Below are 56,349 nucleotides of genomic sequence, written 5' to 3' on the forward strand. Positions count from 1 at the left end.
GGGCGCTCGCCGTCGAGGTACGCCGTCCCGGCCAGGAAACGGTCCACCCGGTTGCCGTAGTTGTCGCCCCACGAGGAGACCGTGCCGCGCGGCGGGTCGTAGGAGACCGTGGACATCGCCGCGCCCGTCAGCCCGTTGAACATGGTCAGGTACTCGGGCCCGCTGAGCACGTACCCGCTGGAGTTGCGGTAGTCGGCGCCGGAGCTGCCGATCACCGTGCCGCGGCCGTCCACGGTGCCGTCGGCGGTCTTCATCGCGATCTCGGCCCGGCCGTCGCCGTCGTAGTCGTACACCTGGAACTGGGTGTAGTGAGCGCCGGCGCGGATGTTGCGGCCCAGGTCGACGCGCCACAACCGGGTGCCGTTCAGGCGGTAGGCGTCCACGAACACGTTGCCGGTGTATCCCGACTGGGAGTTGTCCTTGGCGTTGGACGGATCCCACTTCAGCACGATCTCGTACTGCCCGTCGCCGTCCACGTCGCCCACGCTGGCGTCGTTGGCGCTGTAGGTGTAGGCGACCCCGTCCGGCGTCGTGCCGCCCGACGGCGGCTGGATCGGCACGTCCAGGTAGGCGCCGCCGGTGAAGCGGAGCGAGCCGGGCGACGCGGCCTGCTCGGTGCCGCCGGTCACCGCCCTGACCGTGTACGAGGCGTCGGCGGCGGCGCCCCCGTCCAGATAGCCGGTGGCGGCGGTGAGCCCCGAGGCGACCCTGGTCGAGCCCCGGTACACGTTGAAGGAGACGCCGTCGGGGTCGGTGCCGAGCAGCCGCCACGACACCAGGTTGCCGGAGCCGGACCGTACGCTGATCAGCCCGCGGTCGAGGTCCTCCATCTGCTTGGTGGGCGGGGCGGCCTGAGCCGTGGTGGTGGCGGTGGTCAGCGTCGTGGCCAGGGCGAGCACGGTGGCCGCGGCGGCCAGCGGTAACCGCATGGCAGGGTCCTTTCAGGAGTGGACGGGCTTCGGTAAGCGCTTTCCCGATGGGTGAAAAGAAAGTTTCATGGGCGTGGGGCGGTGAAGTGAGAGCGCTAACACCCGCACGCCGAGCGTGGGCGCCCGAAGAATGAGGGCTCGACCTGCGGGGATGGTCACAAGGTCTCCTCGTCGGCGGCAGGGGATGGCGGGGTTCGCGCCAGGGCGTATTAAAGCCAGCCCCCTTCGCCCGCGCAAGGTCCTTCCGGCGCGGCTTTGACTCAGTCCTTGACTCAGGTGTGCGTGTGTCCAACGGCGGCAATTGTTGATCTACATTGTAAAGGCGCCGGGCTCTGTCACCTTGGGCACAGCATCGGACACCACCACGACGGACATTGAAAGCATGGAGCCGCTCAGTGTGGACTTCGACGAGGGACGCGTGGGACGCACCCGCCACGCGGTCTACGCCCGCGCCCGGTTGCTGGGGGTGTCGGGGGAGCGGCTGGGCGACCTCGTGGCGGCGGTCAACGAGTGCGTCGTCAACGCCGTCGAGCACGGCGGCGGCCACGGGCGGCTGCGCATGTGGCCGCAGGACGGGAAGCTGGTCTGCGAGGTCGCCGACGACGGGCCGGGGATCTCCGCCGGGGTGCTGGACGAGGCCGGCCTGCCGGCCACGTCGGAGCCGGGCGGGCGCGGCATCTGGCTGATGCGGCGGTTGTCGGACGAGGTGGTCTTCACGACCGGGCCCGAGGGCACGGTGGTGCGCCTGTCGATGACGCTGCCGGTCGCGGGCCGGTCGCCGGAGGCCGGGCTGGTCGCCTCGCGGCTCACTCCGTAGCCGCGTTTCCCGGTTCGGCGGCGCGGCCGGGCCGGGCGGCTCAGGTGGGCATCCTTTCCGGGCTCGGCGGTGCGGTCGGGCCGGGTGGCTCAGCGGGTACCCATTGTCTGACCTGGGTGATGCGGGCGGTTCCGGTGGTGCGGGGCCGCCCGTCCGCGTGTTCAGGGCAGGCGCGGCAGGCGGTGACGGCACCGGAACGCTCCCTTGACAGATGCTGACTTTGCGATCAAATTAGGCAAGGCTTACCTAACCACAGCATTCGGGGAGGACTTGCCGCAATGGACGGGATCGACGGCAAAATCGCCTTGGTGACCGGCGCGGCCCGGGGGATCGGGGCGGCCGTGTGCGCGGCGTTGGCGGACGCGGGGGCGAAGGTCGCGGCGGCCGACATCCAGGCGCGGTCCGGCGGCTACCGCATGGACGTGCGCGACCCGCAGGACGTGGCGGACGTCGTCGCGGCGGTGGAACGGGACCTGGGCCCGATCGGCATCCTCGTCAACGTCGCCGGCGTGCTGCTGCCAGGAGCGGTGGCGGACGCCGAGGACGACCACTGGCGGCAGAGCTTCGCCGTGAACGCCGACGGCGTCTTCCACGTCTCCCGCGCGGTCGCCCGCCGGATGGAGGCCAGGCGCGAGGGCGCGATCGTCACCGTCGGCTCCAACGCGGCCTCCGTGCCGCGCGTGGGCCTGGCCGCCTACGCCGCCTCCAAGGCGGCGGCCCGCATGTTCACCCGCTGCCTCGGCCTGGAGGTGGCCAGGCACGGCATCCGCTGCAACGTCGTCTCGCCGGGATCGACCGACACCTCGATGCTCCGGGCGCTGTGGGCGGGGACCGACCATGACGACGCGCTCTCGGCCACGCTCGCGGGCGACCCCGGCACGTTCCGCGTCGGCATCCCGCTCGGCCGGGTGGCGGACCCGGCCGACGTCGCCGACGCGGTCGTGTTCCTGTGCTCGGAGCGGGCCAGGCACATCACCATGCACGACCTCCTCGTCGACGGCGGCGCGACCCTTCGCGCCTGACCAGATTGGATTTACATGCATCTCCTGAGAACCGTGGCGGATCCGCTGGCGGGTTACGACCGCGCGGACTCGGTGCTGTTCGCCTCCGCCCGCGGCACGTTGCTCACCCGCGGGGTGCGCGGCGTCGCGGGCGGCGACCTGGCCACACTGGCCGCAAGGGTGGACGGCCCGGCCGCGGGGGCCATCGGCTTCGACGGCACGGCGCACCTGATCCTGCCCGAGTCCGAGACCTGGTCGCCCCCGATCCCGCCGGGTGAGACGGTCGTGCGCAGCGGCGGCTGGTGGAGCAGGCGGGTGCCGTCGCCGGCCGACTACGTCGCGGCGGTGCGGCGGGTCCTGGAGGAGCTGGACGCCGGCCGCCTGGACAAGGTGGTGCTGGCCAGAACCGTCGAGCTGCGCTCCGACGAGCCCGTGGACCTGCCCGGGCTGCTGCGGCCGCTGCTCGGGCACGGCTACTCCTTCGCCGCCCCGCTGCCCGGCGGGCGGACGCTCACCGGCGCCAGCCCCGAGCTGCTGGTGTCCCGCCGCGGGCGGGAGGTGATCAGCAACCCGCTCGCCGGGTCCGCCGCCCGCTCCGCCGACCCGGCCGAGGACCGGCGCCGGGCCGCCGCCCTGGCCGCCTCGGCCAAGGACCTGCACGAGCACCGGCTGGTGGTGGCGGACGTGGCCGACGCGCTGCGGCCCTACTGCGCGGGCCTGGAGGTGCCGGGCAGGCCGGAGCTCACCTCCACCGAGACGATGTGGCATCTGTCCACCCGGATCAGCGGCACGCTGCGCGACCCGGACACCTCCGCGCTGACGCTCGCCGCCGCGCTGCACCCGACGCCCGCCGTGTGCGGGACGCCGCGCGCCGGCGCCCGGCGGATGATCGAGACGCTGGAGCCGTTCGACCGCGGCTTCTACGCCGGGCTGGTCGGCTGGACCGACGCCACCGGCGACGGCGAATGGGCGGTGGCGATCCGCTGCGCCGAGGTGGCCGAGCACACGCTCAAGCTGTACGCGGGCGCCGGGATCGTCACCGGCTCCGACCCGGACGCCGAGCTCGCCGAGACCTCCGCCAAGTTCCGCACCATGCTGCGCGCCCTGGGAGTGTCGGATGCACTGGTCTGAGGAGGAGGCCGCCCGCTACCGGGCGGCCGGCTACTGGCGCGGCCAGACGTTCGGGCGGATGTTACGCGAGCTGGCGCAGGCGTACGGCCCCCGCCCCGCCCTGATCTCCCCGCAGGCCCGCTGGACGTTCGGCGACCTGGACGTGCGGGCCGACCGCCTGGCCGCCGGGCTGCGCGCGCACGGCATCGGCCCCGGCGACCGCGTCGTGGTGCAACTGCCGAACGTGCCCGAGTTCCACCAGGTCTGCTTCGCGCTGTTCCGGCTCGGCGCCTGGCCGGTGTTCGCGCTGCCCGCGCACCGCTCGGCCGAGATCTCCTCCTTCTGCGCGTTCACCGAGGCCGCCGCCTACATCTGCCCCGGCGACGACCACCGCGCCTTCGCCCCGGACACGCCCGCGTTCGTGCTCGGGGAGCTGCCGGAGGCCGCCCCGGCCGAGCTGCCGGACCCCGGCCCGGGCGAGGTGGCGTTCCTGCAGCTCTCGGGCGGCAGCACCGGCCTGCCCAAGCTGATCCCGCGCACCCACGACGACTACCTCTACAGCTTCCGCGCCAGCGCCGAGATCTGCGGGCTGAGCCCGGACAGCGTCTTCCTGTGCGCGCTGCCCGCCGCGCACAACTTCCCGATGAGCTCGCCTGGCGTGTTCGGCGCGCTGAGCGCCGGCGCCGCGTCCGTGCTGGCGCCCGACCCCAGCCCCGGCACCTGCTTCCCGCTCGTCGAAGCCGAGCGTGTCACCATCGCCGCGCTGGTCCCGCCGCTCGCCCTGCTCTGGCTGGAGGCGGCCGCCGCCACCGGGCACGACCTGTCGAGCCTGGAGGTGCTGCAGGTCGGCGGCGCCAAGTTCAGCCAGGAGGCGGCCAAGCGGGTGCGCCCCGAGCTGGGCTGCACGCTCCAGCAGGTGTTCGGCATGGCCGAAGGGCTGGTCAACTACACCCGGCTGGACGACGACGAGGAGACGATCGTCTCCACCCAGGGCCGCCCCATCTCGCCCGACGACGAGATCCGCATCCTCGACGACGACGGACGCGACAGCGACAGCGGCCACCTGCTGACGCGCGGCCCGTACACGATCCGCGGCTACTGGAAGGCCGACGAGCACAACAGGACCGCCTTCACCGAGGACGGCTTCTACCGCACCGGCGACATCGTCCGGCGCACCCCCGACGGCTACCTGGTCGTCGAGGGCCGCGCCAAGGACCAGATCAACCGGGGCGGCGAGAAGATCGCCGGTGAGGAGGTCGAGAATCACCTGCTGGCCCATCCGGCCGTCCACGACGCCAGCGTCGTCGCCGTGCCGGACCCCTACCTCGGCGAACGCGCCTGCGCCTACGTGATCTGCTCCGGCGAACCGCCCGCGAAGGCCGAGTTGCGGGCCTTCCTGCGCGAGCGCGGCATCGCCGTCTTCAAGATCCCTGACCGTTTCGAGTTCGTCGACGCCTTCCCGCAGACCGCGGTCGGCAAGGTCAGCAAGCGCCACCTCCGCGAAAGGACATGACATGCCGATCCCCGAGATCAAGCCGTACCCGATGCCGGCCGAGCCGCCCGCCAACCGCGTCGACTGGCGTCCCGACCCGCGCCGCGCCGTCCTGCTCGTCCACGACATGCAGAACTACTTCCTGCGCGCCTACACCCCCGGCCAGTCGCCGCTGGTCGAGCTGATGGCCAACGTCGCGGCGCTGCGCGAGCTCTGCGCCCGCCTCGGCGTGCCCGTCGTCTACTCCGCCCAGCCCGGCGCCCAGAGCGCCGAGCAGCGCGGCCTGCTCCTCGACTTCTGGGGTGACGGCATCGGCGCCGACCCGTACGAGGCCCAGATCACCGACGCGCTCGCGCCCGGCGCGGACGACGTGCTGCTCACCAAGTGGCGCTACAGCGCCTACCAGCGCACCGGGCTGGCCGAGCTGATGGCGGAGCAGGGCCGCGACCAGATCGTCATCTGCGGCGTGTACGCCCACATCGGCGTGCTCATGACGGCCTGCGAGGCGTTCATGCGCGACACGCAGGCGTTCGTGGTGGCCGACGCCGTGGCCGACTTCTCCCGCGAGCACCACGACATGGCCCTGACGTACGCGGCCGAGCGGTGCGCCGTCACCACCACGACCACGCGCCTCAGCCGCGCGCTGTCCCGGGCGGTGGCCGGTGTCTGAGACCGCGGAGCGGCTCCGCGCCGAGATCGCCGGCCTGCTCTTCGTCGAGCCCGGCGAGCTCGGCCTCGACGACGACCTCGTGGACGCGGGACTCGACTCCATCCGGGTGATGACGCTCATCGAGCGCTGGAACCGCGCGGGCGTCAAGGTCGCCTTCCCCGACCTGGTGGAGAAGCCCACCATCGCGGCCTGGGCCGATCTGGTGGCGGGCAAGACCGGTGCGAACGACGGAGAGGAGGAACGGACGGCGTGACGCCTCCGAAGACCCTGTCGCCGATCCTGCCGTCCACCATGCCCCTCACGGGCGCGCAGGCCGGGATCTGGTTCGCCCAGCGCCTGGACCCCGGCAACCCCGTCTACAACGCGGCCGACCGCATCGACATCCGCGGCCGCCTCGACCGGGCCGTGTTCGAGCGGGCGCTGGAGCGCTGCCTGGCCGAGGCCGAGCCGCTGCGCCTGCGCTTCACCGAGGAGCCCGCCCAGTATCTGCGCGAGTACGACTCGTTGCGCGGCAGCCTCACCGTGCTCGACCTGCGGGCCGAGCCCGACCCGGAGGCCGCGGCCGGCGCCTGGATGCGCTCGGACCAGAGCACGCCGGTCGACGTCGTCACCGGCCACCTGTCCCGGCACGCGCTGCTGCGCCTGGCCGACGACCACCACGTGTGGTACCTGCGCGCCCACCACATCCTCATCGACGCCTACGCCCTGTCGATGCTGGTCGAGCGGATGGCCGACATCTACACCGCGCTGGCCGAGGGCCTGACGCCCGGCGCGGGGCCGTTCGGGTCGATGGCGCCGGTGCTCGCCGACGAGGACGCCTACCGGGCCTCGGAACGGCACGCCCGCGACCGGGCGTACTGGCTGGGCCGGCTCGGCGGCGCGCCGGAGCCGGCCGGGCTGGCCGGCCCGGCCGCCATGACGGCCCGCGAGGTCGTCCGGCGGCGCGCGCCGCTGCCGGCCACGGGACACTGGGACGCGCTCGCCCGCGAAGCCCGCGCGACCTGGGCCGACGTGGCCGCCGCCGGGCTGGCCTGCTACCTGGGCCGCCTCACCGGCAGCACGGACGTGCTGATCGGCCTGCCGCTGATGAACCGCTCCGGCGCCGCCCTGCGCGTGCCCTGCCTGACGGTCAACGTGCTGCCGGTCCGGCTCGACGTGCGCCCCGGCCGCACGCTCGGCGACCTCGTCGGCGACGCCGCCCGCCGGATCGCCGAGGCCCGCCGCCATGGCCGCTACCGGATCGAGGACCTGCGTCGCGACCTGGGGCTGGCCGGGTCGTCGCGGGCGTTGTTCGGGCCGCTGCTCAACATCAAGCCGTTCGGCTCCGAGGTGAAGTTCGGCAGCGCGGGCGGGGCCGTCACCAACCTGGCCGCCGGGCCGGTCGACGACCTCGCCGTGGCGCTGCTCCTGGACGGCGACCGGCTCACCCTCGAACTCGACGGCAACGCCGCCCTGTACACGGAGGAGACGCTGGCCGGGCACGCGGGCCGGCTCGCCCGCTTCCTCGCCTCACTGGCCCACGTCCCCCCGGACACGCCCCTGGGCCGGCTGTCCCTGCTCACCCGGAAGGACCGCGCCGCCCTCGGCCTGCTTCCCGCCGGCGCGGGAGACGGCCCGGCCGCCCAGGCTCCCGTCATGGTGCCCGCCGCGCGGCCGCCCGCCGACGCGGCCGCCCAGGCCGGTGGGCCTCCGCCCGGGGTGGTGGAGGCGCTCCTCCGGCAGGTGCGCCTGACGCCCGGTGAGACGGCGCTCGTCTGTGACGGTGAGCCGCTGACGTACGAGCGGCTCGGGGCGCGGGTCGACCGCCTGGCCCGGCATCTCGCCGGGCAGGGGGCCGGGCCCGGGCAGATCGTCGCCGTGGCCCTGCCCCGTTCGGCCGAGCTGGTGGTGGCGCTGCTGGCCGTCCTGCGCAGCGGCGCCGCGTTCCTGCCGATCGACCCCGCCTACCCCGCCGACCGGCGCGACCTCATGCTGTCCGACGCCCACCCGGCGATCGTCGTCGCGCCGGATCAGCGGCCGGTCGCCGATGGTGTGGTGGGCGTGCTGCCCCTGCCCCGGCCCGGTGACGCCGCCTACGTCATCTACACCTCCGGATCCACCGGCCGTCCCAAGGGCGTGGTGGGCACGCATCTCGGGCTGGCCGCGCTGCTGGCCGGGCACCGCGAGCGGCTCTTCCCCGCCGGGGAGCGGTTGCGGGTCGCGCACACCGCGTCGTTCTCGTTCGACGCCTCGCTGGACCCGCTGCTCTGGATGATCGGCGGCCATGAGCTGCACCTGCTCGGCGACGACGTCTACCGCGACCCCGAGGCGCTGACCGCCTACGTCCGCGAGCACGGCATCGACTACCTCGACCTGACCCCGTCCCACCTGAAGGAGCTGCCCGAGCTGCTGGCCGACCCGCCGCGCGTCGTCGTCGTCGGCGGCGAGGCCGTGCCGGAGCCGCTGTGGCGGACCCTGCGGGAGCGGGCCCTGGCCGTCAACCACTACGGCCCCACCGAGGCCACCGTCGATGCCTACACCTGGCTCGGCGACGGCTCGGAAGGACCCACCGCCGGCAGCGGCGCGCACGTGCTCGACGACGCGCTGCACCCCGTGCCGCCCGGCGCCACGGGGGAGCTGTACCTGTCCGGCGACGGGCTGGCGCGCGGCTACCTCGGCCGCCCCGACCTGACCGCCGAACGTTTCGTGGCCGCCCCCGGCGGCGGGCGCCTGTACCGTACGGGCGACCGCGCCCGCTGGGCCGCCGCCGGCCGGCTGGAGCTGCTGGGCCGGGCCGACGACCAGGTGAAGGTGCGCGGGGTGCGGATCGAGCCGGCCGAGATCGAGGCCGTGCTCGAAGGGCATCCGGGCGTGGCCGCCGCCGCGGTGACGGCGCACGGCGACCGCCTCATCGCCTACGCGGTGCCCACCGCAGCCGCGCCCACCGGTGAGACGCCCGCCAACGACACACCCGCTGGTGAGACGCCCGACCTGCGGGCGTACGCGCAGGCGCGGTTGCCTGCCGGGATGACGCCCGCCACGATCGTCTGGCTGGAGTCGCTGCCCCGCACCCCCAACGGCAAGCTCGACCGCGCCGCGCTGCCGGCCCCGCGCGCCACGGCCGCGGCCACGGCGGGCCGCCCGGCGGCCAACGGCGCCGAGCAGGCCATGTGCGCGCTGTTCTGCGAGGTGTTGTCACTCCAGGCAGCCGGTCCCGAGGACTCCTTCTTCGACCTCGGCGGCCACTCCCTCCTGGCGGCCCGGCTCACGGTCAGGGTGCGGGAGACGTTCGAGCAGCGGCTGCCCATCACCGCGGTCTTCGAGTCGCCCACCCCCGCCGAGCTCGTCACCCGGCTCGGCGCCACCGCCGCGCCCCGGCCGCGCCTGGGCACGCGCAGCCGCCCGGACTCCGTGCCGCTGTCGTCGGCCCAGGCCCGGCTCTGGTTCCTGTACCGGATCGAGGGCCCCAGCCCGACGTACAACATCCCGCTCGCGCTCCGCCTGACCGGCCCGCTCGACCGGGACGCGCTGCGGGCGGCGCTCGACGACGTCGTCGAGCGGCACGAGATCCTGCGCACGATCTTCCCCGAGCGGGACGGCGTGCCCCGCCAGCGCATCCTGGAGCGGGTGCGGGTGCGGCTGCCCGTGTGGCAGCCCGACGACGAGTGCCAGGCTCTGGCGACGATCGCGGGCCGCGGCTTCGACCTGGTCACCGAGCCGCCGTTCCGCGCCCACCTGCTGCGGCTCGGTCCCGGCGAGCACGTGCTGGCGCTGGTGCTGCACCACATCGCGGGCGACGGCTGGTCGGCCAGGCCGCTCGTCAGGGACATCCTGACGGCTTATGAGGCCCGCAAGGCGGGCGCGGCGCCGGCGTTCGCGCCGCTGCCCGTGCAGTACGCCGACTACACGTTGTGGCGGCGCGACCTGCCCGCCACCGGCCTGGCCCACTGGCGCGAGGCCCTCGCGGGCCTGCCGGACCGGCTGGAGCTGCCCTTCGACCGGCCGCGCCCGGCCGTGCCGAGCGGCGCCGGCGGAACGGTGCCCGTCACCCTGCCGCCCCCGCTCATGCGGGCCGCCGAGGCGCTCGCCCGCCGCACCCGGGCCAGCGTGTTCATGGTGCTGCACGCCGCGCTGGCGGCGCTGCTCACCCGGCTCGGCGCCGGCACCGACATCCCGATCGGCACCCCGGTCGCGGGCCGCGACGACAGCGCGCTGGACGAGGCCGTCGGCTTCTTCGTCAACACGCTCGTCCTGCGCGCCGACACCTCGGGCGACCCGACCTTCGCCGAGTTGCTCGGCCGGGTCAGGCAGGCCGACCTGGCCGCGTTCGACCACGCCGAGCTGCCCTTCGACCGGCTCGTGGAGGCCCTGAACCCGGCCAGGGCGCGCAACCGGCACCCCCTGTTCCAGGTCATGCTGGTCTACCAGGACACCCCCGATCCCGACGGCGTGCGCGTGGTGCACACGGGCACGGCCAAGTTCGACCTGACGCTCAACCTGGGCCCGGCCGGCGCGGGTTTCCTCGAATACAGCGAGGACCTGTTCGACCGGGGGACCGCCCGGGGCTTCGTCCAGCGGCTGACCCGGCTGCTCGGTCAGGCCGTGGCCGAGCCCGGCACGCCGATCGGCCTGCTCGACCTCCTGGACGCGGCCGAGCGCCGCACCCTCATCGAGGACTGGAACGGCGACCTGGTCAGCGAGCCGGGAGCGACGCTGCCCGGCCTGTTCGAGGCGCAGGTCCGCAGCGCCCCGGACGCCGTCGCCGTCGGCGAGCTGACCTACGCCCAGGTGAACGCGCGCGCCAACCGGCTGGCGCACAAGCTCGCCGCCCACGGCGCCCGCCCCGGCGCCATCGTGGCCCTGTCGCTGCCCCGGACCCCCGACCTGGTCGTGGCGCTGCTCGCGGTGCTCAAGACCGGGGCGGCCTACCTGCCGCTGGACCCGTCCTATCCGGCCGAGCGCGTCGGCTACATGCTCGCCGACGCCGGTCCGGTCTGCGTGGTGGACCCGGGCTGGCTGGACGACCTCGGCGACCGGCCGGCGCACGACCTGGAGCGTGACCTGCGGCCCGGCGACGCCGCGTACGTGATCTACACCTCGGGCTCCACCGGCCGTCCCAAGGGCGTGCTGGTCACCCATCACAACGTGGTGCGGCTGATGTCGGCCACCGACCACTGGTTCGGCTTCGGGCCCGGCGACGTGTGGACGCTCTTCCACTCCTACGCCTTCGACTTCTCGGTGTGGGAGTTGTGGGGCGCGCTGCTGTACGGCGGCCGGCTGGTCGTGGTGCCGTACGAGGTGAGCAGGTCGCCGCGCGACTTCCTGGCCCTGCTGGCCCGCGAGCGCGTCACCGTGCTCAACCAGACGCCGTCGGCGTTCCACCAGCTCGTCGCCGCCGACGACGGGCGCGAGCTGGCCCTGCGCTACGTGATCTTCGGCGGCGAGGCGCTGGAGCCGGCCAGGCTGGCCGGCTGGCGTCCGGAGGGGCCGACGCTGGTGAACATGTACGGGATCACCGAGACGACCGTGCACGTCACCCACCAGGTGCTGACGCCCGGCGCGTGGCAGGGCAGCCCCATCGGCCGCGGCCTGCCCGACCTGCGCGTCTACGTGCTGGACGACGCCCTGCGGCCGGTGCCCCCCGGCGTGGCCGGCGAGATGTACGTGGCGGGCGACGGCCTGGCCCGCGGCTACCTCGGCCGTCCGGGGCTGACGTCCGAGCGGTTCGTCGCCAACCCCTTCGGGCCGCCGGGATCGCGGATGTACCGCTCCGGCGACCTGGCACGGTGGTCGCCGGACGGCACCCTCGACTACCTGGGCCGCGCCGACCAGCAGGTCAAGGTGCGCGGCTTCCGCATCGAGCCCGGCGAGATCGAGGCGGCCCTGCTGGGGCATCCGGCGGTCGCGCAGGCCGCGGTCGTCGTCCGCGAGGACCGGCCCGGCGACCAGCGCCTGACCGGCTACGTCGTGACGGCGGGGGAGACCGGGGACCTGCGGGCGTTCGCCGGCCGGTTCCTGCCCGGCTACATGGTCCCCGCCGCGATCGTCGAGGTGCCCGCGCTGCCGCTGACCGTGAACGGCAAGCTCGACCGCGCCGCCCTGCCCGCGCCCGAGGCGGCCGCCGTCGGCGGCCGGCTGCCGGACGGGCCGGGGGAGGCGACCATGTGCGCGCTGTTCGCGGAGGTGCTCGGCCTGCCCCGGGTGGGAGTGGACGACGGGTTCTTCGAGCTCGGCGGCCACTCGCTGCTCGCGGTCCGGCTGGTCGCGCGGATCAAGGAGGTGCTCGGCGTCGAGGTGTCCGTCGGCGCGCTGTTCGAGGCGCCGACCGCCGCCGGGCTGGCCGCGCTGGCCGAGGGCGGGGCGCGGATGGACCCGCTCAAGGTGCTGCTGCCGCTGCGTGCGGCCGGGGCGCGGGCGCCGCTGTTCTGCGTGCATCCGGCGGGCGGGCTGAGCTGGTGCTACAGCGGTCTGATCCGGTACGTGCCGGACCGGCCCATCTACGGGCTGCAGGCGCGCCGGGACCGGCTGCCGGTCTCGCTGCGCAGGCTGGCCGCCGACTACGTGGCCCAGCTCCGGCTGGTGCGGCCGCACGGGCCGTACCATCTGCTCGGCTGGTCCACCGGCGGCATCATCGCGCAGGAGATGGCCGTGCAGCTGCGTCAGGCGGGGCAGGAGGTGGCGCTGCTGGCCGTCCTGGACGCCTACCCGGCCGAGGGCATGCGCGACCTGCCGCCGTCCGACGAGGCTGAGGCGCTGGAGGCGCTGCTCACGATGGGCGGCTTCGCGCCGGACGCCGCGCCGACGCTGGAGCGCGTGATCGACATCCTGCGGCGGGAGGCCAGCCCGCTGGCCGGGCTGCCGGTCGGGACGCTCACCGAGCTGAAGGACCTCTACCTGAACACCAACCGTCTCGTCCGCGCCCACGACACCCGCGTCCACGACGGCGACGTGCTGTTCTTCCGCGCCACCGTGGACACCGTCGACGAGGGGCTGACCGCCGCCACCTGGCGGCCGCACCTCGCGGGCGCGATCGAGAGCCACGACGTGGCCTGCAGCCATAAGGACATGACCCAGCCGGGACCGATCGCCGAGATCGGCGCGATCGTCGCGGCCCGACTTCAGGAGCTGAACGCGTGAACCCCTTCGACGACCCGGACGGCGAGTTCCTCGTCCTGGCCAACGACGAGGACCAGCACTCCATCTGGCCGCAGTTCGCCGCCGTGCCCGACGGCTGGTCGGTGCGGTTCGGGCCCGACGGCAGGGCGGCCTGCCTGGCCTACGTGGCCGGACACTGGACGGACCTGCGCCCGCGCGGCCTGCGCCGGTGAGGGCGGCCCTCCTCGCCGTCTACGTCACGGCCATGTGCATGAACGGCCTGGACGCGACGATCGTCAACCCCGCGCTGTTCGCCATCGCCGCCGACCTCGGCGTGGCGCCGATGGCGAGCAACGCGGTGGAGTCGGCGTTCCTGGCCAGCCTCGCGGTCGCGATGCCGGTGGCCGGCTGGTTGTGCGACCGTTACGGCGCGCCGCGGGTGTTCCTGGGGGCGCTGGCGGTGTTCACCGTGGCGTCCGGGCTGTGCGCGCTGGCCTGGGACCTGGGCTCGCTGGTGGGATTCCGGGTGCTGCAGGGCGCCGGCGGCGGGATCCTGACGCCGGCCGGCCTGGCCATGTTGTTCGGCGCGTACCCGCCGGAGGAGCGCATGCGCCTGTCGCGCTACATCGTGGTGCCGACGGCGCTGGCGCCCGCGCTGGGGCCGGTGCTCGGCGGGGTGCTGGCCGACGCGCTGTCGTGGCGGTGGGCGTTCCTCGTCAACCTGCCGTTCGGCGTCGCGGCGCTGGTGGTGGGCGCGGCGGTCCTGTGGCGGGCCCCGGCGCCCCGCGCCGGCGGGCGGCTGGACGTGCGCGGGCTGGTGCTGGCCGGCGCCGGGTTCGGCCTGCTCATGTACGGCCTGGGCGACGGCCCGCCGGGACCGGTCGCGTGGGGCGCGCTGCTGGCCGGGGCCCTGCTGGTGGGGGCGCTGGTCAGGTCGGCCCGCACGACCGAGTTCCCGCTGCTCGACCTGGGTCTGCTGGCCGACCGCGCGTTCCTGCGGGGTGCGGTCACCGCGGGGTTGTCGGCGGCGGGGCTGCTGGGCATGTTGTTCGCGTTCCCGCTCATGTATCAGGACCTGCTGGGGGCGTCGGCGGCGGACGCCGGGCTGGTGATCTTCCCCGAGGCGCTGGGGCTGATGGTGGCGGGGTTCGTCGTGGACCGGAGTTGCGCGCGGTGGGGGGAGGGGCGGGTGGTCGCCGCCGGGCTGCTCGGCGGCGGGGTGCTGTTCGCGCTGCTCGCCCTGGCCGAGCCTGGTCCGTGGGCGCTGCGGGCGGTGATGTTCTGCGTGGGCCTGGTGCTCGGGCAGGCGGTGACGGCGGTGCAGGTGACGGCGTTCGCGACGGTCGGGCCGGCGGTGATGGGGCGGGCGATGACGTTGTTCCAGTCGCTGCGCATGATCGGTGGCGGGCTGGGGGTGGGGGTGTGCGCGGTGGCGGCCTCGTCGGCGGGGTACCGGGTGGCGCTGCTGGCGGCGGCGGCGTTCCTGCTGGCGGCGTTCCTGGCCGCGACGATGATCACCGTCCGCGTGGCTAATAAATCTACAATGTAAAGGCGTTCGGCTTGGAAAATAACATGTCGTACTGATTCACACCCCTCAGCGAGGGGACAAGTCAGCCGCCGTCCACGCCAGCATGATCGCGGCGTCGAGCAGGGCGCGGTCGGCGGCGGGCGAGACGGCGGCCGCCGCGAAGGCGGGATCGTGCGGGACCGCGTCCCCGGAGCCGATGTCGAGCATGGGGTGGATGGCCGGGATCACGTGCGAGACGTTGGCCATGTCGGTCATCGCGAACGGCTCCTTCTCCACCGGCCGGGGGCGGCCGAGGGCGGCGGCGTTGGCGGCGTACCAGGTGGCCAGCGCGGCGTCGTCGCGGAAGTCGAGGTAGTCGGGCTCGGGGCGGGTCAGCCGCAGCTCGCAGCCCGTCGCCAGGGCGGCGCCCCGGAAGCAGTCCGCCACCCGGGCGCGCAGTCCGCCGAGGTCCTCGGCGGCGGCGGCGCGCAGTTCATAGGAGGCGGTGGATCGGGCGGGGATGACGTTGGGGGCCTCGCCGGCGGAGGTGACGACGCCGTGCACGTGGTGGTCGCGGGGCAGGTGCTGGCGGAGCAGGCCGATGGCGACCTGGGCGAGCGTCATGGCGTCGGCGGCGTTGCGGCCCTCGTGAGGGGCGAGGGTGGCGTGCGCGGGGCGGCCCAGGTATTCGACGTCGGCGGTGCCGAGGGCGAAGGAGCGGAATCTGACGGTTTCGAAGGGTCCTGGGTGCACCATCATCGCGGCGTCCACGCCGTCGAACGTGCCGGCTTCGAGCAGGAGCGCCTTGCCGCCGCCGCGTTCTTCGGCGGGGGTGCCGATGACTTTGACGGTCAGGCCGAGGTCGTCGGCGAAGGGGGCGAGGGCGAGGCCGGCTCCGGTGGCGGCGGCGGCGATGATGTTGTGGCCGCAGGCGTGGCCGAGGCCGGGCAGGGCGTCGTACTCGGCGCAGAGTGCGACGGTGACGGGTCCGGTGCCGTAGGAGGCGGTGAAGGCGGTGGGCAGTCCGCCGGCGGCGGTCGTGACGTCGAATCCGGCGGCGTCGAGCACGGCGGCGGTCCAGGTGGAGGCGCGGTGCTCTTCGAAGGCGGTCTCAGGGTGGGCGTGGATGAGGTGGCTGAGGCCGATGAGGGCGCCGGAGTGGGTGTGGACGCGTTCGCGGATGGCGTTCTTGGGGTTCACGGCCGGGCCGCCGCGAGGGTGGCGAGGCCGTCGCCGAGGCCGCCGAGCCAGCAGGCGGGGTCGTGGCCGCCGTTGTACTCGGCGTAGCTCACGTCGTATCCCTGGGTGGTGAGGGTGTCGGCGAAGCGGCGGTTCTCGGCGAGGAGCATCCATTCGAGGGTGCCGGCTTCGATGTGGAAGCGGACGGGGCGGCGGGGGGTGCGGGCGTATTGGCGGGTGAGCCATTCGGGGTCGTCGTCATGCCACCAGTAGGAGCCGGATTGGGATAGGACGTTGCCGAAGCGTTCGGGGGCGAGGAAGGCGGCGTAGGAGGCGGTGAGGCCGCCGAAGCTCTGGCCGGCGATGGTGGTGCGGCCGGGGTCGGCGGTGATCTGCCATGCGTGTTCGGCCCAGGGCAGGAGGTCGTCGGTGAGGTGGCGGACGAAGGGTTCGTGGCAGGCCATCTCGCGCAGGCGGGTGGGGCGGTCGACGGAGTCGGGCAGGAGGACGACGGTGGGGGGGATGCGGCCGTCGGCGATGAGGTTGTCCATGGTGGTGGTGATGCGGCCGGCCCAGACTTCGCCGTCGAGGAGGACCAGGGCGGGGTGGGGTCCGGTGGCGGTGCCGGGTGGGGTGTAGACCCAGACGCGGCGGCCGGCGGCGCGGGTTTCGAGGAGGCGTCCTTGGGGGGTGCCGGGGCGGCGTTCCCGGTAGGGCTGTGGTGGTGCTTGGGGGAGTTCGAGCAGGGAGGAGGGGTGGCGGTCGGGGGGGCCGGGGACGGTGGCGGGGTTGCGGGGGTCGGGGAGGGCGGTGCGCATGACGTGCAGCCAGGAGTCGCGGTCGGTGCCGGGGAGTTCGGCGCAGGGCAGGATCTGGTAGCTGGCGCGGAGGTCGGCGTCGAGTTCGTAGGTGCGGTGGAGCAGGTCGGTGCCGGGCAGGCGGGTCATGAGGTGGCCGGTGATGTCGCCGGCGTGGCGGTCGCGGTCGGTGACGGTGTTGATGAGGACGAGGGCTTGTTCGGTGGGTGAGGTGGGGCGCCACAGGAAGGTGACTTTGCAGGTGCCGGGTGTGGCGGCGGGTTCGATGAGGGGGGTGGCGGGGGGGTGGGGTGTCATTCATGACCTCCGGTCTGCGAGCAGGGTCCACAGCAGGAAGGGGCCGCCGAGGATGCTGGTGATGACGCCGGCGGGGATTTCGGCGCCGTCGGCGAGGACGCGTCCGAGGGTGTCGGCGATCACGACGAGGGCGGCGCCGGTGAGGGGTGCGCCGATGAGGGGGAGCCGGGCGGGTCCGGCGAGCCGGGTGGCGATGATGGGGGCGGCGAGGGCGACGAAGGCGATGGGTCCTGCGATGCCGACGGCGAGCCCGGCGAGGATGACGGCGAGGGTGAGCAGGAGCAGCCGGGTGGTGCGGGGGTTGACGCCGAGTGCGGTGGTGACGTCCTCGTCGAAGCGGAGCACGGCGGTGCGGCGGGCGAGGGCGAGGGCGGCGGGCAGCAGGATGAGGAGGCCGGTGGCGACGGGGAGGGCGACGTCGTAGCCGCGTCCGGTGAGGCTGCCGACGCTCCAGGCGTGGATGGCGGTGGCGGAGCTGAGTCCTTGCCAGGCGAGCAGGGCTTGGGTGAGTGCGCCGGCGAGGGTGGTGAGGGCGAGTCCGGTGACGATGAAGCGGTAGCCCTGCCGGCCGATGCCGCCGGAGACGGCGAAGACGGCGAGGATGGCGGCGAGGGCGCCGAGGGGGCCGATCCACCAGTGGGCGAAGAGGGTGCCGGCGGCGGAGAGCAGTCCGGCGATCATGATGGCGATGACGGCGCCCTGGTTGACGCCGAGCAGGTCGGGGGTGGCGAGCCGGTTGCGGGCGAGTGCCTGGGTGAGGCAGCCGGACAGTCCGAGTGCGGCGCCGGCGACGAGTCCGGCGACGATGCGGGGGAGCCGGATGTCCTGGATGAGGAGGAGGTGGCCGCCGGTTCCGGTGCCGGTGAGGGCTTGGACGGCTTGGGTGGCGGTCATGGTGGATTGTCCGGCGGTGACGGCGGCGATGGTGGCGGCGGCGGTCAGGGCGATGAGGAGGGTGGCGGCGAGGCAGGAGCGTACGGGGATGAGGAAGGACAGGGGGCCGAGGCGGAGGGGGAGGGTGCCGGGGATGGTCAGGCGGCTGCGGCGGGCGCTGGTGGTGTGGGGGATGAGGTCGCGGGCTCCGGCGGCGACGGTGCGGGAGCGGGCGACGATGATGAGGACGGGGGCGCCGAGGATGGCGATGAGCAGGGCGACGGGTGCTTCGTAGGGGCGGATGACGACGCGGGCGAGCACGTCGGCGCCGAGCAGGACGATGGCGCCGGCCATGCCGGACAGGGCGATCTGCGGTCCGATGCGGCCGGCGGCGGTGGTTCTGGCGAGGTATCCGGCGAGGAGCCCGAGGAAGCCGATGGGGCCGGCGACGGCGACGGCGGCGGCGCTGAGGAGGGTGACGGCGATGGTGACCCAGGCTCTGGTGCGGGCGGGGCGGTGGCCGAGGGCGACGGCGAGGTCGTCGCCGAGGGTGAGGGCGGCCAGGGGGCGGGCGGCGATGGCGGCCATGGCGAGTCCGGCGGCGATGGCGGGGGCGATGGACAGGACGCGGTCGAGGGGGATGCCGGCGAGGGAGCCGAGGACCCAGTAGCGGTACTGGTCGAAGGTCACGGGGTCGGCGACGAGGACGGCGGTGGTGATGCCGGTGAGGGTGGCGGAGAGTGCGGCGCCGGCCAGGACGAGTTTGAGGGGTGACATGCGGGCGCCGATGAGGAGGACGGCGCCGGTGGTCAGGAGGGCGCCGCCGAGTGCCCAGGTCAGGTAGGCGCCGCCGGTCTGGGCGCCGGTGGTGGCGATGCCGGTGACGACGCCGAGGGCGGCGCCGGCGTTGACGCCGAGCAGGCCGGTCTCGGCGAGGGGGTTGCGGGTGACGGACTGCAGGAGGAGGCCGGAGACGCCGAGGGCGGCGCCGACGATGAGGCCGGCGAGGGTGCGGGGGAGGCGGAGGGTGGTGACGACCATCCGCAGGTGGGTGTCGGTGTCCGTGCCGAGCAGGTGGGCGATGACCTGGCCGGGGGTGACGCGGCCCGCGCCGGTGAGGATGGAGGCCGCGCATAGGGCTAAGAGGGCGGCGGTTCCCAGACCGAAGGCGCGGGCTTGCGTAAACATAAGGTAAGGCTAACCTAAAAAAGGCAAGCCTTCCCTATCTCTTCATGGAGCTCGTATGGCACCCCTCAGCAGGGCCGGCGGACTGCTCGTCGCCGCCGTCGCCGTTCTGACCGCCGTGGCGTGCGGCGCGTCGTCCACGCCCGCGGGCCCGGCCGGCACGACCGCCGCCTCCGCCGGTACGTCCGCCGCCGCGGCCGTCCGGGAGGTGAAGGACGCCACCGGCACCCTGATCAAGGTGCCGGCCGACCCGAAACGGGTGGTCACCCTGACCCAGGAGGACCTGGACGCCGTCCTCGCGCTCGGCCTGCGGCCGGTGGGCATCACCAACGGCCAGGGCATCGACACCCCGCCCGCTTACCTGGCGGACAAGGTCCAGGGCATCCCCATCGTCGGCAACCTGCTGCAGCCGGTCATCGACAAGGTCGTGGAGGTGCAGCCGGACCTGATCCTGGCCGGTGACCTCCAGGACCAGCAGGTCCTCGACCAGCTCCGCAAGATCACGCCGGCCACGGTCGTGACGATGGCGCCGACCGACGACTGGAAGTTGTCGTTCATGGGGGTCGGCAACACGCTCAACAAGCTCGACGCGGCCAAGAAGGTGCTGGCCGGCTACGACGCGCGGATCGCCGAGGCCAAGGGCAAGATCAAGCCGGCCGAGGTGAGCATCGTGCGGTGGAACCCGCAGGGGCCGAGCTGGATGGAGAAGCGGCAGTTCGCCGGTTTCGTCGCCACCGACCTCGGACTCACCAGGCCGGCCGCGCAGGACAAGGACGGCACCGCGCACTCCATGCCGCTCAGCCTGGAGGCGTTGTCGGACATCGACGGGGACTGGCTGTTCGTCTCCACGCTGACGGCGGACGGGCAGAAGACCCTGGACGAGGTGCAGCGGACTCCGGCGTTCAAGGAGCTGAAGGCGGTCAAGAGCGATCACGTGGTGTCGGTGAACGGCTCGGTCTGGAGTACGCGTGGCGCGCCGCTGGCGGCGGACATCGTCATCGGCGACCTGGTCAAGGCACTGACGGAGAGCTGAACGGGATCATCGGCGGTCGAGCCGCGGCGCACGCGGCTCGACCGCGAGCCGCTGCCCCGCACCGTTCGTTGCGCTGGGCGCTCGCGCGCTTCGGACGTGGCGCTCCGATCGAACCCGCCTGCGTTGTCCGGCGCCGGCCCGTCGGCGTCGGTGCCGGCCGCCGCGAGCACGCACATCGTCCATGCGTTGTCCGTGCGTTGTCCGGCACTGGTCGCAGGGAGTGCCGGACAACTCCCGCCGACACTACAACCGGGTAGTAACACAGGCAGGCCGTCGGCGATCATCTGCGGGGCCACGGGGCCACGGGGCCACGGGGCCACGGGGGCACATCGCAGGAGCGGCTCAGCGTCCCTCATGGGAGGACTCCAGGGACCGCGCCAAGCCCCTGCCGCGGCAGCGTCACCGCCGCCACTTACGGGAGGAAAGACATGCATTCACGACAATCAAGGCGGCAGACGGGGTTCGCCGGGGGGCGGGCATCGGGTCATGGGTTCCGCATCTGGTAGGACGCTCGGCTGGCCTCGATGTGCGGGACGTGCTCGATGGCCCAGCCGGCGAGGGCCAGAGCGGGTGGGATGAGGCTCCTTCCGGTGGGGGTCAGCGCGTATTCGACCCGGGGCGGGACCTCGGCGTGCGCCGTCCGGGAGACCAGGCCGTCGCGTTCGAGGTTGCGCAGCGTCAGGGTCAGCATGCGCTGGGAGATCCCGGGGATCTGGTGGTGCAGGTCGGTGAAGCGCAGGATGCGCTGGTCGAGGGTGGCCACGATGAGCAACGTCCACTTGTTGCAGATGTGGTCGAGGATGGCGCGGATCGTCTGTCCGCCGTCTCCGCGGATCATGCAGGTGTGCTCGTACTCCGACATGACAGCCCCCTGTGCGTAACGCACATGCATGTGCCTTTTGTAAGGCTTTCGATAGTGACGCATCATGAGGCTACTTACGACTGGTAACCATCGTGGCCGGGCGCCACGTCAGCGGCTTCGAGGTGTGCTTGATGGAAGTTTCCTACTGGATCGTCGCGGCGCTCCTGGCCGTCTTCTACCTCTACGCCGGAGGCAAGAAGGTCGCCCAGAGCAAGGAGCGGCTCCAGCCGATGATGGGCTGGGTCGACACCGTTCCCATGCCGTTCGTCCGCTCGATCGGGGTGCTGGAAGTGCTCGGCGCGGCCGGCCTGATCGGACCGCCGCTGACCGGGATCGCGCCCTGGCTCGCGATCGCCGCGGCGATCGGCCTCGTCCTGATTCAGGTCGGCGGCATCGCGGTCCATCTGAGCCGCGGCGAGGCCCGGCTGATCGGGCTCAACATCGCCCTCCTGGCGGCCGCCGCGGCCGCCGCCTGGCTCGGCACCGTCTGGCTGTGAATCCGCCCGGCAGGGGGGTGCCCGGCCGGGCGGGAAGATCACCGACGGCTCCCATCCCCGCTGCGGAGCCCGTGTGCCGGTCGGCTGCTCCGCCGCCTGCCGGGCGGCACGCCGGCTCAGCGCCAGTAGTCGTTGGCGGCCGCGATGGTCGCGAACTCCAGCGCCACGATCTGGGTCGCCTCCATCAGTCCTGTGGTGTCGGTGGAGTAATGCGGCCGTCCTGCCTGGAGGATGTCCAGATCCGGCTGGATGGTGTGCACGGTGTTGCGGATCATCGCGATCGCCAGCGCCCGCCCCTCCTCGGGCGAGGCGGTCTTGAGCGTGCCTCCGGGGACCAGGATCAGTGCTTCATCGGGTACGCGGGTCATCATGCCTGCTCTCTCGGTGGGTGTCTTTGGACGGTGAGGTCACTTCGCGGGGTCGCTCGGAACGGTCCGCCCGCCAGGGCGATGGGAGACTGACGCGACGGCTCCCATCCCCGTGCCGGTCGGCTGCTCGTCGCGGCTGCGGTAGACCACATAGGGCCGAATCAGATACTCGTCCTACGCCGTACACACCGTTGACCGGGCAGCCCGGGCCAGGCGTGACAGGAAGCCGGGTGATGTGCGTCTCATCGGGGTCAATTCCGCCGGGAAGGTGGAGACGCACTCGCTCGAACGTCCTGCCGGTCGCCAAGCAGAGCGAACCGGCCAACCTGAAGAAGCTCAAGCGGGAGATCTCCCGCTGCTGGGGCGTGATCGACCTGCTGGACCTGCTGGACCTGCTCAAGAACGTCGACCACAAGACCGGCTTCACCACCGAGTTCTCCTCGGTCGCCTCGCGGACCATCACCGACGCCGACGCGCTGCGCCGCAGGCTGCTGTTATGCGTCTATGGGCTGGGCACCAACGTCGGGATCAAGTGGGTCGCCGACGGCGTAGCCACGGCCAGCGCCGCGCAGGACGCGGCGGGGAACGCGGCGGACAACGCCGACAGCGAGGCGGCGCTGCGCCGCACGCGGCGGCTGTTCATCAACCGCGACAACCTGCGTTCGGCGATCCGCACCGTGGTCAACAAGACGTTGGCGGCCCGGGTTGTGGAGTTGTGGGGGCCGGGCACCTCGTGCGCGTCCGACTCGCGCAAGTTCGGATCCTGGTCGGCGAACATGATGACCGAGTGGCACCAACGCTACGGAGGTGCCGGAATCATGGTGTATTGGCATGTAGGCGAAAATCAGTCTGCATCTACAGCCAGGTCACCAGCACGTCCGCCTCCGAGGTCGCCTCGATGATCGAGGGCCTGCTGCGGCATCTGACCTCGGCCGAGATCGATCGCCAGTACACAGATACCCATGGAGCTTCGATTACGTGGACACTCTCAAGCAGCGATGCGCTCGCGAGGCAAGCGAGCCAGAGATGGGCTCTGTCCTCGCGGCGGCCTGATCGATAAGGTGTTCGACCATGGGTGTCCTGGTCGACTACTTCACGGCGGACTCAGATGAGTCGGCCGAGCAGGCTCTGTCCGGCGGGCCTGCGCATGCGAACCTGCCGTATGTCGACTGCAAGGGCTGGATCGACGAACTCGGCGACCTGGTGGCCGAGCTCAGCGGACGCGACATCAGCGAGGTCGGCGACAGCGAGGTCGTCGTGGACGACAGCGAGGTGTCGGGCGTGGACCGGGTGATGCCGGAGACGGTCGCCGCGCTCGCCGCCATAGAAGATGCGCGGGTGCGTGAGTATGCCGAGGACGAGCTGCTCAACGAGTACGAGATCGAACGCATCACCGCCTTGCGGGATCTGGCCCACCAGGCGGTGCGGCTCAGTCGCGGGATGTATCGCTGGATGTGTGCCTGAACGCGGTGAACAGCTCTTCGCGGAGGGCGGGCGGCAGCTTGTGGCTCAGTCCCGCCGGGCTCACCAGAGCCTGGTCGTCAGTCCATGCGCGAGCCGTGCCGGCAAGGAACTCCAGCGCAAAACGGGCCTCCTGACGATGCTTGTCATCCGGCCAGCTGTCGACCAGCGCCCGCACCGCACCCGCCCGCTCGGTGATCCGGTCGAGGAGCGCGTAGCCGGGCAGGCCTGGTAAGCACTGAGCCCGCAGATCGATGTGGCGGAAGGGGGTCCTGGGACTATTCGGCCGAGAATTAGCGCTAACAACTGAGCTGCAGGTCATCTGGGGTGTCGGGGCGATAGTCGGGTAGTCGGTCTCAGTTTGGGCGTACTGCTGGGTAGTGGTGGTTTGTTCGCCTATGGTGACGGACCGTGCCGCATGAGTACTTGTCTGACGAGCAGGTGGGCCGGTACGGCCGGTTCGTGGTGGACCCGACGCCGGAGGAGCTGGAGAAGTTCTTCTTCCTGGATGGCAAGGCGCTGGAGCTGGCGAGGGAGAAGCGTCGGCTGCATAACCGGCTGGGTTGGTCGATCCAATGGGGCACGGTGCGGATGCTGGGCACGTTCCTGACCGACTCCGGCCCGGACTCCGTGCCGGAGGTGGTGGTTCGGTATGTGGCCGAGCAGCTGGGGATCGAGGACTGGTCGTCGGTGAAGCTGTACGGGGACCGGCAGCAGACCCCGTACGAGCACGCGTGGCAGATCCGGGACTCGCTCGAGTACCGGGAGTTCGCCGACATCGAGGCCGAGATAGCCGACTTCATCGCCTCCCGGGTCCGCAAGACCCGCGACTCGCGGCGGGAGCTGTTCGACCGGGCGGTGCTGTGGCTGATCGAGAACCGGGTGCTGCTGCCGGGCATCACGACGCTGTCGCGGCTGGTCACCGAGATACGGCGGATCGAGCTGTCAGCGATCAACAAGGTGTTGACCGAGGCGGCGCCGGTGCATATGCGGCGGGAGCTGGTGGGCGCGCTGGCCGTGCCGGACGGCAAAAAGGTGTCGACGCTTGAGTGGATGCGTACCGCGGTGACCAGGCTGTCGGGGACGGGCATGTCGGACGCTTTGGACCGGGCGGCCTACGTGCTGGGGCTCGGGACGGGCGCGGTGGACTGTTCGGCGGTGGCGCCGGTGAAGCTGGCCGAGTTGGCCCGGCGCGGGATGACGGCCAAGGCCCCGAAGATCAAGGCGCTGGAGGCCAACCGGCGGGTCGCCACGTTGCTGGCGACGGTGCGGGAACTGGAGGGCATCTCGGTCGACGACGCGCTGCTGTTGTTCGACTTGCTGATGTCGACGGTGCTGCTGTCGCGGGCCAGCCGGGCCGGGGACAAGGAGAAGCTGAAGAACCTGCCCCGGCTGCGGATCGCCGCTGCCCGGCTGGCAGCCGCGTGGACGATCGTGATGGACACCCCGCAGACCCAGGCCGAGGACGACGGCGGGGAGAAGGTGACCACGGCGGCGGAGGTGCTGGACCATGTCGAGCAGGTGGTGACCCGTGAGCAGTTGGCGGCCGCCGTCGAGACGGTGCTGGAGCTGATGCCGCTGCCTTCCACCGAGGACGACGGTGATCTGGAGTGGCGGGTGGAACTCCTCGACCGGTACGGCACCGTGCGGGGATTTGTGGACATGCTCGCCTCGGTGATTCCGTGGGGGTGTACGGCGGCCGGCTCCCAGATCGTCGCCGCTCTGAAGGCGTTGCCGAAGCTGATGGCGGCACGCAAGCCCGGCACCGAGCACATCAAGGGGTTCGAGGATTTGGTGACTGGGTCGTGGCGGCGGCTGGTGTTTGGCAATCCGAAGCTGGATCCGCCGCTGATCGATCGGCCCGCCTACACCTTCTGCATCCTGGAGGCATTGCACGGGGCGTTGCGGCGGCGGGATGTGTACGCGGTCGGCGCGGACAAGTGGGGTAACCCGCGGGCCGCTCTGATTGAGGAGCGGCTGTGGGTGCGTGAGCGCGCCACGGTACTGACCGCGCTTGGCCTGGACGCCGATCCCACCGCTCACCTGCGGGAGCTGGCCGGGGTCCTGGATGATGCCTACAAGCAGGTCGCGGCCGGGCTGGCAGCCAACCCGTCGGTGAGCGTCAAGGGTGGCAAGCTGCAGATGTCGCGGCTGGAGGCCGCCCCTGAACCGGAGGGGTTCGCCGCGGTGCACGATGCCGTGGCCGGGATGCTGCCGCGTATCGACTATCCCGAGCTGCTGCTGGAGGTACACGGCCAGACCGGCATGTTCGACGGGTTCGAGCACATCTCCGGCTCGCACGTGCGCCGCGAGGACCTGGACATCACCCTGGCCGCGCTCACCGTGGCGAGATCCTGCAACGTCGGCTTGGTGCCGGTGACCAAGGCTGGGGTGGCGGCGTTGACCCAGCACCGGCTGATCGGGGTGGAGAAGGGCTACTTCTACGGCGAGGGCATTGCCGCGGCCTCGGCGCGGCTGGTCGACTCCCAGGCCCGCATCGATATCACCGCCGACTGGGGCGGCGGGCTGGTCGCCTCCGCCGACGGGATGCGCTTCGTGGTGCCGGTCCGGTCGCTGTACGCTCGGCCGTCGCCGCTCTACTTCGGCCGTGGCAAACGCCCAAGGGGCGCGACCTGGCTGAACGTCGTCTCGGACAAGGTGATGGGCCTGGGTGGGCTGGTGGTGCCCGGCACGCTGCGCGACTCGCTGTTCATCCTGGACGCCATCCACCGGCTGGACGCCACCGAACAGCCGGAGATCATCATCACCGACACTGGCTCCTACTCCGACATCGTGTACGGCATGTTCGCGGTCTGCGGGTACCAGTTCGCGCCGAGGCATGCCGACATCTCCGATACCCAGCTGTGGTGGATCGACACCGCCATGCTGGAGAGCACCCTCACCAAGGGCACCAAGCAGACCAACGGGTGGGGCGACTTCAACACCCTGGGCCTGCGGCGGGTATCGCTACCGGCCATTCTCTCCCAGTGGGATGACATGGTGCGGGTCGCCGGGTCACTGTCCACCAACCAGGTCCGCGCCCATGACCTGATCCGCATGATGACCGCCGACGGCCGCCTCACCGGCCTGGGCAACGCCTTCGCCCACTACGGCCGCATCTTCAAGACGCTTCATCTGCTGCAGGTCCTCCACGTGGAGGAGTACCGCAGGATGATCGGTGCCCAGCTCAACATCGGCGAGTCCCGCCACTTCCTGGCCCGCCGCGTGTTCTTCGGCAACCTCGGCCGCCTGATCAAAGGGTACGCGCGCGGGATGGAGGACCAGGTGGGCGCGCTGGGCCTCGGGCTCAACGCGATCACGTGGTGGAACTCGCTGTACATTGACGCGGCGGTGAAGAAGCTGGAGGCCGGCGGGCTGGGCATCAGCCCCGCGATCCGCGCCCGCTTGAGCCCTCTGTTGTTCGAGCACATCAACTTCCATGGGTTCTACCCGTTCAACCGTCCTGACCTGGGCGGAAGGCTCCGCGAGCTGCGCGACCCAAAAGCCGCACACGAAGAGGAGTGACCCGCGAGAGGCGAGGTACGCGAGGGCCTGGGCGAGATGGCCTCTCCCGTCGAGCTGGGCGAGCTCGAACGGCTCGGCGGCACCGAGCTGCTGCGGCTGGAGATGACCCATTGGCTGCTGGGTGCCTCGCCCATGCAGGTGCTGATGGCCGGAGCGGCGGAGGGACACAGTGCTTTCGTCAGATTGGTTGGTAGATCCGGAGGAAGGCGCGTACGCCGCTGGTCACCAGGTCGTCGATGTCGGGGTCGGTGAGGGGCAGGACGCCGAAGAACGAGAGGCTCTGCGGCGGGTTGCAGACTAGCGCGGTGAGGTGGCGAGTGGCTTCGTCGAGGTCTGGGATGTCGAGGAGCCCCTGGTCGGCGATCCGGCCGAGATGTTCGGTGAGCACGCGGCGGCTCTGGTCGGGGCCGGCGCCGCGCCAGGCGTCGATCAGATGAGGAAAGTGCGTGGCCTCGGCGATGACGAGCCGGAGCAGGGCAGCGTGCTCGGGGAAGAGCACGGTCGAGCGGACCCAATCCCGGCCGAAGGCGGTCAGGTCACCTTCCAGGTCGGTGATGGTCCCGAGATGCTGTTGGGTGATCTGGACGAAGCGGGTGATGACCGGGGCGATGGTCTGTTCCATTACCGATAGGAATAGTTGCTCCTTGTCGGTGTAGTGGTTGTAGACGGTCCGTTTCGATACCCCGGCCGTGGCCGCGATGATGTCGACGCTGGCCCGGGTGAAGCCCTCGCGCAGAAAAATCTCTTGGGCGGCGCGGATGATGGCGTGGCGTTTTTCGGCCAGCAGACCGCGGGCGCCGAGCGCTTGCTGTGTCATGAATGGCTCCCTGTTGGGTTCGGCGACTAGGTGCACTGACTAGTTTACACGAGTACTCTGCACGGTATAGTTTACACGCCATGACGATTTTGCACCTGCTTCAGGCATCATCTGATGGACTTCCGAACCGGCAGGCCGAGCGATGACACCGGCGATTCACGATCCGGCCACGCCTGCGACGGCTACGCCCGGCCGACTGGATCCCGCACTGCTCAAGCTCGCGGGCATCGTGGTGGCGGGCGCGCTGGCGTCGTTGCTGGACACCACGATCCTCAGCGTCGCGATCAACGGCCTCGGCCACCAGTTCGGCGCCTCCTTGGCGGCGGTGCAGTGGGTGGCCACCGCTTACCTGCTGGCGATGGCGATGGCGATCCCGCTCACCGGCTGGTCAGTGGAACGGCTCGGTGCCAAGACGATGTGGATGTGGGCCCTGGCGGTCTTCGTCGTCGCGTCGGTGTTGTGCGGTCTGGCCTGGTCGATCGAGAGCCTGATCGTTTTCCGTGTGATGCAGGGCCTGGCCGGTGGGATGATCTTGCCGCTGGCACAGACGATCCTGGCCCAGGCCGCCGGGCCGTCCCGATTCGGCCGCGTCATGGCCCTGGTGGCGATCCCGGGGCAGCTCGCGCCGATCATCGGTCCCATTCTGGGCGGTGCGCTCATCGACGGGGTCGGCTGGCGGTGGGTGTTCTACGTCAACGTGCCGGTGGTCGCTCTGGCCTTGCTGCTCGCGTGGCGTGGCATGCCGCCTGGACGCCCGGTCGGCCGGCCCCCGCTGGATGTCACCGGGCTGGCGCTGCTGTCACCGGGCCTGGCGGCATTGATGTACGGGCTGTCGCAGGTCGGCCAGGGCATCGGCAACGCCGCGGCGATCACGAGCCTGGTCATCGGTATGGCCCTGGTCGCGGCGTTCACCTGGCACGCGCTGCGGGCAAGGATTGCTCCCCTCCTCGATATCCGGCTCTTCCGCATCCGGTCGTACACGCTCGTTGCGATCCTGACGTTCCTGTCCGGGGCTTCGATCTTCGGGCCGATGTTCCTGCTGCCCCTGTATTACCAGCGGGTCCACGGCTTGTCGGCCGTCGAGACCGGCCTGATGCTTTCCCCGCAAGGGCTGGGCACCGCCCTTGCACTGATGATCGCGGGACGGCTCAACGACCGCATCGGCGCCCGCCCGGTGGTCCTGGCCGGCCTGGCCGTGACCGTCGCCGCGACGATTCCCTTCACAATGTCCGGCACCGGCGATCTGGTGCAAATCATCACCCTGCTGGTACGGGGGATGGGGCTGGGCGCCGCGGGGATTGCCATAATGGCCGGCGCCTACCAAGGGCTGCGCCACGATCAGATCCCCGGCGCGACCGGCCTGACCAGCGTCATCCAGCGCATCGGCGGCTCGTTCGGCACCGCGATGCTGGCCGTCATCCTGCAACGCGCCAGTACCGGGGCCACCACACCTGGCGCGATGGAAAGCGTGTTCGGTGACACCTTCTGGTGGACCGTCGGCTTCGCTCTCATCGCCCTTATCCCGGCCTGGCTACTGCCCCGCACAACCACCATGTGACCCATCACCAAGACAAGTGACCCATCATTGAGAGAAGAGCGACCGATCATGCTCCGTATCGCCGTCATCATCGCAAGCACCCGTCAGGGCCGCTTCGGCGACACCGTCGCCCGCTGGTTCACCGGCCAGGCACAGCAACGCGCAGACCTTGACCTCGATGTCATCGACCTGCGCGAGGTGCCGCTGCGGCCGGTGCAGCAGACACCGTTCGACTGCGACGATCCGGCGGTGCATGCCCTCGCCGCCCGTATCGACGCCGCGGACGGGTTCGTGGTCATCACCCCGGAGTACAACCATGGCTACCCCGCCTCGCTCAAACTCGCCATCGACTCCGTCTCCTCCCCTTGGCAGGCCAAGCCGGTTGCCTTCGTCTCCTACGGAGGGATCTCCGGCGGGCTGCGGGCCGTCGAGCAACTGCGTCTGGTCTTCGCCGAGCTGCACACCGTCACCCTGCGCGACACCGTGAGTTTCCACATGGCCCACACCCAGTTCGACGAGCACGGCCTGCCCCGCGAACCAGACGGCGTGAACAGCGCCGCGAAGACCCTCCTCGACCAGCTCACCTGGTGGACACGAGCCCTCCACGACGCACGCGCCACACACCCGTACGCCTCATGACCCCCACCATCGGCGAACCGGTCACGAACCCAGAAAGAGATGTATCAGTCATGGCCAGAGCAATAGTGTTCTCCGCCTACGGAGACCCCTCGGTCCTGCATGAGATCGATGTCGATGAGCCTGTTGCAGGCCCCGGGCAGATCCGGGTCCACGTCAAGACGGCCGGAGTCAACCCGGTCGATTACAAGATGCGCCGTGGCGACTTCGCCGATGTGGCTCCGGCGAGCTTCCCGCAGACCCTGGGAAACGAGTTCGCGGGCGTCGTCGACCGGGTCGGCGATGACGTGACGGCCTTTGAGATCGGCAGCCAGGTTCTGGGGTTCACCTCCGCCGCCGCCTACGCCGAGTTCGTGGTCGTCGGCGCAGACCAGGTCACGGCCAAACCGGCCGGCATGCCGTGGGAGGTCGCCGGTGCGCTGTCGGCCGCCGGCCAGACCGCCTGCAACGCCCTCCAGGAACTGCGCGTCGCCGCCGGGGAGACCCTGCTGATCCACGGTGCCACCGGCGGAGTAGGGACCGTGGCGGTGCAGCTCGCCCAGTCGGCGGGCGTCACCGTGATCGGCACCGCGAGCCCGGCCAATCACGACTATCTGCGCTCGCTGGGCGCGATCCCGGTCTCCTACGGAGACGGCCTCATCTCAAGGGTTCGGGCGCTTGCACCCAACGACATCGACGCCGCCCTCGACCTCGCGGGCGGTGAGGCCATCACCGCCTCCCTCGCGCTGGTCGCCGACATCGACCGCATCGGCACCACCGTCGACGCCGAAGCAGCGCAGAAATACCGGATCCGCCGCCTCCGGGGCGTGCGCTCCGCACAAACCCTGGCCTCACTGGCCGACCTGCACTCTAAGGGCGAACTCCAGATCCTGATCGCGGCGACCTACCCGCTCGACCAGGCTGCCGCGGCGCACCATCAGCTCGAGACCGGCCACATCCGCGGCAAGATCGTGCTCACAGCCGACTGGACTGACGGCTCATAAGCCACTTCCGAGAATGACTGGTTCTCGGAAGTAGGATCCGGGAGTGACTTCCGAGAATCCGGTCCCCGCCGGATCACAACCCCCGGAAACAACTTCCGAGAACACGCAGGCACCCTCCACGGCGAAGCGAAGAGGGGCACAGCCCACCGCGCTGCCGGACGACTACGCCGACTTCCTCATCGCCTACACCGCGGCGCTCGCCGACGTGCCGCTCGCCGCCGATACCAAACGGACCTACATCTCGCGGGTCCGGATGTATCTCGCCTGGCTCGCCTCGCCCACCGCCGGCCGCCGGTCCAAGGGTGACCCGCTCACCAACCCCAGGGCCCGCGACTGGGCCGTCCGCGACTACCGCCTCTACCTCCTGCGCGACGTGCAGCCCAAACGGTCGGTCCGCTACAGCAACAACGCCCTCGCCGCCCTGGACGACTTCCACATCCGGCTGGGCCTCGGCAAGGCCGACATCAGCCGCGACGACCTTCCCAAAACCGCCCCCAAAGCCCTCGACGGCAACGCCCAGGTGCGGTGGCTGCGCGCCATCGAGAACTGGCCGCATACCCGCGACCGGCTCCTGGCCCTCCTGCCGTTCTACGCCGGGCTGCGCATCGGCGACGCCGTCGCCCTCGACGTCCCCGACGTCCGCATGTCGGCCCGCAAGGGCGTCCTGATCGTCTACGGCAAGGGCGGCAAGATCCGTGAAGTCCCCATCCACCCGCAGCTCCGCGAACCACTGACCGACTGGCTTGACGAACGGCTCACATGGAGCAACGCCGCCACCGAGAAGGCCCTGTTCCTCAACCGGCGGGGCGGCCGCCTGACCGCCCGCGGCGCCTCCGACGTATTCACCGCCATCGGCCAGGCCGCCGGCCTCGACGACGACATCACCGCGCACATCGGACGGCACACCTTCGTCACCCAGCTCATCCGCGGCGGCGAAGACCTCGTCGCCGTCGCCGAGATAGCCGGCCACTCAAGACTTGAGACCCTGCGGATCTACAGCCAGCCCACTGACGACGACAAACACAACGCCCTACGCCACCTCACCGTCGACCGATGAGCCTCCCCATCTGAAATGACCAACGAGCAGCGCGACCCAGACGGCGACGCCGAGAACCCAACCGCCGATTCTGCCCAGGCGCCGGAAGACGCTCCAACCGAACGGATCAAACTGGCGCACACCGTACCCATCCGGCCAGACAGCTGGCCGGACTGGCTCGGACGGCGCCCGATGACCAGCACCGACCGGGCCAAGATCCGCCAAGCCCTCGACGCCGGGCTCCCCGAAGGTCCACTGACCGACCCCGGCCCCTTCCTGTGCTACCTCACCATCGATGGCCTGGACCGCGAGACCGACCACCGGAAAGCGACCCGGCTCCGCGGCCGGATCCACGCGGCCGCCCGCAGCGCAGCCGAAGGACGCCACACCACCTACCACGCGACCGACGCCACAATCACCATCGGCATCCGCGGCCCCGACGCCCACGAACGCATCAACCAACTCCGCCACGCACTGGACAAGCTCATCACCAAGCACGGATGGACCACCCGGGACCAGCCCCGCTGACCGAAACACCCTCTGAGCTGCGGCTCAGTCGTTAGCGCTAATTCTCGGCCGGATAGTCCCAGGACCCCGGAAGGAAACGTCGTCGAGTTCGGCGGCGGTGAAGTCGTTGCCGGTGAAGTCGTTGTGACCTCTGCCCAGCACTGCCTGATCGCGATCGGCCGGCCGGCCCCAGAAGTTGATGCTGCGTACCGGACCGAGGAAAACGCAGTCGACGAACTCCGCCTCGCTCGTGTTCGTCTGCTGCCGCCGGCGAGACCGGTCGAAGGTGCACCTCTCAAACCGGACGTTGCCGAAGGCAGTGAAATGCGCGAATCGAGTGCGGCGGAACACGCAATCGCGAAAGACGCTCTGCGGCCACGCGGCGCCGTCCCACTCCTCTCCATGGGCGGCGGCGCCAGTGCTGCCCATCAACAGTTGTTCGAAGGCGGTGCCGGAGAAGTCGCAGCCATCGAACGCACTGCCAAAGGCGACAAAGCAGGGGAACCGCCTCGGTGAAGTCCACGTTCACCAATCGCGCGCGGTCGAAGATCACGTCGGTCACGCCAGCGGCTAACGGGAACGGCTGATCACAGAGCTCCCCGCGAGCGATTCTCGTGCGACGCCACCCTTCGTTGGTCGGCTCGAAGGTGAACGGCTCACACGTGTTCACGTTGGGCTGCCTGAACGTAGAGATTCATGTGCGGAGTCTCGCATTCAGCCCCGACAAAGCCCTCGATCATCGGTGTCGGCCGGCGGAGGGTCGTCTGGATGGGGACCTTGTCTGAGGTCAGCAAGGAGGGCATCGAGCCGCCGGACCACGGCCTGGTGTCGTTCGACTTCGCGGGTCCAGCCGCGTTCGTCAGCGTCCCGGATCAGTTGCTGTTCGACTTCCAGGGGGGCCCGGAGTCGTGGGGCGTAGGCCGGAGTGGTGACGAACTTGGCGCAGGTCAAATAGAGGTCGCACTCGCACGGGCCCTCGGCGGGCAGGCGCAGGCAGTGGCCGAGCTCGAGTTCTGTCTTGAAGAAGTCTGTATCGCCCTCCGGGTGGATGGCTGGCACTCCGCGGCCGGACGGGTGGACTCCGGTCGTCCTCGAACTTGATTCCGTAACTGACTAGGAGTCGCAAGTGGAGCCGGAGGCGAGCGAATGAGACGGCTGCCATGTCGATCATGTCGAGAATCGTTCGATTTCGCACAAGATCGGAGCAGGCTTCGGGCTGACGAGCCGCTCGTTTGGGGCTCATGACACGTTTCCTACCGGCACCCAATTCCGGAGCTTTTCCGGTTCATGGCCGGATGAATTCCGCCGACCTTTCACCACAAATCCGTCCGATGTGTGTGGCTACTCGTCGGCGCCGTCTGCCTGGGCGTCGTTGATCGCGTTAACGCGGTCGATCTCGGCCATGTGCTCCTCGGCCCAGTTCCTGACAGCGGCGAGCGTGACCTCGAGCGACGCGCCCAGGTCGGTCAGCCGGTAGTGCACCCGCGGCGGCACGGCTGGCTCCACGCGGCGGGCGATCAGGCCGTCGCGGGCCAGGCTGCGCAAGGTCACCGACAACATCTTCTGCGAGACCCCGGGCATCCGCCGTCGGAGCTCGGCGAAGCGCACCTCGTCCGGGGCGGCCTCCGCGAGGACCTTGACGGCCATGGACGTCCACTTCGTGCCGATGCGATCGAGCAGCCGACGAGTCGGGCACTGGGGATCGAAAAGATCGCCACGCGCCGCCGGAGCCAGAGAGGAGGTCACCTGGAACTCACCACCTGTCGCAAAAGTGCCGTCTTGGCCTAGCACTCCAGGTTACCTAACCTTTCCTCGTAACCATTGGTAACCACTGGGAAGGCCTTATGCCCGCCGCACCGTCTCCTCTCACCTCCGACCACTCCGCCGCCGGGATCTCTCTGCGGCGGATCACGACCAACGGCATCGAGACCAACGTGGCGATCGCCGGGAGCGGGCCCGCCGTCCTGCTGCTCCACGGCTTCCCGCACACCTGGCAGCTGTGGACCGAGGTCATCGCCGGCCTCGCCCGGCAGTACCGTGTCATCGCCCCGGACCTGCGCGGACTCGGCGCCACCACGAGGGCTGTCGACGGCTATGACGCGGGCACCCTCGCCACCGACGCCGAAGAACTCCTCGACGCTCTCGGGGAACCGTCGGCGGCGGTCGTCGCCATCGACGCGGGCGCCCCTCCGGCGTTCCTTCTCGCCATGCGGCGGCCCGCTCGCGTCCGCCGGCTGGTCCTCATGGAGTCGTTGCTGGGGCGGCTGCCCGGCGCCGAGGACTTCCTCGCCGGCGGGGCGCCGTGGTGGTTCGGCTTCCACGCGGTTCCCGGGCTCGCCGAAACGGTCCTGACCGGGCACGAAGCCGACTACGTCAGCTGGTTCCTCACCACCGGCACCCACGGCCGCGGTGTGCCACGCCAGACGCGGGACGCCTTCGTCAGCGCGTACACCGGAGCCGACGCGCTGCGCTGCGCCTTCTCCTACTATCGAGCCATGCCCACCAGCGCACAGCAGATCCAGCACGCTGTCGCCGCCCACCGGCTCACCGTGCCCACCATGGCCATCGGCGCGCATCCCGTCGGGAACGCGCTCGAACGGCAGTTGCGACCGGTCACCGACGATCTCATCGGCCATGTCATCGAGGACTGCGGCCACATCATCCCGCTGGACCGCCCTCAGGTCCTGCTCCTCCTGCTGACGTCTTTCCTCGCCGCCGACCAGCGGGCGTGACCGTACCCGGCGACGTGCGACGGGTCAGGTCCACCAGCCTCCGACAGCCTCGACGCCCTCACTGTCGAGAGCGTCGTGCCACACCGGGTCACGCAGCAGCCGCGCCTCCCAGGTCCGTACGATGCCGTCCGGTCCCGTGACCGCGTCCTCGCGGGACGGGTGCAGGAACAACTCGCTCGTGCCCTCGGGTAGGGCCGCGAGCCGGCGGAGGTAGTCGTCCCGCAGCTGCTCATAGGCACCGAGGTCGTGTGCGCCACGCCGGTTGGTCGCGATCGTCTGCGGGATGGACACGCCCAGCGCGTCGGCGAGGGCGACGGCCCGCTCGTGCGCCGCCGCGAACGGCGAAGGGAGCGGTCCGCCGAAGTACGGCTCCGGGTCACGGGGCAGCCGGAAGGCCAGGCCGTGGCGCGCGCACCACTCAAGCGCCTCGGCGAGCCACGATCGGCCGTGCAGGCCGTAGAGGGTGCCGGCGTGGGAGTCGGCCGCCACGGGCGCAAGGTCCCGGTCGCGCATCCAGTGCAGCTGCGCGTCCGCCTCGCGGATGACGTCCTGGGCCTCGCCGCGGGCTCCGAGGGCCAGCGGATCGTCGCTGAGCGTTCCGTCCGGATCGACGAGGCTCGCCGCGCCGTCGAGAGGCCGCCAGCGCGGGACTCCGCGCTCGCTCGTGAGCGTCACGTGCAGCCGCGGCACGACGCCGAGCTCCCGGACCCGGGTCGCGGCCCGCTCCGCGACCGGCGAGAGGCAGATGAGCGTCGTCGCGGTGACCTGTCCCTCGGCGAGCAGGGCGGCGATGACCTCCGTCGTCCCGGGTTCCCGGCCGAGATCGTCGGCCGTGATCACCACGCGGCGGGTCATCGGGGGCGCTCCACGGCGGCCTCGTCCACGGGACCGGAGGGTGGCCCGATCGGCTCGACCGGATCGGCCGCCTCGGGCGGCGTCTCGATCGGGACCGAGACGAATCGCGCCCCGACCGCGCCGATCGCCGTCAGCACGAACGGGTACACGCACAGGTATAACCGGAACGCGAGCCCGGGGTCGGCGCCGGGGTCGTCACCCGAGTTGTAGCCGAAGAACACGCCCAGCGAGGTGAGCGCGAGACCGGTCACGATCCCGTTGAGCCGGGCGAAGAAACCGAACGCGGACAGGAAGAGCCCTTCGCGGTGCTCCCCGTTGCGCGCCGCGTCGGCGTCCAGCACCCGCGCGACGATGAGGTCGTTCGTCGCGAGCATGCCCGACCACCCGGCCCCGACGAACACCCCCGCCGCGATGGCGGTAACGAGGTCGGTGGCGAAGAACAAGGCCGCGAAGCTGACCGCGAGGAGCGCGAAGGCCAGCCGCCAGGTCCACAGGGCGCCGCGACGTGCGACGACGCGCGTCCAGACCACGAGGCCGCCCGCCGAGACGAGGATGACGATGCCCTGCAGGTAGAGCGCGTTCCCGACCGGGAGCCCGAGCGAGTAACGGACGTACAGCTGGATGCCCGAGAGCACGAGCGCCATGGCTATCCCGTAACAGGCGCCGGTGAGCCCGACCGTCCAGAACATCGGGTTGCGCACGATCGACCACACGCTGGGCAGCAGCAGCGGCCGCTCGCGCGTGGAGTAGCGGGGACTCTCGCGCGCGCCGAGCGCCATGAACACGATCACCACGAGCGCGACCGCGCCATAGATGATCGCGGTGATCTGGAAGCCCTGGGTGGAGTCCTCGGTGCCGAACACCCCCGTCGTGAGCAACGGGGTGACCGCGAGCGAGATCACGAGCGCCACGAGCTGGAAGCCCTGGCGCAGGCCGTTGGCCACGGCGCGGTCGCGCTCCTGCGGGAACAGCTCGGGGAGCAGCGCGCCGTAGTTGGCGTTGAGCATCGAGTCGAAAGCCTCACACAGGATCGCGAACACCGCGAACCACACCAGGAGGCCGGCGCCCTTCAGAGAGTCCGGCGCGGAGAAGAAGGCGATCATGCAGGCCGCGAGCATCGGCGCGCCGACGAGCAGCCACGGCCGGCGCCGGCCGAACCGGCTCCGGGTGCGGTCGGAGAGGTGGCCGAGCAGCGGGTTGTCGAGCGCGTCGATGACCGCGTAGACCACCATGACCACGCCGTAGGCGCGGACGTCGAGCCCCAGGATGTCGACGTAGAAAAGGATCATCGATCCCTTGATCATGTTGATCGGGATGGATGTGCCGAACATCCCGATGGCGTAGCGCCACGCGGGCGTCCGCTCCGGGGCGGCGGCCGTGCCGGGCTCGGACACGCGATCACCTTCCTTACCGTCGGGTACGAAGATGCAGACAAATGACACACCATGTCAATGGCCAGGAACGCGTGGTCGCTCGCGGGCACGCGCCGCCGCCCGGTCAGATCTCCTCGACGCTGCTGGGCTCGCGCCGGGACAGATCGATGCCGAGCTCCTCCGCCGCGCGGAAGACGTCCTCGTCGGTGTCGCGCAGCGCGATGGACATGCCGTCGCTGGAGAGCACCTCGACGTTCAGGCACAGCGACTGCATTTCCTTGATGAGGACCTTGAAGGACTCGGGAATGCCCGGCTCGGGGATGTTCTCGCCCTTGACGATGGCCTCGTAGACCTTCACGCGGCCAAGGACGTCGTCGGACTTGATGGTCAGGAGCTCCTGCAGGGCGTAGGCGGCGCCGTACGCCTCCAGCGCCCACACCTCCATCTCACCGAAGCGCTGGCCGCCTCGCAGCCGCAAGCGGACGTACCCAGGACGTTCTACGGCGCACCCTTGCCGGATTCCTCTGCGAGAGGTGCGCCGCCCCGCTCCGCCTCGGAGTGCAGGGAGCAGCTCGCTGGTGTTCGGCCACTTGCCGCCAAATGGCATACCGCCGGCGCCACCCCGAACGTTTCCGACCAGCGCCACAACCATCGATCGTGAACTCATGCGAGACCTGCGGGACCTCCTTCACCTCGCCTGCCCCGTCTCGCTGGTGCTCTCGCGACTGCCGTCGAGCGGCCCAGCCACTGCGTCGGCGATGCGGGCGATGCGATGCTGTGCTGCCTCGTGACGACCCCCGTGGCCTGCTTCGGCTCTGGTGCTCGGACGCACGTCAGGCAGCCCAAGCCCGCGCCGAAACCAACCTGCGGGAAAGCGGCGCGTCGCCGCACACAGCAAGATGATCATGCTCAATGTGGGCGAGCGCTAGGTCATGGTTTCGTCGAAGACGACCTAGTGACGAATCATGCTCCTGAGTCTGAGGCAGGAAAAAGCGCACCCCGATAGACGTCAAGGTCCTGAAGCCAGCGCTCGCGTGCTTCAGGGGTCTGCCAAAGGTCGTACAGCTCGTTGTCGTCGGGGCGAGTTGCGATGTCCAGGACGGACGAAGCGAGCTGGCGGAGGGTGATGTCCGCTAAGAATGAGTTTCGTTTCAGCCATTCAGCGGCCCATTCCTCGTCCGGCGTAAGCTCGGCGAAGCGGCAGGCAACGAGGCAGGCAGCGGCCACCGGACCTTCGACATCCCCGAGGTAAATGGGGGCGTTTGCGTCGAGGCCGCTCATGAGTTCGTGGAGCGCAGTGGCCAGATCGTCGGCTTCCTCCACGTCATGGAGGTCGTCGTAGGCCTCGTCACTCTCGAAGGGTCCGGTGTCTCCTGGCCGAACTTCCACGTTGATCTCTCCTTCTTCCGGATATGTGCAGATTAGTCCGAGTCTGGGAGCTATCGCGATCACTCAACCTTCGATGAGATTGCTCAACCTTCGCTGCGACGGAACATTTCAGGGGTTTCCGAATCGGGTGAGAGACACGGCTCATCCGCTGGGAAGTGAAAGATCATCTGATGGGCCACGTGATCCCGTCAGATGTCGCGGAATGATGGCGGTTGCCGACAAAGGAGATGGCTATGAACAGCGTGACGGCCGATGGCTATCGCTGGCTGGAGGAGTTCGGCTACCGCTTCGACTCCGGCTTCTGCTTCACCTTCGCCAAGGCGCTTGATCCGGAGGACGTGCTGCGCCGCCTGCGGGCGGTGGACGACCCCGACTACATCGGCCCGGGCGGCATCGAGGTGGGCACTGCATCGGGGGGATCCGTCATGATCGAATGGGGTGGCTACGCGGGCATCATGCGAGACGTCGTTCGCGATCTATCGGCCGGTGCGATCATCGCCAGCGTCAAACGCAACGTCAACTGGCATGCCACCTTCCTCTCCGCCGTCGACGGCCAGGTGCGCGCCAAGTTCGATCCCATGTATCGCGGCTACAGCCCCATGCGCCACCCGGACGACCAACTTCTCGACAGCGAGTATCTCGACATGATCCCCGGCTACCAGGATTCTGGCGACGGGTTCATCGACCGCCACCTCCAGGCCGCACTCGCCCTTGCCGAGCACCGTACCGGCGTCCGTCTGGAACCTCGGCACCTGCAGTCGATGCCCTCATACGCGTCCATCGCGCACTACTACTCGCCTGAGCATGGTGGCGCGCCGGAACTTGCCTGACATCACCCCATGGCCCTAACGCGTCCGGGCCGTGCAAAGGGTGCCTCGGCGGAGGCCGGGAAACGATCACTCTCTTGGCAGGAAGCGATCAAGGTAGCACTCCCTCCGCTGCAGGTGGGGCTCATTCGTGAACGCCCCCAGCTCAAGGTCGAGAAAGATCGAGTTTAGGACTTCTTAGGCACCTTCGAGAGGCAGTTGACGCGCATGGGGTTGCCCCTGCGCGTCAACCCGAACGTGCCGGATCCACGCGGCTACTGCATGGCGGCCAGGGTGAAGGATCCGATGGCCAGTGCCAGGTAGCCTCCCGGAAAGGCGATGTTATGAAAGACGCGGGCCCGAAGATGGGCCACAACGGCGCCGGTGAAGAACAGCACGAGCCCGGCAGCGGCGGCGAGGCCGACGAGCCGCACGCCCACAAGCCCCAGCAAGAGCCCAACGGCGCCCGCGGCTTTCAGCCATGCGAGCAGGGGGATCCAGGACGGAGACAGACCCACCTCCGCCGAGTTGGCCAGGACGAATCTCGCCCGGGCGAAGTCCGCGAGGACGATCCCCGCAATGGTCACGATCGTGACGACCGTGACCACGACGTAAGCAGCGAACATTGCGGCTGACCCTCGTTCAGCCGAGCATGCGGTAGTCACCGAGAACGTCGAAAGCCTGGGGGGTCGGGGACGGTCCCACCGCCCACTTGGCAACGCTCGCCTGGAGCTGGCGCGCCTCGGCGATGCCGGGCAGCGGATTCTCCACGCCATCGGCAAGCTCCAGCAGCGCGACGAACTCGGTGCTGCCGGCCCTGCGCAGATATGCGTACCTGATGCCATCAGGCCGCTGTGCGTCCACGGCGGCGAAGGCCTTTCCGACCGCCTCGACCACCTCGGCGACGCCCTCGTCAGCCACCTGGTACGAGATCATGAGGACAGACATGGCTACTCCTGGAAATAGCGTGAGATCGACGGGCCCGTTGCCCGCTCACGGCATCAAGCCTCTCCGAGGGCACAGCTTGGCGTCTAATACCTGCTTCTATAACCTGGAGGCATGGATGTCGACACGCGGCTATTGCGGTACTTCGCCGCCGTAGCGGAGGAAGGGAACCTGACCCGCGCCGCGCAACAGCTCTTCGTGTCGCAACCGGCGCTGACGAAACAGATCAAGCAACTGGAAAGCCTGCTCGGTGTGCGACTGTTCACCCGCTCGCGGGCCGGCATGGCTCTCACCGAACCGGGGCGGGTTCTGGCCGAGGAGGTACCCGCCCTGCTGGAGAGCTGGGACCGGATCCTGCGGGAGACCAAGAGCGTGGCCAGCCAGGCAGAGCGTGTGTTGCGGATCGGCTACCTGGCCAGTGCCGCCAACGAGGCCACCCAGCACATCATCGCGGAGTTCGCCCGGCTCCGGCCGGACTGGCGGGCGGACATGCGGCAGGCCACCTGGTCCAATCCGACCGCTGGGCTCGCCTCAGGGGAGGTGGATGTCGCCATCGTGCGGCTTCCTTTCCCTGGGCAGGATGCCCTACGGGTGGAAGTACTGTTCGTCGAGCCCCGCTGGGTCGCGCTGCCCACGGCCCACCCGTTCGCCTCACGCGAGGTGATCTCCTTCGCCGACCTGTGGGACGAGTCGTTCCTGGCGGCTCCTGCCGAGACCGGGCGCTGGAGGGATTTCTGGCTGGCCGCTGACGAACGTGATGGCCATCCTGTCCGCATCGGTGCCGTCGTGGAGCAGCCTGACGACTGGCTCAGCGCGATCGCCAACGGCTACGGCATCGCTCTGGCCCCCCAATCTGCTGCCCGCTTCTACAGCCGCCCCGGCGTCACCTTCCGGCCCGTCACCGGCGTTAGCCCTAGCCAGATCGGCGTGGCCTGGGCACCCGCCGACGACGCCAATCCCGTCATCGAAGACTTCGTCCGCTGCTGCTTGGGTAGTCCCGGAAGGCCCTGACCGCCGCCACCGGGCCCCCGCCCAGTGCTTCGCCTTGTCGGCAGCGGCAGGATCGCGCCCGGATTCGGCGTCGACCTGGTACTCATCGACGGCAATTCCACGGCCGAGTTCAACCACGCTCTGGACATCCTCGGCGTCTGGAGGGGCCGGACAGCGCACAACACGCGAGCCCCACCTCGGTGACGACGCGCTGGGCGGGGGGGTATCAGCAGGCCGAACAGCAGATCGGCTGCTTCCTCCACCGGCACCCCAGCCCGGCCTCACCGAGGCACGTCGACGCGGGCAGTCGCTTGAAGGTCGTCACGGCACGTTGGGCGAGCGGGCCCACTTGCCCGCTTCTCCGAGATACGTCAATATTGTTGATATGTCCGTAGACGAGCATGATGTCGCTCTGTTCTTCCTTGGCTGGCGTTCCTTCGTCGATGACGCCGACGCCGTGCTCGCCGAGCACGGGCTCGGCCGGGTGCACCACCGGGTGCTGTACGTCGTGGCCCGCAGCGCCGGCATCAGCGTCGGCGAGCTGGCCGCGGCGCTCGGCATCTCTCGTCAGGCGCTGCACCGGCCGCTGTCGGACCTGCGGCGCCGCAACCTGGTCACGGGCGACATCTCCGCACGCAGCGGGCGCGAGCGGTCACTGTCGGCCACGGCCGAGGGGCAGGCGCTCGAACGCGCCGCCACCGGCCCCCAGCTCGCCCACCTGTCCGCCGTCTTCGGCGCCGCCGGCCCGGCCGCGACCGAGGGCTGGCGGCAGATCATGCGCGGCCTCGCCCACGACAGCATCGCCCAGGCCACTCCTGCCACCCGCCACCTCCTCGACGAAGGAACATCCGACGATGCCTGACCTGACCGAGCAGTTCCTCGATCTGCCCGCCGGCCGTACCCACTACCGGCTCGACGGGCCGGCCGACGCGCCCGTCGTCGTCTTCGTGCCCGGCGCCACCCTGCCGATGTTCGTCTGGGACGGCCTCGCCGACGCCGTCGCCGCCAACGGCTTCCGCGTCCTGCGCTACGACCTGATCGGCCGGGGCGCCTCGGCCGCGCCGCGCATCTCCTACGACGCCGACGCCTTCGACCGCCAGCTCACCGAGTTACTCGACCATGTGCGGCCGGCCGGGCCCGTGCACCTGGTCGCGCTCGCGTTCGGGGCCCTCATCACCGCCCGCTTCGCCGACCGCCGTCCCGAGCGGGTGGCGAGTCTGACCTACGTCGCGCCGGACGGCTTCGGCGTCCACATGTCCCCGGCCGTGCGGCTGATGCAGCGTCCGGTGCTCGGCGACGCGCTGCTCGCGCTCGCCGGCACTGCCGTCCTGCTGGCCCGCCTGCCCGACTACTCCGACCGGCCCGAGGTCGTGCAGGCGTTGCGCTCCCGGTTCCGTCCCTACGTCACCGCGCCCGGATTTCAGCGGGCCGTGCTCTCCTCCGTGCGCCGGATGCCCGTCCACGACGCCGGCGCCCTCTACCGGCGCAACGACGACCGGGGCGTTCCCACCCTCGTCCTCTGGGGGAGTGGGGACCGGGTCACTCCGCTGCCCGAGCCCGAGCGCCTGCGCATCGCCCTGCCCCATGCCGAGCTCCGTGTCTTCGACGGTACGGGCCACCTGCCCCATGCCGAACGGCCTGCCGAGGTCGCCGCCGCCCTCACCTCGTTCCTTCGGGCCAACACCGCGCTCTCTTGCGCTTAGAAATCTACAATGTAAAGGCGCTCCGTTTTAGGAAAATCAATTTTCTCATCGATAACCAAAACCCCTCAACCAGGTCAGACCAGGGTCAGGTAGGCGGCGAGTTCGTCGGCGGAGTCGGTGGCGATTCCGACGTATCCGTCCGGCCGGATCAGGGTGTGGCGGCGCCCGCCGTACGGTTCGGCCGGTGCGTGCACGCGGACCTCGGGACCGTTCGGCACTCTGGGCGCGGGGCCGGGGGACAGCAGGGTGAAGTGCGGGCCTCGGAGCAGGTCGAACATGCGGGCCTGGGTCCCGTCGGCCAGGTGCAACGGGCCGTCGGGCACGCGGTCTCCGCCCTGGCGGGCCAGTGATCGGCCGTGGTAGCCGAGTTGGAGCTGATAGGTCTCTTCGTCGCGTTTGACGCTCTTCTTGTCGTGGAGGCCGGTGCTGAGGCCGAGTGCCTGGGCGGCGATGGGGCGGCGTTCTTCTTCGTAGGTGTCGAGGAGGGATGGGGGTGCGCCGGCGAGCGTGCGGGCGAGTTTCCAGCCGAGGTTGTAGGCGTCCTGGACGCCGGTGTTGAGTCCTTGTCCGCCTGCCGGTGGGTGGACGTGGGCGGCGTCTCCGGCGAGGAAGGCGCGGCCGGCTCGGTAGGTGTCGGCGAGGCGGATGTTGACGCGGTAGAGGGAGGACCACAGGAGTTCGGTGATGCGGGTGTGGTGTTGCATGGAGCGTTCGGCGAAGATTTTCTGGAAGCCGGCGAGGGTGAGGTCGGGTGTGGCGCCGCTCTTGAGGGAGGCCAGGACCTGGAAGGTGTCGGTGCCGGCCATGGGGTAGAGGGCGATCATGCCTTCGCCGGGGTGGATCCAGGCGTGGATGTGGTCGCGGTCCAGGCCTTCGGCGCGGACGTCGCCGAGGATCATGCGTTCTTCTTCGCGGGTTTCGCCGGTGAAGGCGATGCCGAGGGCTTTGCGGATGGTGCTTTTGCCGCCGTCGGCGGCGACGAGGTAGTCGGCGCGGAGTGTGGTGCCGGTGCTGAGGTGGGCGGTGACGCCGTGGGGGTCTTGTTCGAGGTGGGTGAGTTCGGTGTTGTGGTCGACCTTGCCGCCGAGGTGGGCGAGGCGTTCGCGGAGGATGGCTTGGGTGCGCCATTGGGGGTGCATCATGACCATGGGGTAGGGGACGGCGTCGGTGGCGGTGGCGGGTTTGTGCATGCGGGTTTGCCAGAGGGGGATTCTGCTGATCCTGACCCGGAGTGGTGGGTAGGTCGTGGCGGTGGCGAGGATGGGGTGGATCACTCCGAGGTCGTCGAAGATCTCTTGGGTGCGGGGTTGGAGTCCTTTGCCTTTGGAGCCGAGGGTGGGTTCGGGGGTGCGTTCGATGATGCGGTGGTCGATGCCGCGTCGGGCGAGTTCTATGGCGAGGGTGAGTCCGGTGGGGCCGCTGCCGGCGATGAGGACGTGCGTTTTTTCGGTCATGGTGTGACGGTGTCAGGGGGCGCTGCCACTTCTCTGTCAGTGCGCTGCCGGGGACGGACGGCCCGATGCCGGCACGGTTGTCGGCAGCTCGGAGGAGGAGGGGGATCAGCGGTGCGACGACCTGTCCGAGCGCTGCGCTGTCTCGGCTCTTGAGGCATTTCCTGAGGTTTTCCGCAGGGAGAGTGGGTGGGGCACCGCATTCTGCCGCGAAGTCGATCTCCGTAGCGTTGCATTCATGATGCAGATGATGATGAACGTGCTGGTGGCGGCGGTTGTGGCGGCGGGTGGATCCGGCGTGGGCGTGGGCCCCGACCTGGAGAAGATCGTGATGGGCGACGGCGCCACGGCGGTCCTGGCACGGGTCTCCGACGCCGGCCGGACCTGGTCGGGCGCCGTGGGCGTCCGCGACATCGAGCGCGAAGGACGGCCTTCTTCCGGCGGCTACTTCCGGATCGGCAGCGTCACCAAGTCGTTCGTCGCGACGGTGGTGCTCCAGCTCGTGGACGAGGACAAGGTGGGCCTCGACGACCCCATTGGGTGGCATCTGCCCGGTCTTGTGCCGGGCGGCTCACAGATCACCGTCCGTAAGCTCCTCGACCACACCAGTCACCTGTACGACTACATGAGTGAGCCCGGCTACTCGACCAACCGCTGGCGCGGCGAGGCCCGGTTGCGCTCGTACCGGCCGCGGGAGCTGCTCAAGGTCGCCTTCGCCAAGCCACTTCCCGATGACGGGAAGTGGCACTACTCCAACACCAACTACGTGGTGCTCGGGCTTTTGGTGGAGAAGCTGACCGGTAACCCGTACGGCGAGGAGGTCGAGCGTCGCATCCTGCGCCCGCTGAAGTTGCGTCACACCGTGGTGCCGGGGAATGAGGCAGGAGTGCCGTCGCCGCACGCCAAGGGGTACGAGCCGCTGCCCGGCCTGGTGGACGTCACCCGGATGAACCCCTCTCTGGACTGGGCCGCCGGCGAGATGATCTCGACCGCGGGCGACCTGGAGGCGTTCATGTCGGCGCTGCTCGGCGGCAAGCTCATGAGTGAGCCCTCCTTGCGGGCTATGCGCACGACGGTCGAGACCGGGGCCGGGTTCGGCTACGGGCTCGGGCTTCAGGCGTACACGCTGCCGTGCGGCACGGTGTGGGGGCACAGCGGTGAGCTGATCGGGTACCTGACGTTCGCGTTCCGCTCCGACTCCGGTAAGTCGCTCATCTTGTCGATCAATCCCTCGACCCGTAACCCGTCCACTGCGGAGGTCATGAACATCGCTGTCAAGGTGTTCTGCGGGACTTCGCAGTAGACTGCCCGGCTCTCAGATCAACAACGGCTCGCTCTGTAGGATGATCGCGCGATTCGATGAGGGGAGTTCGGGGTGGAGCAGTCGTTGAGCATCGCGGTGGCGCAGCCGAGGTGTATCGCTTTCGACGTGGGGTCCAACGCGGTGGCTCACGCGGAGGCCGTCCGGGCGGCGGAGGCGCGGGTGGTGGTCTTCCCTGAGATGTCTTTGACGGGATACGAACTGGATGCGGAGCCGGTCGTTCCGGACGATGAACGGCTGGCTCCGATCGTTGCCGCGTGCGCCGAGACCGGGACGCTTGCCCTGGTCGGCGCGCCTGTGCCGGGTCCGTGGATCGGCATTCTGGCTGTGGACGGAGATGGCGCGCGGGTGGCTTACGGGAAGGTGTGCCTGCACGGCAGCGAGGCCGCTCGCTTTGTGCCTGGGGTGCCCGCTGTGATCGAGGTGGACGGGTGGCGGCTGGGGCTCGCCGTGTGCCGCGACACGGGTATCCCAGAGCACGCCGCGAAGACGGCTGCGCTGGGTATCGACGGGTATGTGGCTGGGGTCGTCCACGCCGATCGCGAGGCTGAGGTCCACGGCGAGCGTGCCCGCCGGGTCGCAGCCGACCACGGTGTGTGGGTCGCCACGGCGGCCTTCGCGGGTCCGACCGGTGGCGGCTTCGACCGCACGTCCGGCCGTTCGGGCATCTGGTCCGCCGACGGGGAGCTGGTCGCGGAGGCGAGCGCCGCCCCTGATGGGATTGCGCGGGCGGTTTTCGTCAAGTGAGTCCGAGCCGGAGCGTGGGGGCCGGGATGGGCAGATGACCGAGGGAGTCGCCGTGACCTGGTGATCTTCTGGACGGACCGCCCGTGGTTTCCCGGCCCAACAACAACGCTAAGCAGGTGATCTAACGGGCTTCTGCAGGTCGAGCTTGTGCACCTGGTCCGTCACGGCTGTCAGGAGGGCGGTCAGTGCGGGAGTGGGCGGGGTGTCTCGGGTGACGGCGACCAGGCGGCGTTGGAGGGTGGCTTCGGCGATGTCTCGGATCGCGAGGGCGGGGTCGTCGCTGGGCAGGGTCAGGGCCGGCATGAGGGCGACGGCTGTCGCGGCGCGGACGAGTTCGAGTTGGACGTCGGCGTCGGTGGAGCGGTGCCGGAGGTCGGGCTCGTAGCCGCCGAGGGCGCGGCAGGTCCCGACGACCATGGCGTGGTGGCCGGTGCCTTCGGCGGAGGCGGCCCAGATGTCGGATCGCAGGTCGGTGATCGCCACGGGTCTCCCGGGCTGGGCGAGTGGATGCGCGGCCGGCAGCACGATCTTCAGGTGCTCTTCGAGCAGAAGTGTGAAGCGGAGTCCGGCCGGGCGTGGGCGGGGGTGGCCGTCGTACTCGTCGCCGATGACGAGGTCGACCGCGCCCAGGCGTAGATTTGGCAGGGACTGTTCGAGTTCCAGCTCGAAGATCTCCACGCGACCTGCGGGTGGTCTGCCTTCATGCGGGCCACTGCCGGGATGAGGAGGCGGCGGGCGGCCGATTGCAGACCGCCGGCGCGGACAGTGCCCCGGATGGCGCCGCCGAGGGTGGCGAGGTCGGCTTCTGCCGCCTCGGCGGCTGAGAGCAGCACCCGTGCGTGCTGAGCGAGCAGGTGTCCGGCGTCGGTAAGCCGCACACCGCGCCCGGCCTTGTCGAGCAGCCGGGCGCCGACTTCTTTCTCCAGCAGGGCGAGTTGCTGGGAGATCGTGGAAGGGCTGTAGCCCAGAGTCGCGGCGACTGCGGCCAGGGTGCCTCGTTCTTCTAACTCCCGCAGAAAGCGCAGCCGTCGAAGGTCCAGCTCGATCATGCGGGAATCCTAACGAGTCACCTCCGGAAATCATCGCTGGACCCGATGGGTCACGTGTCCAATCCTTGGGTGCATGGGTGCAGCACTGTGTCTTTTGTCCGCGGCCGGCTTCGGCGCTATGGCGATCTTCGGCAAGCTCGCTTACGACGCCGGTGTCTCCCCCGGGGCGCTGCTGCTGGTGCGCTTCACCCTGGCCGCGGTCCTGCTCGGGATCGTCTTGCTGGTTCGGCCGGGGCTGCGCCGCGCCTCCGGTTCTCCTCGGGGTGAGGGGGCCGGTCGGCCGGCGATGACGCGCGGCCGGGTGCTGGCCGTCGCCATCGGCCTGGGTGCCATCGGGTACGCCACGCAGGCGAGTCTGTTCTTCTCCGCGCTGCAGCTGATGGACGCATCCCTGCTGGCTCTGATCCTCTACACCTACCCGGTCATGGTCACCGTGGTGGCGGTGCTGCTCGGCCGTGACCGGCTCACCCCCGCGCGCGGGGCCGCGCTGGCGGCCGCCTCGGGGGGAACGCTGCTGGTCCTGCTCGGCGCCGGCGGCGTGAGCTTCCACCCGCTCGGGGCGCTGCTGGCCTTCACCTCCGCGATCACCTACACCGTCTACATCCTCGTCGCCGACACCGTCGTGCACCGGCTGGCGCCGGTGGTGCTGTCCGCGCTGGTGATGACCGGCGCGGCCGGCACCCTCGGCGCCCGCGCCTTGCTCACCGGCGGCGTCGATCTCGGCTTCGGGGTGTCGGGATGGTTCTGGCTGGCCTGCATCGCCGTGGTCTCCACCGTCGTGGCGATGCTGACCTTCTTCGCCGGGCTCAAGCGCACCGGCCCGTCGACCGCAGCCATCCTGTCCACCTTCGAGCCCGTCGTCACCGCCGTACTGGCCGCGCTCATCCTCGGTGAGTCCCTGACCCCGGTGCAGCTCGCCGGCGGCGCGCTGGTGTTGTCGTCCGTGGCCGTCCTGCAGCTCCGGCGCGCCGGCACCCGCCGCCAGGACCAGAGTTTGCGCCTGGCGCCGGTCGGGGTCACCGCTGATCAGCTCGCCATCGCCCGGGCGCGGCTGGCCCGTGGCGAGCCGGCGGCCGGGCGGCGCAGATCGAGCACGTCGGGGCCTGCGAACCTGGCCGGATCCCTGTTGGCGGCGTTGGTCGGTGATCCGCTCGGTGAGCAGGTTCATCCTGCGGACGGTGAACGTGCCCGCCAGCAGTTTGCGGAAGCGGGTGTGCCGGGGTGCGTCCATGCCGGTCAGGTCGCCGGCGGGGGCGGGCGGCAGGCTCACCGCGGCCGAGCTGACGCGCGGGCTGAACGTCAGTCCCGCCTCGATCTCCATGGCCGTGGGCTACCTGAGCGGCGGCGGCGCGACATCTACGTGGTCGACGACGACGCCTGGTACCACTCGGCGGTGATCGGCGCGCGGCAGACGCTCGCGGCGGCGGAGATCACGAAGGCGGCGGGGCGGACGCTCGGGCTCGACACGCCTGGGGGACGCCGCCTGGCCAGGGGTGGTGCGTTCCTGGAGCGGATCAGCCTGGATGCTCTGGCGTCGGCCGAACGCTGGCGCGACCTGCCGCCGTGATCAGGCCGCCCGCCGCACCGCGGTGATGAGGTCATATCCGCTCAACTACTGCAGAACCAGACGGGACGGCGTTCCGGCACCGTCGTCACGCCGGTCCGGCTGTGGCCGCACGGCAGGTCCGGTCGTGCGGTCAGGGAGGGTTCGGATGAGACCGGTGCGTGAACCGCACGGTGATGGACAGGCCGCCTCCGGGGCGTGCGCCGGCGGTGAGGGTGGCGTGGTGGGCTTGGGCGACGGCATCGACGATGGCGAGGCCGAGCCCGGAGCCGTCGTGGCGGCCGTGACGATCGGGCGCCAGTTTCTGGAAGGGCTGCAAGAGGCGCTGGATCTGGTGGCCGGGGATGACCGGCCCGCTGTTGGTGACCGTGAGGGCCGCCTGGGTGCCGGAGGTCTGCGTGGTGACGCGGACGTGGCCGCCTGGGTGGTTGTGGCGGATGGCGTTGTCGATGAGGTTGGCGACGAGGCTTTCGATCAGTTTCGGGTCTCCGGCCGTCATCGCGGGCCTCAGGTGTTCGGTCAGGTCGATGTCGTCCCGCGTTGCCTGGGCGCGGCGGGAGGTGAGCACGTCTTCGATGACGTGGGCGAGGTCGAGGGTGTCCCAGCGGGTGACGCCGCGTTCGCTGGTGGCCAGCGTGAGGAGTGCTTGGACGAGCCGCTCCTGGTGGGCGCCGAGCGTGAGGGCCTGCCGGCAGGCCGAGCGCAGGGTGCCGGCGTCGGCGCCGGGGTCGGCGAGGGTGACTTCCAGGAGGGTGCGCAGGCCGGCCAGGGGGGTGCGCAGCTCGTGGGAGGCGTTGGCGACGAAGTGGCGTTGGGCGTCGAAGGCGGCTTCGAGGCGGGCGAACAGGTCGTCGAGGGTGTGGCCGAGCTCGGTCAGTTCGTCGGTGGGCTCGCCGAGGCCGAGGCGCCGGTGGAGGTCGCCGGCGGAGATGATCTGGGCGGTGGCGGTGATGGCGCGCAGCGGGTGCAGGAATCGGCCGGCGACGAACCAGCCGAGGGTCAGGGCGAGAGGGATCAGCATGATCAGGGCGATGGCGGATCCCGCCAGGAGCTGGGGCAGGCTGATCCCGGGCCCGGTTTCGGCGATCGCGCTCGCTGGGGGGTGGCCGTGGGGGGCGGCCGATTGGATGCTGGCGAGCGGGACGTCGACGAAGACGACGACCAGGACTCCGGCGGCGTAGATGCCCGCCGCGTAGGCGAGGGCGAGCCGTGTCTGCAGGGACTTTCTGGTGAGCTGCTGGGAGGTCATGACGGTCCGATGCGGTAGCCGCCTTCGCGGATGGTCTCGATCACGGGTGGGTCGCCGAGTTTGGCCCGCAACCGGTGCATGGTGTGCTTGACGGCGCTGCTGAAGGGGTCGGCGGCCTCGTCCCAGACGCGCTCCAGCAGTTCTTCGGCGGAGATGACCAGGCCGGGTACGGCGAGCAGGCAGGCCAGGAGGGCGAACTCCCTGGGGCTCAGGTCAAGGCGCCGTCCGGCCCGGGAGGCGGTGCGGCGGGCCGGGTCGAGGGTGAGGTCCCCGCATGCCAGGGTGGGCGGCAGCGGCGGGGTGGCGCGGCGGGCCAGGGCATGGACGCGGGCGACCAGTTCGGCGAACGCGAACGGCTTGGGCAGGTAGTCGTCGGCGCCGAGGCTGAGCCCGTGGACGCGGTCCTCGATGGTGCCGGCGGCGGTGAGCATCAGGACGCGGGTCTGACAGCGGTCGTGGGCCAGGCGCCGGCAGATGTCGTCCCCGTGGACGCCGGGCAGGTCGCGGTCGAGGATCGCCACGTCGTAGCGGGTGGCGGTCAGGCGGTCGAGGGCGGCGGTTCCGTCCAGGACGACGTCGACGGCCATGCCTTCGCGGCGCAGCCCGGTGGCGATGGAGCGGGCGAGGATCTCGAAGTCCTCGACGACGAGGACTCTCATCGCCGTTCACCGCCGGTCGTGGCGAGGGCGGGGCGGCCGGGTCGGGGTGCCATGGGCGCAACGATGTCAGATCTTCGGTCGCGGGCGGGTCGCGGCGGTTGCGACCGGGCTGGAACCGGGTGCCGCGTACAACCGTCGGCATGACTTCTTGCATGCCTTGCCGATCCGGCCGGCGGGCCGGGCCGGACGGTTTCTCGCAGGTGGTGCGCGCGCAGTGGGCCGGGTTCCGCTCGGTGCGGGGCTGGGCGCCGGCCATGGTGGCCTCCGTGCTGGTCACGGTGTCGCTCGGTCTGCTGGTCGCCGGGGGTGCTCGCAGCATGTGCGTGACCTTCAAGGGTGAGGGGCCCTGTCCCGCGCCTTTGGTGGGTCCCGATGGTACGGCGGTGGCCGACAGGTACTTCTTCGTGCATCAGCCGCTCAGGGGGAACGGCAGCATCACCGCTCGTGTGTCGGGCATGACGGGGCAGATGCGGTTGCCGGACGTCGTTCCCGGGGTGCGCCGTGTCGAGGAGGGGGTGGTGCCGTGGGCGAAGGCCGGGCTTGTGGTCAGGCAGAGTCTCACGCGTGGGACGCCGTACGCCGCTGTCATGATCACTGGCGGTCACGGTGTGCGGATGCAGCACGATTTCGTTCATGACGTGGCCGGCGGTCCTGTGCGGGGGCCGGTGTGGTTGCGGCTGACGAGGTCGGGCGCGACGGTCACCGGCTCCGAGTCCGGCGATGGCGAGCGGTGGACCGAGGTCGGCACGGTCGAGCTCGCCGGGTTGCCGCAGACGGTCGAGATCGGGTTGTTCGTGACCTCGCCAGGCGTGTTGTGGGAGAGGGCGCAAGCGTTCGCCCAGGCCACCGCCACCTTCGATCAGGTCGGGTTGCGGGGTGCGAGCGGTGTGTGGCGGCGTGACGACGTCGGCGTCTCCTTGGGGCCTGACGGCAGGACCCCGCATCATCCGGGCGGGGTCGTCGAGTCCGGCGGCACGTTTGTGCTGAGCGGGGGCGGTGACATCGGGCCGGCCACGGCGGAGGGCGGTCTGCGCGCTGACCTCACGTTGCTCGGCGGGGCCGTGGGGTTGATGGTGGTGCTCGTGGTGGCGGTCGCGTTCGGCACGGCGGAACGCCGGCGCGGGCTGTCCGGGGACGGTCTGCCGGCCGGGCGGGCTCCGGCGCGGGTGCTGGCGGCCAGGGCCGTGGTGGTCGGCGTGGTCGCGTTCGTGGCGGGGCTGGTGAGCTCGGGGGTCGTGGTCCCGGGCGGCCTGGCGTTGTTGCGCGCCCATCACAACCCGGTTCAGCCGATCACGTGGGGGACCGAGCTGCGGGTGATCGTCGGCTACGCGGCGCTGACGGCGGCCGCCGCCGTGCTGGCGCTGGGTCTGGCCGCGCTGGTCAAGCGGCGTGTCGTCGCCGCCGGGCTGGCCATCGCGCTGGTCGTGCTGCCTGACCTGCTGGCGGGCGCGGGTGTGGCGCCATGGCTGCTGATGGTCACGCCTGCCGCCGGATTCGCGATCACGCAGAGCGTTCCCACGTTCGCGCAGGTGGAGGTGGCGCAGTCGGTGCTCGGGAGCTATTATCCGCTTCCGCCTTGGGTGGGTTTGGCCGTGACCTGCGGCTATGCCGCCCTTGCTCTCGGGGTGGCGATGGCCGCAGGCCGCAGGAGGGTTCCGCTCGCCTGAAGGTGCGCCGGCCGGGCGGGCGCGGGCAAGGGTCTGGAGCGCTAGTCGATGCCGGAGTGCACACCGGCCAGGTCCCGCAGGGGTGCGGCGTCGGACGGTCCTGGGCACGACGGCGCCGGGCGCGCCGGCGTGGCGCGTGAGTGGGCCGGGCGTGACGGGGCGCCGCGTGGCAGCGCCGGGCGTGCGGGCGCGGCGTGCGACAGTGACGAGGCGTGGTCGCGGACCAGGTCGTGGAGCAGGTAGCGGCTGGGGAGCGGCTCCTGCAGGAGCTGGGCGTCCAGGAGCTGGTCCACAAGCCGCCTGGCCTGGGTCGTGGTGGTGTCCAGCAGGGCGGCGGCCGTGTCGAGGCCGAAGCCGGTGGGCGGGCCCGAGCCCAGCAGCCGGTAGGCCCGCCGCTCGTCGGCGGGCAGCCTGTCGTAGGAGGAGTCCAGGGCGGCGGCGACGCCGTAACGTCCGGTCCCCAGCTCGGCCAGCCGGTCGTCGGCCAGGCGGTCCAGCAGGTGCCGCACGTCCCAGGCCGGGCGTGCCCGGAGCCGGGCGGCGGCGATGCCGAGGGCGAGGGGGAGCAGTCCGCAGCGCCGTACGGTCTCGGCCAGTTCGCTGGCCGGTGTGCCCGCGATCCGCCGCCGCCCGGCCAGGCGGGTGAACAGGGCGACCGCTGCGGCCTCCGGCAGGACGTCCAGCGACAGGCTGCGGGCCTGGACCGGGCGGCTCAGGCGGCGGCGGCTGGTGACGATCACCTTGCAGTCCCGGCCGGCGGGCAGCAGCGGAAGGATCTGCTGCTCGTCGGTGGCGTCGTCCAGCACGATGAGGATCTTGCGGCCGGCCAGCACACTGCGATAGAGCGCGGCACGGTCGTCGGCGTGCGCGGGGATGTGCCGGTCGGCGATGCCGAGCGTGTGCAGCATGCGGGCCAGGGCCGCCTCCGGTGCGACCGGTGCCAGGGCCGGGGCGTGGCCGTGCAGGTCCACGTAGAGCTGCCCGTCGGGGAAGCGCGGGGCGAGGCGGTGGGCGGCGTGTACGGCCAGCGCCGTCTTGCCGATCCCGGCCATGCCGTTGATGGCGAGGACCGTCACCGTGTTCGCGCTCCGGTGGCCTGCCACGATCGCCAGCTCGTGCTCCCGGGCCGCCAGCACGGCGACATCGGCCGGTAGCTGCCGTGGGAGCGTCACCGGCGGCGGGCCCGCCACGGCCGGGTCGGTGCCGGCGGAAGCTGGGCGGCCGTGGGCGGCGGCGGTCAGCGTGGCCCGCTCGTCGCCGTCCAGCTCCAGGGCTTCGGCCAGCAGCAGAAGGGAGGTGCTGCGTGGTTGCCGGAGCTCGTTGGTCTCCAGCCGGCGGACGGTCCTGACGTTGAGGCCGGATTGTTCGGCGAGTTGTTCCTGGGTCAGCAACGCCCGCGTACGCCATCGGCGCAGCAGTGTTCCCACCGTCGATCCGGCATCGCGATCCCGCACGAGTGTGATCTCCCGTTCTCATCGTCGGCCCTGGCCGATGCGGACAGCTCGACCATCGAAACCGGGTCCGGGCTGTTCAGGCCAGGGGTGGGACGAGATGGCACGGAATCGGACGGCACACCGAGGAAACTCACATTCCCGGCGTTCCACGCGAACGTGATTGATGGGAATGGCGGCCATTGGCCACAATGAGCGCCATGGGGGAGCGGGAGGAGGGCGACCATCTGGACGAGGTGTGCCCGTACCAGGGGCTGGCGCCGTTCGAGAGCGGGGAGGCGGAGCTGTTCTTCGGGCGGGCACGGGCGACCGCCGACCTCCTGGAGCGCCTGGCACGGCGGGTGGCCGACCACGGGTCCGTCCTGCTGGTCTCGGGCGCCTCGGGGGTGGGCAAATCGTCGCTGCTGCGGGCGGGGGTGCTGCCGGCGCTGGCGCGCGGCGGGCTGGCGGTCGCCGGATCACCCCACTGGCCGCGCCTGCTCCTGACGCCGGGCGCGGCGCCGTTCGGCGCGCTCGGGCACGCGTGGGCGCGGCGGTTCGGCGGGTCCGCCGCGACGGCGGGGCAGCGATTACGCGACGACCCGCGGCGGGCGCTGCGCGAGGCCGCCCCCCCGGCCGGCCGTCTCGTCCTGGTGGTCGACCAGTTCGAGGAACTGTTCACCCTGGTGAGCGAGGAGCGGGAGCGCCAGGCGTTCGTCCAGGCCCTGCACACCCTGGCCGCGAACGGCGCCGCGGTGCTCATCGGGGTGCGCGCGGACTACTGGGACCGCTGCGCGGCCTACCCGCGCTTCGCCGAGGCCATCCAGGACGGACAGGTCATCGTCGAGCCGATGACGGAGCCGGACCTGCGGCTGGCGATCACCGGCCCGGCCGCGGCGGCGGACCTGCGGATCGAGCCCGGCCTGGTGGAGACCATCCTGGGCGAGCTGCGCGAGGGCGGCCCGGCCGCCGGGCGCTACCAGGCCGGCGCCCTGCCGCTGCTGTCGCAGGCGCTGCGCAACACCTGGGAACGACGCCGGGACGCCACCTTGACCGTGCGCGGGTACGAGGAGTCCGGCCGGGTCCGCGACTCGGTGCGGCGCACGGCCGACGAGGTCCTGGCCCGGCTGCCGCCGGAGGACCGCAAGGCCGCCCTCCGGGTGTTCCGGCGGATGACGGTGATCACCGCGGGCGGGCAGGTGGCCCGGCGCCGGGCGACGCTGAGCGAGCTGCACGCCGCCGTGTCCGCGCACTCGGCGCAGCCGCGCGAGCGGGCCGCGGCGCTGCTGTCGGCGTTCGCCGGCCGGCGGCTGCTCACCCTGCACGAGGACAGCGCCGAGATCGCCCACGACGCGCTCCTGACCGCCTGGCCCACCCTGCGGCAGTGGCTCGAACCCGACCTCGCCGCCCAAGCGGTCTACGACCGGCTCCTGGACGCCGCCGCGCAATGGGCCGGCGAGCACCGCGACCCCGCCTTCCTCTACCGGGGCGCGCGGCTGCTGGCCGTCCAGGACAGCCGGCCCCGCTGGGACCGCGACCCCGACAGCTTCCCGCCGCCCGGCGCCACCGTGGAGGCCTTCGTCGCGGCCTCCACGCGCGAGAGGCGGCGCGCGGGCCGCCGCCGCCGCCTCGTCATGGCCGGCCTGGCGACGCTGTCGGTGCTCGCCCTCGGCGCGGCCGGCGCCGCCGCCGGCGCGGCGAACGAGGCGCGGCGGGAACGCAGCGTGGCGACCTCCCGCCAGCTGGCGGCCCAGAGCGAGGTCACCGGCGACGCCGGCCTGTCCTCGATGCTGGCCGTGGCGGCGTGGCGGATCTCGCCCACCGACGAGGCCCGCAACCGCGTGCTGGCCGCCGCGACCCGCACCGGCCGGGGAACGCTCACCGGCCACACCCGAGGCGTCATGGCGCTGGCGTTCAGCCCCGACGGTTCGACCGTCGTCACCGGCGGCGACGACGGCACCGCCCGGCTCTGGGACGCGGCCTCGCGCCGGCAGCTCGGCGCCCCGATCACCCACCCGGCCCACGAGTGCTCGGCCGTCCGCCCTGCCTTCAGCCCCGACGGCCGGACGCTGGCCACGGCGTGCCTGAGCACCGTCCGGTTCTGGGACGTGGCCACCCGCCGCGAGCTGGGGGCCCCGCTCCAGCTGGAGCAGGTCGTCTCGGCGCTCGCCTACAACCCCGACGGCAAGACGTTCGTGACCGGCG

Annotated in this window: 49 protein-coding genes and 2 pseudogenes (2 of these 51 running past the window's edge); 30 read left to right on the top strand and 21 right to left on the bottom strand. The window is 71.0% G+C overall.

What is annotated here, in order from left to right; genetic code table 11:
- A protein-coding gene (locus ACWD0F_RS32915) for a rhamnogalacturonan lyase (protein WP_449882485.1) crosses the window boundary here: on the bottom strand, positions 1-929 show its 5' portion. It extends 904 nt beyond the left edge of the window; only the first 929 of its 1,833 coding nucleotides appear in the window; it begins with the start codon at positions 927-929; the stop codon falls past the left edge of the window.
- Positions 930-1,311: 382 nt separating this feature from the next.
- Here ACWD0F_RS32915 and ACWD0F_RS32920 point away from each other — a divergent pair, with 382 nt between their 5' ends.
- The 9 genes from ACWD0F_RS32920 to ACWD0F_RS32960 all read left to right on the top strand — a co-directional run bounded on the left by ACWD0F_RS32920 (position 1,312) and on the right by ACWD0F_RS32960 (position 14,642).
- Complete coding sequence (locus tag ACWD0F_RS32920) at positions 1,312-1,746, top strand: ATP-binding protein (protein WP_449882488.1); 435 nt, start codon at positions 1,312-1,314, stop codon at positions 1,744-1,746.
- A gap of 278 nt (positions 1,747-2,024) precedes the next feature.
- Complete coding sequence (gene dhbA / locus ACWD0F_RS32925) at positions 2,025-2,768, top strand: 2,3-dihydro-2,3-dihydroxybenzoate dehydrogenase (RefSeq protein WP_449882491.1); 744 nt, start codon at positions 2,025-2,027, stop codon at positions 2,766-2,768.
- A 15-nt stretch (positions 2,769-2,783) separates the two neighbouring features.
- Positions 2,784-3,878, top strand: a complete 1,095-nt coding sequence (locus ACWD0F_RS32930) for an isochorismate synthase (RefSeq protein WP_449882494.1) — start codon at positions 2,784-2,786, stop codon at positions 3,876-3,878.
- The gene (locus ACWD0F_RS32935; protein WP_449882497.1) at positions 3,865-5,370 is read left to right on the top strand and encodes a (2,3-dihydroxybenzoyl)adenylate synthase; all 1,506 of its coding nucleotides are present in this window, start codon (positions 3,865-3,867) and stop codon (positions 5,368-5,370) included. The genes ACWD0F_RS32930 and ACWD0F_RS32935 overlap by 14 nt, the downstream gene beginning before the upstream one ends.
- Before the next feature lies 1 nt (position 5,371).
- On the top strand, positions 5,372-6,019 hold the full coding sequence (locus tag ACWD0F_RS32940; RefSeq protein WP_449882500.1) for an isochorismatase family protein: 648 nt from the start codon (positions 5,372-5,374) through the stop codon (positions 6,017-6,019).
- Positions 6,012-6,272, top strand: a complete 261-nt coding sequence (locus ACWD0F_RS32945; protein ID WP_449882503.1) for a phosphopantetheine-binding protein — start codon at positions 6,012-6,014, stop codon at positions 6,270-6,272. Before ACWD0F_RS32940 ends, ACWD0F_RS32945 begins: the two co-directional genes overlap by 8 nt.
- Positions 6,269-13,135 (top strand): amino acid adenylation domain-containing protein, encoded by a 6,867-nt coding sequence (locus tag ACWD0F_RS32950; protein WP_449882506.1) that lies wholly within the window; start codon positions 6,269-6,271, stop codon positions 13,133-13,135. The genes ACWD0F_RS32945 and ACWD0F_RS32950 overlap by 4 nt, the downstream gene beginning before the upstream one ends.
- Positions 13,132-13,326, top strand: a complete 195-nt coding sequence (locus tag ACWD0F_RS32955; RefSeq protein WP_449882508.1) for an MbtH family protein — start codon at positions 13,132-13,134, stop codon at positions 13,324-13,326. The genes ACWD0F_RS32950 and ACWD0F_RS32955 overlap by 4 nt, the downstream gene beginning before the upstream one ends.
- Positions 13,323-14,642: an MFS transporter gene (locus ACWD0F_RS32960; protein WP_449882510.1), complete on the top strand. Its 1,320-nt coding sequence runs from the start codon at positions 13,323-13,325 to the stop codon at positions 14,640-14,642. The genes ACWD0F_RS32955 and ACWD0F_RS32960 overlap by 4 nt, the downstream gene beginning before the upstream one ends.
- A 45-nt stretch (positions 14,643-14,687) precedes the next feature.
- Here ACWD0F_RS32960 and ACWD0F_RS32965 read toward each other — a convergent pair whose 3' ends face one another.
- Genes ACWD0F_RS32965 through ACWD0F_RS32975 form a run of 3 tightly spaced genes read right to left on the bottom strand, consistent with a single transcriptional unit; the run spans position 14,688 to position 18,955 of the window.
- On the bottom strand, positions 14,688-15,800 hold the full coding sequence (locus tag ACWD0F_RS32965; RefSeq protein WP_449882513.1) for an amidohydrolase: 1,113 nt from the start codon (positions 15,798-15,800) through the stop codon (positions 14,688-14,690).
- Positions 15,797-16,894, bottom strand: coding sequence for an enterochelin esterase (gene fes, locus ACWD0F_RS32970; protein ID WP_449882516.1), 1,098 nt, complete (start codon positions 16,892-16,894; stop codon positions 15,797-15,799). Before fes ends, ACWD0F_RS32965 begins: the two co-directional genes overlap by 4 nt.
- Positions 16,895-18,955, bottom strand: coding sequence for an iron ABC transporter permease (locus ACWD0F_RS32975; RefSeq protein WP_449882518.1), 2,061 nt, complete (start codon positions 18,953-18,955; stop codon positions 16,895-16,897).
- A 55-nt stretch (positions 18,956-19,010) separates the two neighbouring features.
- Between ACWD0F_RS32975 and ACWD0F_RS32980 the strand changes: the two genes are divergently transcribed.
- Entirely contained in the window at positions 19,011-19,985 is a 975-nt protein-coding gene (locus ACWD0F_RS32980) for an ABC transporter substrate-binding protein (protein WP_449882520.1), read from the top strand.
- Positions 19,986-20,469: 484 nt separating this feature from the next.
- Here ACWD0F_RS32980 and ACWD0F_RS32985 read toward each other — a convergent pair whose 3' ends face one another.
- Positions 20,470-20,877, bottom strand: coding sequence for a winged helix-turn-helix transcriptional regulator (locus tag ACWD0F_RS32985; protein WP_449882523.1), 408 nt, complete (start codon positions 20,875-20,877; stop codon positions 20,470-20,472).
- Between the two features lie 101 nt (positions 20,878-20,978).
- Between ACWD0F_RS32985 and ACWD0F_RS32990 the strand changes: the two genes are divergently transcribed.
- Entirely contained in the window at positions 20,979-21,344 is a 366-nt protein-coding gene (locus ACWD0F_RS32990) for a DoxX family protein (protein ID WP_449882526.1), read from the top strand.
- A 116-nt stretch (positions 21,345-21,460) separates the two neighbouring features.
- Here ACWD0F_RS32990 and ACWD0F_RS32995 read toward each other — a convergent pair whose 3' ends face one another.
- Positions 21,461-21,715, bottom strand: coding sequence for a hexameric tyrosine-coordinated heme protein (locus ACWD0F_RS32995; protein ID WP_449882529.1), 255 nt, complete (start codon positions 21,713-21,715; stop codon positions 21,461-21,463).
- A gap of 230 nt (positions 21,716-21,945) precedes the next feature.
- Here ACWD0F_RS32995 and ACWD0F_RS33000 point away from each other — a divergent pair.
- From ACWD0F_RS33000 to ACWD0F_RS33010, 3 genes and pseudogenes are all read left to right on the top strand, one after another.
- Positions 21,946-22,772, top strand: a pseudogene (locus tag ACWD0F_RS33000) (Tn3 family transposase).
- An 11-nt stretch (positions 22,773-22,783) separates the two neighbouring features.
- The gene (locus tag ACWD0F_RS33005; RefSeq protein ID WP_449882531.1) at positions 22,784-23,176 is read left to right on the top strand and encodes a hypothetical protein; all 393 of its coding nucleotides are present in this window, start codon (positions 22,784-22,786) and stop codon (positions 23,174-23,176) included.
- Positions 23,177-23,584: 408 nt separating this feature from the next.
- The gene (locus ACWD0F_RS33010) at positions 23,585-26,698 is read left to right on the top strand and encodes a Tn3 family transposase (protein ID WP_449882534.1); all 3,114 of its coding nucleotides are present in this window, start codon (positions 23,585-23,587) and stop codon (positions 26,696-26,698) included.
- A gap of 178 nt (positions 26,699-26,876) precedes the next feature.
- On the opposite strand, the gene ACWD0F_RS33015 is transcribed toward ACWD0F_RS33010, so the two are convergent.
- A complete protein-coding gene (locus ACWD0F_RS33015) occupies positions 26,877-27,515 on the bottom strand; it encodes a TetR/AcrR family transcriptional regulator (protein ID WP_449882536.1) in 639 nt (212 codons plus the stop codon).
- Positions 27,516-27,657: 142 nt separating this feature from the next.
- Between ACWD0F_RS33015 and ACWD0F_RS33020 the strand changes: the two genes are divergently transcribed.
- The 5 genes from ACWD0F_RS33020 to ACWD0F_RS33040 all read left to right on the top strand — a co-directional run bounded on the left by ACWD0F_RS33020 (position 27,658) and on the right by ACWD0F_RS33040 (position 32,235).
- Positions 27,658-29,073: a DHA2 family efflux MFS transporter permease subunit gene (locus ACWD0F_RS33020; RefSeq protein WP_449882537.1), complete on the top strand. Its 1,416-nt coding sequence runs from the start codon at positions 27,658-27,660 to the stop codon at positions 29,071-29,073.
- 48 nt (positions 29,074-29,121) lie between these two features.
- Positions 29,122-29,691, top strand: coding sequence for an NADPH-dependent FMN reductase (locus ACWD0F_RS33025; protein ID WP_449882538.1), 570 nt, complete (start codon positions 29,122-29,124; stop codon positions 29,689-29,691).
- Positions 29,692-29,756: 65 nt separating this feature from the next.
- Complete coding sequence (locus ACWD0F_RS33030; RefSeq protein ID WP_449882541.1) at positions 29,757-30,671, top strand: NADP-dependent oxidoreductase; 915 nt, start codon at positions 29,757-29,759, stop codon at positions 30,669-30,671.
- A gap of 43 nt (positions 30,672-30,714) precedes the next feature.
- A complete protein-coding gene (locus ACWD0F_RS33035; protein ID WP_449882544.1) occupies positions 30,715-31,728 on the top strand; it encodes a tyrosine-type recombinase/integrase in 1,014 nt (337 codons plus the stop codon).
- Positions 31,729-31,743: 15 nt separating this feature from the next.
- Positions 31,744-32,235, top strand: coding sequence for a hypothetical protein (locus ACWD0F_RS33040; protein WP_449882546.1), 492 nt, complete (start codon positions 31,744-31,746; stop codon positions 32,233-32,235).
- A gap of 24 nt (positions 32,236-32,259) precedes the next feature.
- Here ACWD0F_RS33040 and ACWD0F_RS33045 read toward each other — a convergent pair whose 3' ends face one another.
- A complete protein-coding gene (locus tag ACWD0F_RS33045; protein WP_449882548.1) occupies positions 32,260-32,643 on the bottom strand; it encodes a hypothetical protein in 384 nt (127 codons plus the stop codon).
- Between the two features lie 339 nt (positions 32,644-32,982).
- On the opposite strand from ACWD0F_RS33045, the gene ACWD0F_RS33050 reads away from it, so the two are divergent.
- Positions 32,983-33,315, top strand: a complete 333-nt coding sequence (locus tag ACWD0F_RS33050; protein WP_449882550.1) for a hypothetical protein — start codon at positions 32,983-32,985, stop codon at positions 33,313-33,315.
- 240 nt (positions 33,316-33,555) lie between these two features.
- Here ACWD0F_RS33050 and ACWD0F_RS33055 read toward each other — a convergent pair whose 3' ends face one another.
- Entirely contained in the window at positions 33,556-33,960 is a 405-nt protein-coding gene (locus tag ACWD0F_RS33055; RefSeq protein WP_449882553.1) for a winged helix-turn-helix transcriptional regulator, read from the bottom strand.
- Positions 33,961-34,058: 98 nt separating this feature from the next.
- On the opposite strand from ACWD0F_RS33055, the gene ACWD0F_RS33060 reads away from it, so the two are divergent.
- Positions 34,059-34,946: an alpha/beta fold hydrolase gene (locus tag ACWD0F_RS33060; protein WP_449882555.1), complete on the top strand. Its 888-nt coding sequence runs from the start codon at positions 34,059-34,061 to the stop codon at positions 34,944-34,946.
- Between the two features lie 24 nt (positions 34,947-34,970).
- Here the strand turns inward: ACWD0F_RS33060 and ACWD0F_RS33065 are convergent, their stop codons facing one another.
- From ACWD0F_RS33065 to ACWD0F_RS33080, 4 genes and pseudogenes are all read right to left on the bottom strand, one after another.
- On the bottom strand, positions 34,971-35,801 hold the full coding sequence (locus ACWD0F_RS33065) for a carbohydrate deacetylase (RefSeq protein ID WP_449882557.1): 831 nt from the start codon (positions 35,799-35,801) through the stop codon (positions 34,971-34,973).
- Entirely contained in the window at positions 35,798-37,195 is a 1,398-nt protein-coding gene (locus tag ACWD0F_RS33070) for an MFS transporter (RefSeq protein WP_449882560.1), read from the bottom strand. The genes ACWD0F_RS33065 and ACWD0F_RS33070 overlap by 4 nt, the downstream gene beginning before the upstream one ends.
- 103 nt (positions 37,196-37,298) lie before the next feature.
- A pseudogene (locus ACWD0F_RS33075) lies at positions 37,299-37,640 on the bottom strand (DNA-directed RNA polymerase subunit beta); the annotation flags it as partial.
- Between the two features lie 497 nt (positions 37,641-38,137).
- Positions 38,138-38,563 carry a DUF4259 domain-containing protein gene (locus ACWD0F_RS33080; protein WP_449882563.1) on the bottom strand — a complete coding sequence of 142 codons (426 nt, stop codon included), beginning with the start codon at positions 38,561-38,563 and terminating at the stop codon, positions 38,138-38,140.
- 233 nt (positions 38,564-38,796) lie between these two features.
- On the opposite strand from ACWD0F_RS33080, the gene ACWD0F_RS33085 reads away from it, so the two are divergent.
- Positions 38,797-39,393, top strand: a complete 597-nt coding sequence (locus ACWD0F_RS33085) for a DUF6461 domain-containing protein (RefSeq protein ID WP_449882565.1) — start codon at positions 38,797-38,799, stop codon at positions 39,391-39,393.
- Positions 39,394-39,644: 251 nt separating this feature from the next.
- Here the strand turns inward: ACWD0F_RS33085 and ACWD0F_RS33090 are convergent, their stop codons facing one another.
- Complete coding sequence (locus ACWD0F_RS33090; RefSeq protein ID WP_449882567.1) at positions 39,645-39,995, bottom strand: DoxX family protein; 351 nt, start codon at positions 39,993-39,995, stop codon at positions 39,645-39,647.
- A 16-nt stretch (positions 39,996-40,011) separates the two neighbouring features.
- On the bottom strand, positions 40,012-40,317 hold the full coding sequence (locus ACWD0F_RS33095) for a hypothetical protein (protein ID WP_449882570.1): 306 nt from the start codon (positions 40,315-40,317) through the stop codon (positions 40,012-40,014).
- 111 nt (positions 40,318-40,428) lie between these two features.
- Here ACWD0F_RS33095 and ACWD0F_RS33100 point away from each other — a divergent pair, with 111 nt between their 5' ends.
- From ACWD0F_RS33100 to ACWD0F_RS33110, 3 genes are all read left to right on the top strand, one after another.
- On the top strand, positions 40,429-41,325 hold the full coding sequence (locus tag ACWD0F_RS33100) for a LysR family transcriptional regulator (protein WP_449882573.1): 897 nt from the start codon (positions 40,429-40,431) through the stop codon (positions 41,323-41,325).
- A gap of 364 nt (positions 41,326-41,689) precedes the next feature.
- Entirely contained in the window at positions 41,690-42,166 is a 477-nt protein-coding gene (locus ACWD0F_RS33105; RefSeq protein ID WP_449882574.1) for a MarR family winged helix-turn-helix transcriptional regulator, read from the top strand.
- Positions 42,159-43,007 (top strand): alpha/beta fold hydrolase, encoded by an 849-nt coding sequence (locus ACWD0F_RS33110; protein WP_449882576.1) that lies wholly within the window; start codon positions 42,159-42,161, stop codon positions 43,005-43,007. The genes ACWD0F_RS33105 and ACWD0F_RS33110 overlap by 8 nt, the downstream gene beginning before the upstream one ends.
- 74 nt (positions 43,008-43,081) lie before the next feature.
- On the opposite strand, the gene ACWD0F_RS33115 is transcribed toward ACWD0F_RS33110, so the two are convergent.
- Positions 43,082-44,461: an FAD-dependent monooxygenase gene (locus tag ACWD0F_RS33115; protein ID WP_449882579.1), complete on the bottom strand. Its 1,380-nt coding sequence runs from the start codon at positions 44,459-44,461 to the stop codon at positions 43,082-43,084.
- A 235-nt stretch (positions 44,462-44,696) separates the two neighbouring features.
- Here ACWD0F_RS33115 and ACWD0F_RS33120 point away from each other — a divergent pair, with 235 nt between their 5' ends.
- Together ACWD0F_RS33120 and ACWD0F_RS33125 are read left to right on the top strand one after the other, a co-directional pair.
- Entirely contained in the window at positions 44,697-45,761 is a 1,065-nt protein-coding gene (locus ACWD0F_RS33120) for a serine hydrolase domain-containing protein (protein WP_449882581.1), read from the top strand.
- 84 nt (positions 45,762-45,845) lie between these two features.
- Positions 45,846-46,526, top strand: coding sequence for a carbon-nitrogen hydrolase family protein (locus ACWD0F_RS33125; RefSeq protein WP_449882582.1), 681 nt, complete (start codon positions 45,846-45,848; stop codon positions 46,524-46,526).
- Positions 46,527-46,634: 108 nt separating this feature from the next.
- Here the strand turns inward: ACWD0F_RS33125 and ACWD0F_RS33130 are convergent, their stop codons facing one another.
- Together ACWD0F_RS33130 and ACWD0F_RS33135 are read right to left on the bottom strand one after the other, a co-directional pair.
- On the bottom strand, positions 46,635-47,171 hold the full coding sequence (locus tag ACWD0F_RS33130) for a LysR substrate-binding domain-containing protein (RefSeq protein ID WP_449882717.1): 537 nt from the start codon (positions 47,169-47,171) through the stop codon (positions 46,635-46,637).
- On the bottom strand, positions 47,057-47,575 hold the full coding sequence (locus tag ACWD0F_RS33135) for a LysR family transcriptional regulator (RefSeq protein ID WP_449882585.1): 519 nt from the start codon (positions 47,573-47,575) through the stop codon (positions 47,057-47,059). Before ACWD0F_RS33135 ends, ACWD0F_RS33130 begins: the two co-directional genes overlap by 115 nt.
- Before the next feature lie 73 nt (positions 47,576-47,648).
- Between ACWD0F_RS33135 and ACWD0F_RS33140 the strand changes: the two genes are divergently transcribed.
- Complete coding sequence (locus ACWD0F_RS33140; RefSeq protein WP_449882588.1) at positions 47,649-49,142, top strand: DMT family transporter; 1,494 nt, start codon at positions 47,649-47,651, stop codon at positions 49,140-49,142.
- A gap of 130 nt (positions 49,143-49,272) precedes the next feature.
- Here the strand turns inward: ACWD0F_RS33140 and ACWD0F_RS33145 are convergent, their stop codons facing one another.
- Together ACWD0F_RS33145 and ACWD0F_RS33150 are read right to left on the bottom strand one after the other, a co-directional pair.
- Positions 49,273-50,388, bottom strand: a complete 1,116-nt coding sequence (locus tag ACWD0F_RS33145; RefSeq protein WP_449882591.1) for a sensor histidine kinase — start codon at positions 50,386-50,388, stop codon at positions 49,273-49,275.
- Positions 50,385-51,047 carry a response regulator transcription factor gene (locus ACWD0F_RS33150; protein WP_449882594.1) on the bottom strand — a complete coding sequence of 221 codons (663 nt, stop codon included), beginning with the start codon at positions 51,045-51,047 and terminating at the stop codon, positions 50,385-50,387. Before ACWD0F_RS33150 ends, ACWD0F_RS33145 begins: the two co-directional genes overlap by 4 nt.
- 152 nt (positions 51,048-51,199) lie before the next feature.
- Between ACWD0F_RS33150 and ACWD0F_RS33155 the strand changes: the two genes are divergently transcribed.
- A complete protein-coding gene (locus tag ACWD0F_RS33155; RefSeq protein ID WP_449882596.1) occupies positions 51,200-52,714 on the top strand; it encodes a hypothetical protein in 1,515 nt (504 codons plus the stop codon).
- A gap of 41 nt (positions 52,715-52,755) precedes the next feature.
- Here ACWD0F_RS33155 and ACWD0F_RS33160 read toward each other — a convergent pair whose 3' ends face one another.
- Complete coding sequence (locus ACWD0F_RS33160; protein ID WP_449882599.1) at positions 52,756-54,168, bottom strand: NB-ARC domain-containing protein; 1,413 nt, start codon at positions 54,166-54,168, stop codon at positions 52,756-52,758.
- Between the two features lie 197 nt (positions 54,169-54,365).
- On the opposite strand from ACWD0F_RS33160, the gene ACWD0F_RS33165 reads away from it, so the two are divergent.
- Positions 54,366-56,349: the 5' portion of an nSTAND1 domain-containing NTPase gene (locus ACWD0F_RS33165; protein WP_449882602.1), read on the top strand. The gene runs 1,589 nt beyond the window's last position; the window shows 1,984 of its 3,573 coding nt (coding positions 1-1,984); it begins with the start codon at positions 54,366-54,368; its stop codon lies beyond the right edge, outside the window.

The sequence above is a fragment of the Nonomuraea sp. NPDC002799 genome, from assembly GCF_053592075.1.

Excerpts from the sequence above, each read along its gene's own strand:
- dhbA (WP_449882491.1), top strand. The coding sequence starts at position 2,025 with ATGGACGGGATCGACGGCAAAATCGCCTTGGTGACCGGCGCGGCCCGG.
- ACWD0F_RS33025 (WP_449882538.1), top strand. The coding sequence starts at position 29,122 with ATGCTCCGTATCGCCGTCATCATCGCAAGCACCCGTCAGGGCCGCTTC.
- ACWD0F_RS33140 (WP_449882588.1), top strand. The coding sequence starts at position 47,649 with ATGGGTGCAGCACTGTGTCTTTTGTCCGCGGCCGGCTTCGGCGCTATG.
- ACWD0F_RS32990 (WP_449882526.1), top strand. The coding sequence starts at position 20,979 with ATGGAAGTTTCCTACTGGATCGTCGCGGCGCTCCTGGCCGTCTTCTAC.
- ACWD0F_RS32930 (WP_449882494.1), top strand. The coding sequence starts at position 2,784 with ATGCATCTCCTGAGAACCGTGGCGGATCCGCTGGCGGGTTACGACCGC.
- ACWD0F_RS32985 (WP_449882523.1), bottom strand. The coding sequence starts at position 20,877 with ATGCATGTGCGTTACGCACAGGGGGCTGTCATGTCGGAGTACGAGCAC.
- ACWD0F_RS33005 (WP_449882531.1), top strand. The coding sequence starts at position 22,784 with ATGGGTGTCCTGGTCGACTACTTCACGGCGGACTCAGATGAGTCGGCC.
- ACWD0F_RS33085 (WP_449882565.1), top strand. The coding sequence starts at position 38,797 with ATGAACAGCGTGACGGCCGATGGCTATCGCTGGCTGGAGGAGTTCGGC.
- ACWD0F_RS33090 (WP_449882567.1), bottom strand. The coding sequence starts at position 39,995 with ATGTTCGCTGCTTACGTCGTGGTCACGGTCGTCACGATCGTGACCATT.
- ACWD0F_RS33065 (WP_449882557.1), bottom strand. The coding sequence starts at position 35,801 with ATGACCCGCCGCGTGGTGATCACGGCCGACGATCTCGGCCGGGAACCC.
- ACWD0F_RS33060 (WP_449882555.1), top strand. The coding sequence starts at position 34,059 with ATGCCCGCCGCACCGTCTCCTCTCACCTCCGACCACTCCGCCGCCGGG.
- ACWD0F_RS33050 (WP_449882550.1), top strand. The coding sequence starts at position 32,983 with ATGGGGACCTTGTCTGAGGTCAGCAAGGAGGGCATCGAGCCGCCGGAC.
- ACWD0F_RS33095 (WP_449882570.1), bottom strand. The coding sequence starts at position 40,317 with ATGTCTGTCCTCATGATCTCGTACCAGGTGGCTGACGAGGGCGTCGCC.
- ACWD0F_RS33045 (WP_449882548.1), bottom strand. The coding sequence starts at position 32,643 with ATGGGCAGCACTGGCGCCGCCGCCCATGGAGAGGAGTGGGACGGCGCC.
- fes (WP_449882516.1), bottom strand. The coding sequence starts at position 16,894 with ATGACACCCCACCCCCCCGCCACCCCCCTCATCGAACCCGCCGCCACA.
- ACWD0F_RS33150 (WP_449882594.1), bottom strand. The coding sequence starts at position 51,047 with ATGAGAGTCCTCGTCGTCGAGGACTTCGAGATCCTCGCCCGCTCCATC.
- ACWD0F_RS33115 (WP_449882579.1), bottom strand. The coding sequence starts at position 44,461 with ATGACCGAAAAAACGCACGTCCTCATCGCCGGCAGCGGCCCCACCGGA.
- ACWD0F_RS32980 (WP_449882520.1), top strand. The coding sequence starts at position 19,011 with ATGGCACCCCTCAGCAGGGCCGGCGGACTGCTCGTCGCCGCCGTCGCC.
- ACWD0F_RS33105 (WP_449882574.1), top strand. The coding sequence starts at position 41,690 with ATGTCCGTAGACGAGCATGATGTCGCTCTGTTCTTCCTTGGCTGGCGT.
- ACWD0F_RS32920 (WP_449882488.1), top strand. The coding sequence starts at position 1,312 with ATGGAGCCGCTCAGTGTGGACTTCGACGAGGGACGCGTGGGACGCACC.
- ACWD0F_RS32935 (WP_449882497.1), top strand. The coding sequence starts at position 3,865 with ATGCACTGGTCTGAGGAGGAGGCCGCCCGCTACCGGGCGGCCGGCTAC.
- ACWD0F_RS33110 (WP_449882576.1), top strand. The coding sequence starts at position 42,159 with ATGCCTGACCTGACCGAGCAGTTCCTCGATCTGCCCGCCGGCCGTACC.
- ACWD0F_RS33120 (WP_449882581.1), top strand. The coding sequence starts at position 44,697 with ATGATGCAGATGATGATGAACGTGCTGGTGGCGGCGGTTGTGGCGGCG.
- ACWD0F_RS33040 (WP_449882546.1), top strand. The coding sequence starts at position 31,744 with ATGACCAACGAGCAGCGCGACCCAGACGGCGACGCCGAGAACCCAACC.
- ACWD0F_RS32995 (WP_449882529.1), bottom strand. The coding sequence starts at position 21,715 with ATGATGACCCGCGTACCCGATGAAGCACTGATCCTGGTCCCCGGAGGC.
- ACWD0F_RS32940 (WP_449882500.1), top strand. The coding sequence starts at position 5,372 with ATGCCGATCCCCGAGATCAAGCCGTACCCGATGCCGGCCGAGCCGCCC.
- ACWD0F_RS33100 (WP_449882573.1), top strand. The coding sequence starts at position 40,429 with ATGGATGTCGACACGCGGCTATTGCGGTACTTCGCCGCCGTAGCGGAG.
- ACWD0F_RS32975 (WP_449882518.1), bottom strand. The coding sequence starts at position 18,955 with ATGTTTACGCAAGCCCGCGCCTTCGGTCTGGGAACCGCCGCCCTCTTA.
- ACWD0F_RS33015 (WP_449882536.1), bottom strand. The coding sequence starts at position 27,515 with ATGACACAGCAAGCGCTCGGCGCCCGCGGTCTGCTGGCCGAAAAACGC.
- ACWD0F_RS33155 (WP_449882596.1), top strand. The coding sequence starts at position 51,200 with ATGCCTTGCCGATCCGGCCGGCGGGCCGGGCCGGACGGTTTCTCGCAG.
- ACWD0F_RS33145 (WP_449882591.1), bottom strand. The coding sequence starts at position 50,388 with ATGACCTCCCAGCAGCTCACCAGAAAGTCCCTGCAGACACGGCTCGCC.
- ACWD0F_RS33135 (WP_449882585.1), bottom strand. The coding sequence starts at position 47,575 with ATGATCGAGCTGGACCTTCGACGGCTGCGCTTTCTGCGGGAGTTAGAA.
- ACWD0F_RS33020 (WP_449882537.1), top strand. The coding sequence starts at position 27,658 with ATGACACCGGCGATTCACGATCCGGCCACGCCTGCGACGGCTACGCCC.